Raw genomic sequence first — 57,671 nt, forward strand, 5'->3', positions numbered from 1 at the left:
ATTTTTCTCTCATTATACAAGAAAGACCCTATAGAATAGACTTTTTTTTAAGTGTCTATTCTATAGGGTACATTTTAGCATATGGATTCCTTTTTACTCTTTACTGAAAAATAAGCTCTGTCTTCAAACTATCTTTCGGTAACAGCCATCCTTTTTGTTCTAAACTCTTCATTAATAATTCTCTTTTTTCTTTTGCTATACTTTCCTCATTTGTTTTAAACGACACTTCTATTACGAAATCCTCTTCTATTTTCCCTGTATTACTTAGTGGCCAAACTTCAATATTCGTTTTACTATTTTCAAACTCACCTGTATACCTTTTCATTAATACAGGACCGTAAATACGAGAATCCCTTAACATCTCTTCTCCCCAATTCGTATACAACCATTTGTTCATTTTCCCTGGTAACTTTTCTACTAACATGTTTTGGGCGTCTCGTTCATTTGGTAAATCAAGTACTCCATATCCTTTCGCGCTGTAGCTTTTCTTATTTGAAATACTTAACGTTTTCTTCTCAAATCCCCAGTCTATTTCTGCCTCATAATTATCAGTTTTACTATCAAATCCATCTTTTTTAGCTACTACTAGTGCATCTTGAATTACACCGTTTTGAATCGGGTATCTTTTTTTATATGTTAGCTCAAAATCTTTACTAAATTCTTTCTTTCGAATTCTGGCAAACCAGCCTTCATTACTTAAATCTTTATTTGCCGTATCTAAAAACTGAACTTGTATTCTTTCATAATTTGTACCAGTCTGAAAATGCTCTAGTACATCTTGCTTCATCTCTTTGTTAGGACCTAGTACTTGTTCTGGCTTTAATAATAACTTCACTTCAAAACTAGGTGTCATTGGACTTGCAGCAAATCCTTCCTTAACGTTATAAAGGAAACAACAAAAGAAAATACTTACGCATACAAATACTTTTTTCATATACCTATCCCCTTTACATTTCAAATGACTTCTATACGTTCCATAGTAAGTGAATATACATTTTCATACCCTTCCGTACTAAGCTTTTTCTGTAATCGATCCGTATCCTCTTTCAATGCATGTACTAACACCGTATGTTCTGGTAATAATGTATTTAACATCTCTTTCACATCTCTTATACTTTGGTGAACTTTATATGGAACTCGCTTCACCCTACATTCTTTACCTACACGTTCCTTCAAAACTTTTTCTGCAAAGCTCCCTTTAGCAATATGTCCAGTAAAGATAATAGAATTTCGTTCTTCATTCCGAAGTTGTTCATAATATAACTGCGCTCGTTTCGTTTGCATATTCGCATCACTCATTACAACTATTCCATAACTATGTTGCATACCGCTGTCATCATCCATAACTATTACGTTTCTTTTTAAACTCTCCATTAGCTCTTCAAGTTCTTCATGATTTTTGATCCAATCTTTATATACGAACATCTGTTGGAATCCATCCAAAATTTCTTGATCTACTATAATGGGAAGTTCTTTATATTTTTTATATAAATACAATATCTTGCGCCCTACCAAGGGGGGGCAAAGGTAATAATGCTATCCCTTTATTCCTTGCAGCACGTTCAATTTCTGCACATAGTTCGTTTACTCGTTCATGTTGCGAAACATCATCAGTATGATAAGCGGCATCTACAATTGCGACTTTTATATCGCCACGTAATTTCTCAGGTAAATTCGCTCGTAGTATGTTAGACTCTGCTGAATAATCGCCAGAATAAAATACATATGTACGGCTCATATCCACTAAAAACCAAACAGCTCCTAATACATGCCCACTATACCCCCATTGAAACCGCAATGAAGGAGTAATCTGTATCCATTCATTCGGATTACTAATCTCATCAACATATACATAATTTAAATCTTTCATATTTTGGTCGGTATAAGGTACATGCCATCCTTGCTTCACATTGTAGTTTCTCCATTTTTCATAATAAGCGGGAAGTTGTTCCTTCGTATAACGAGTTGTCCATATTTTTTTCTTATATCCATACTTCGCTAATAAAGGTAACGCCATCGTATGATCTTCATGAATATGTGATAAAAATACTGCATCTAAAAACGGTACAACTTCCTTCTCTATTTTTGGATAACTATCCTCATATGATCGATTAATACCACAATCAAATACTATTTTCGTTTCTTTATTTTTTACGAAGTAGCAGGAGCGACCGTATTCTCCCGCTCCTCCCCATACTTCTACCCTCATCATGCTACCCCTTTTCGTTTGTGCTCCATATGCTGCAGAAGTAATAAACATAGTGTTGTAAGTCCAACTGAAACGACAGCCATCGCCATTCCAATAGATACTTCTCCTTGTTCAAATTGAGCAAAAATAAATGTTGCTGACGTTTCTACCGATGGAGGTAGTACGAGAAGCGATGCTACTAACTCCCTTATCGAGATTGTAAATGTCATCGCCCATCCGGCAAGAATACCCGGGATAATAAGAGGGAATATTATTTTTCTAAAAATATACATATAATTCCCAGAAAAAATACTTCCTGCCTGCACGAGAGAATCATCAATTTGCCCGAGCGATGCTTTTACATACTGCACTGTATAAGGTAAAAAAAGAACAACGTACGTTACGATTACCATGACTGGTGTATTGTAAATGGACAGGGGCATATAGGGGGAATTCCAAAATAAAATAAGCCCTACAACCATTACGATTCCTGGTACCATGTTCGGTAACATACCGCACATATCCAGCCATTTTTCAGAGGACTTTTTCCCCTTTCGAATCATAAGTGCTAAAAAGACGCCAATCATAACAGCAATAATCGCTGTTATAAGTGAAAAAAGAAAACTGTTCCATAGAGCTTCTAATCCTGGAGATCCGATTGTAAATAATGCTTCATAATGACTCGTTGTAAAGTTATGTAACTGTAAGCCTCCGCCTCTTAATTTTGACAAAGAAGCAATCAGTATAGAAAAATACGGGATTCCAATTGATACGATTAATAAACCAATTACATAAACCCATGCTACAACGCGCACAAATATAGACAAAGTGTACCTTTTAGATTTCACACCTTTTCCACTAACCATTGCATATGAATACTTTCGATTTAATACGTTTTGCATATACCAAATGAGCATACATGCACTAAGTAATAAAGAAGATAATGCTGTTGCACTACTAAAATCAATTGGCCAACTCGAAATAAATTTATGAATCTCTGATGTTAACACATGAAATCCGATTCTTCGTCCAAATGTAGCCGGTGTTCCAAATTCAGCAATCGTCTTTACGAAAATGAGTAAAGCACCCATTACATAACTTGATACTAATAACGGTAATATTATTTTTCTTAAACGATAGAAAAAGCTTCCACCATGAACTGCTGCCGCTTCTTCTTTACTACTCCCAATTTGAAGTAATGTATTCTTCAACATGAAGTAAAGAAATGGGAATAAATGCAGACTCATAATTAAAACCATACCTCCTAAACTAAAAAACGAAGATGAAATCGTCTTTAGCATCGGAAAAAACTGTTCAAAATATCCGTTCGGTTGCATGAACAAAATCCAGCCCATCGATCCAATATACGGCGGTGTCATAAATGGAATCATAAAAACAATATCTAACTTGCTATGCTTTCCAACATCTGTTTTGCTCATAATGAAAGCTAGTGGAAATGCAAAGATAGTTGCCCCTATTACTACGAGTACACCTAGAAGCATCGAATTCAGAAAAATCCCAGCTAATCCACCACTCTGCATCACTTCAAACGGCTTTAAAAAATTCCAACTACTATTTTCATATACACTAGAAAGTAAAATGAGAAAAAGCGGAATGACGATTAACATCGCCACAAGTAACAACGCTACCGTCATCCCAACTTGCCTTACTGATCCAAATCGATTTACCATGTAATCACCATCTTATTGAAATACTTTCTTAAATTGTTTTCCTATTTCATCTTGTTCTTTCTCAACTGTTTTCCAATCAATATGTAATACTGGAATCTCTTCCACATTTGGTCTATTTTCCGCTTTTATATCTGTTCTACCGGGTAATAAATACGCTTTAGAAATTTGTTTTTGTACATCATCTGATAATAAATAATCAATAAACTCTTTTGCACCTTTTACATTTTTACTATCCTTCATAATACCTGCTGCACGTGGGCTAATAACTGTTCCGCTTTTTGGATAAACAATATCAACTGGTTCACCCTTTGCTTTTGCACTGTACGTCATATAATCAACACCCGCAATGACCATATCTTTTGCTCCTGTTACAACTGGATCTAACGCTTCTTGGTTTGCCCCTGCTACTGTAACTTCATTTTTCTTAAGCTGTTCAAATAAATTCCATCCATCTTTTCCATTCTTTTTCACATATCCTGTCACAAAGTCTAAAGCTGAACCTGAAAGTGCTGGATCTGGAAGATTCACTTTCCCTTTCCATTCTCCTTTTGTTATATCGCTCCAATCTTCAGGCGCTGTCTTCACATTTTTTGTGTTATACACAATTCCTAACGCTGAAGCACTATATCCAAAATAATGCCCTTTATCATCCGACCATTCAGAACGAAGCTTATCAGCTTGTTTCGCTTCTTTATAAGCTAACGTTTGTCCATCTTTTTTTAATCCTTCCATCGCTGGTAAAGATGCAAGTACGACTACGTCAACGACTGGATTTTTCTTTTCGGCTTCCATTCTCGCTAAAATTTTACCTGTTGTTCCTTGAAACATTTCCACTTTTATACCCGTTTTCTTTTCAAAGTCCTTTTGAATTTTTTCTGCTAATCCTTTTGGTCCTGCACTATATACAACAATCTTCTTTTCATTCGTAGTTTTACTTTTTGCATCTGCATTACCTGTCTTTGAACTACATCCTGTTACTACGGCAGAAAATAATAAAGTACATACAAATAACGACTTAAGCGAACTGAATTTCTTCATACGATTCTCCCCCTATATGATGAATACATTTTTTCGGTACATATAACGATACTGGCTTTCCGATGCTTATCTTACTATTGTGATAAGCTGTCCATATTCCGAGTGTCCCCATATTTACTTTCACTTCATAACGCTCTCCTACATATGTAACGTGCTGGACTTCACCTGTATACATTTCACACACTTCATTTTTTGTCCAGCTCACATGCTCTGGACGAACCATTTGTTTACCCTCTACAAGCCAATTTGCCTTACCAACAAATTTTGCAACAAATTCATGAGATGGCTTCACATAAATATCTTCTGGTGTTCCTTTTTGTAATACTTCTCCTTGTTTCATGACAATAATTTGGTCTGACATTGACATAGCTTCTGTTTGATCGTGCGTTACATACAATGCCGTTAAACCAATGGAATGAACGATATCCATAAGCTCTAACCGCATTTCTTCTCGCAAAATTGCATCGAGTGCACTGAGCGGTTCATCAAACAAAATGAAATGTGGCTTCGTTACAATTGCTCTCGCAAATGCGACACGTTGCTGCTGTCCGCCAGAGAGTTCATGCGGATATCTTTTCTCCATCCCTTGCAAGCGAACTCGCTTTATTGCCTCTTCTACTTTTTCCCGTAATTGATTCGTTTGCTTTGTAGCTTTTAACCCAAATGCAACATTTTCAAATACAGTCATGTGTGGCCATAAAGCAAAATCTTGAAATACCATACCGATATTACGTTCATGAGGAGATGTTTTTATTTTTTTAGAAGAAGAATACATGCACGTATCTCCAAAATATATTTCACCTTTATCTGGCTCTTCCAGTCCTGCAATCATTCTGAGTAATGTCGTTTTCCCGCATCCCGAAGGTCCTAACAGTGTGGTGAATTCACCTTGTTTCATCATAATTTGTAACGGCTTTAACGCTTGTACTTTTCCAAATGATTTTTCTAATCCACTAATTTTAATATCCATCGTTTCACCTCTCTCCCCTCACTCTTAACCTGCTTTCATTCTATATGGAAGATTTATACTGAATGTTAATGTACTGTAAAGATTAAATTAAAAAACTTCTAATAAACTATTTATTTCTATAGATTTTTTCTATAGTTAGAAGAAAAAGGGGCAACTTGCCATGAATCTCTTAAAATTAGAAATTGTAGTGCTTATTAAGAAATACAAAAAGCTCACGATTGTTGCAGAACAGCTTGGAGTTAAACAACCTACTATTACATTCCATATAAAAAGCTTAGAAGAGGAACTCGGTGTACCTTTATTTGAATTACGTTCTGGAAGATATTTCTTAACAGAGGCTGGTGAGGCATTGCATCATTATGCTTGTAAAATAGATGCGCTTATGAAAGAAGCTAGGCGAGTCACGCAAGAGTTTAAAGATTTTCATAAAGGAGCTATAACAATTGGAGCTAGTTATGTACCAGCGACTTATCTTTTACCAGAAATTGTTCATCAATTTCAATGTGAATTTCCAAATATAAAAATAACACTCATGGTAAAAACAGCTCCTGAAATTCGAACGATGCTACAAAATCATGAAATTGATCTCGGTGTAATTTCAGCAGCACCGTTTGATGAATCACTTTTAAAACAGACGAATGTAATGCCTGATACACTTGTTCTTGCTTTCTCCAAAGAACATCATTTTTCAAAAAAAGAAAATGTATCATTACAAGATATCGAAAAGGAACGCATATTACTACATCGTAATCCATCTACAACGAGAGATTTACTTACAAAATGGATGTTAGCTCATAACATTACATTCCAATCAGAAATTGAATTAGATTCATTAGAAACGATGAAACAAATTTTAAAATACGGTAATGGGGTTGCCTTTATTTCTAAACTTGCTATTGAACAAGAAGTACAACGAAATGAACTACGCTACATACCCATCCCTGAATTTGAATTTCAACGTAACATTTATACGATTCATCATGAGGACAGGTGGAATTCTAAAATTATTTCTTTTTTACTACATAACATCACTTCTTATGCAACAAAAAATTAAAAGACTGTCGCTTTACACGACAGTCTTTTAAGCTATAACTCTATTTATTTTTCTTCGCTTCAATTTTTGCTTGCGCCTCTTCAGCCTTATCTAATGCTTCTGAAACTTTTTTCTCTTTTTCTTTCACATCATCTATACTATCTACAGCTTTAATGAGTTTATCAATTCCTTCTTCTTCTACTTTTCTACGTTTTGCTACTCTTTCATTTACTTTCTCTTCTACATCTTTTGCTTTTTGAAGCATATTCTCTGCATTTGATGTTACAGCTGTTTCAAGTGCATCGTCTTTTTTCATTTGTAACACTTCATTTGCAATGTCTTTCGCTTCTAAATACTTACCGTCTTTTAATGCCGTTGCTCCGTGATCCATTTTCTCGGCCATTTCTTTATATGATTTCGCTTCATTTCCCGATTTCTCTTTTTCTGCTTTTTCAAACCACATTGTTGCATCACTATATTTTTCATCTTTCAATGATTGCATACCTGTTTCAATATATGTGTCATAATTACTACATCCAGCCATTACGACTAACAGAAAAAGCATAACAAAACTTAATTTTTTCATGCTGTTGTCTCCTTTTCTTTGCCTGCTCACTTTACTTTAACATACATGAAAAAGAGTTTCAAAAACTAAAATACTGATTTGGTCATTTTTATGAAGATAAGTCAAATTTTTATTATTTTATTATTTTTAAGCCGACACATCCACTTGCTTTTTCGCCATATGTTGCCTTACTCCAACTAATACAACTAACAATAAACCTCCGCCTATTGTCATCATAACAATGCTAGTTGGTAACATATCTAACAATAATCCATATATAATCATACCGAGCGGTGCGATTGCAGTCGCAATTGTTTCAAGTAGGCCAAATACACGCCCTAAGTAGTTCGGATCTGTCGTTTTTTGCATATGTACTTGCATCGGAATATTGACAATCATAATTGCTATACCAGTTAACATCATGAAAGCAATATAGTAAATAAAACTTGCCACTTTTGGAATGGTAACTAACAACGGGAAGACTGTACATAAACTCAAACCAGCAAACAAAAACAGTCCAGTATAAATAGAACGAAACGGATTATTCACTTCTTTACGCACTGATAAAGCAATCGCCCCCATTAGCATCCCGACTGCTAACATTCCCTCTACAGTACCGAGTTGCTTTGAAGATAAATGCAATGTACGTATGATAATGTATGGCAGTGCAACGGTTAGCCCACACGCAAAAAAGTTTACCCACAATGCTATTTTCATTAAACCATATATTTCATGTTGTCGTTTTACATATAAAAAACCTTCTTTTATACTCGTCAAGAAATGCTCTTTACTCTCAGCCACTACTTTTTTATATAAATCAAATACAATAAATAATTGCAAAATAACCGCTAAAAAGAACGTAATACTATTTAACAAAAAGAACGACTGAATTGAAAAGAAACCAAATACTACTCCGCCAATAATTGGTCCTAAAATATTTGATAAAGAAGCTGCCGTTTGATTTAAAGCACTCGCTTTTTGAATACGCCCCTCATCTACTAAATTAGGAATAGATGAAGTTAATGCAACAGAATAAAAACTTGCACAAATTGATAATAATGCTGCTGAAACATAAATAAAAAGAAGTGATGGTCCAAATATAGTAGCAAGAATAAACATGATAAGCATCGTTAAACTACTTAATAAATCTGTACCGATGACAAGCCATCTTCGACTCACACGGTCAGCTACAGCACCTGCAATCGGACCACAAATCATCCTGGGAAGCGACCCGCAAACGAGCGTAGTAGCAAACCCCATTCCTGAACCAGTTGTCTTTAATACGTATAACCCCATTGCGAACGTATAAATACCTGCGCCTAATAAAGACGTCATTTTTCCAATCATCATTAAAATGATATTTCTCGTTGCAATCTTCATTCTTGAATCTGTTTGACCTATACTTACATCTTCCATTCTGACACTCTCCCTTTAAAAGTTAAATTGTGTTAAACTTATTATATAATCAGCTTTCCAATTATCACAACAAAAAGTTTAATTGTATTTAACTTTTTGATTATAAAGGAGCTACAATATGGCAACTCTCGGCGAAAAAATTAAAGCATTACGAAAAGAAAAAAAGCTTACGCAAACAGCACTGGCAGGTTCGGAACTGACAAAAAGTATGCTTAGTCAAATTGAAAATGGAAAAGCTACACCTTCTATGAAAACATTACAATATATTGCGGAAAAACTTGAATGTGAAACGAGTTTTTTATTAGAGGAAGACGATGATGAAATTGTAGAACTCATTCAAAAAATGGAGCGACTCATAAAGAATAAATGCGATGAAGTATATGAAACTTTACTACCTATCGTTCAAAAAGAGCTACCTTCTACTTTAAATACAGCTCGTTTATATAAACAGTTCATAACAGCAGCAGCTGTTATGAACGATTATAATATTGAATATTACGTTGAAACCGCTGTTTCTATATTTGAAAAATATACTTTGTATCGCGAAAGTACTGAAACGAAACTACTGTTTTACTATATGCTCTTCAAACGTAAAAAATATAAAGAATGTTTACAGTTGATCGCCACAATTCGTGATGAATATAAGGCGAAGAATTTAGAAATGGATCTTATTACACATATACAACTATACTTAAAAGAGGCAATTATTTTACTCGCATACGGCAATTATGAAAAATGTGAAAAAGTCATTTTAGATGCACTTGCATTTTCAAAAAAACATCAAGTGTATTATAAGACAGATGAATTTTACCGTATTTTATCTTATCAAAAAATCATTGTAGCTGATAAAGAACGATATTTATATTACATAAAAAAATCGGAGCAATTTGCCATTTTTACAGAAGATACTTTATCCGCTGCAAATGTAGATATATTAAAAGCTTATTACTACAACACTGTTACGAATGAATATACAATCGCATTGGAACATCTAGAACAATTTCGAGAAAAACTAAAAAATGATCCAATTTTCCAAGACGATGGGCTGTATTATCTTGAAAAAGGAAAATCTTTGTATGGTTTAAAACGTTATAAGGAAGCTTTGGAAACATTAAAACACGCTACCATACCAGATTATATGAATCATCCACTTGATCAATCGTGGGTATTAACAGCTGGGTCTTATCGTGCCCTTTGCTATATAGAACTTCAAGATAAAAAATCTGCCTTAACAGAGGCAAAAGAAGCTGTTCAAGCAATAGATAGCTATCCTGATTCGATCTTCACTTCATTTATTAAAGAAACGTTACAAATAATACAAAAACTTTAAGAATGTCTCGAAATGGTATATTATTCCTCTTTTTTAGCAAAGATAATAATGATGGGAGGAATATAAATGAATATTCAACGTGCAAAAGAGCTTTCTGTGTCAGCGGAGCAAGCGAATGTTAGTTTTCAAGGCATGCCTGTTATGATTCAACACGTCGACGAAAGCAATGAAACCGCCCGCATATATGAAGTAAAAAACCCAGGACGCGAATTAACAGTTCCAGTTAATAGCTTAGAGGAAATATAAGAAATGCCACTTCATTTTTTTGAAGTGGCATTTTTCTTTTTTTTGATTACTTATTATACATTTCCTCTATCTTCTATTTTACAGGAGCTGAAAAAATAAGAATTTTCTACTTCTTTTCTTTTTGTGACCTGCTAAAATACAAACTATGGATTAATTATTCACACTATACATTAAGGGGGAAAAATAATGGCATCTAATTTAGAAAAAAACAATTCTTATTATGCAGTTATATTCACTTCCAATTTATCTAATGATACAGCTGATTATAGTACAGTTGCCGATAAAATGGAGGAACTCGCAAAGCAGCAACCTGGATTTCTAGATGTAGAAAGTGTGCGAGATCATTCAGGGCTCGGAATCACAATTTCTTATTGGGAATCACTTGAAGCAATTGAAAATTGGAAACAGAACGTCTTACATAAAGAAGCGAAAAAAAGAGGTCGTGAGCAATGGTACGAAAACTTCCACCTACGTATCTGCCTTGTTGAGAAAGAATTTAAGTTTCATAGAAATACTTTGTAGATATGAAGAAAAAATTAGCTCTCATTGCTGTTCATGAAATATATGGTGTGAACGATCATATGCATCATGTTACCGACCACTTCACTTCATCTCATATAGATGTATTCTGTCCTAATCTGCTACAATCACAACATGCATTTCCTTATAGTGATGAAGAAAAAGCATATCATTTTTTTATGAATCATATTGGATTTGAAGATGGAAAAAAGCAAATTGAAAAATTCATTACTTCTCTTTCTAGTAGTTACACACATATTGGACTTATCGGCTTTAGTGTTGGTGCTACCATCTCATGGCTATGTAGTAACAATCCGAACATAAATTTTATTATCGGATGCTACGGTTCCCGTATACGTGACTATATTCATATGAAACCAACATGTGCTACCTTACTTATTTTCCCTGAAAAAGAAGCTAGTTTTTCAGTATCCTCTTTCATTCAAACATTGCAGCAACAAAAAAATCCTTTATTAGAAATACACCAACTACACGGTGAACATGGTTTTCTAAATCCGTACACTGAAAAATATAACGGGCACTCTACAAAACAAGCATACAATGTAATAGATTCATTTCTTGTAAAAAACACTCTTATAAAGGAGATGTAAATGACACTTACATTACTCTTACTGATTTTCATGCTCATTGCTTTTTTCTTAGCGCTAACTATCATTTTTGTAACCGTAAAAAAGAGAGAGTTTTCCAAACAGCCCTATTTACTATCTATTATCGTTTGCATTTTATTTTTTACAAATTGGATTTTATATTTATTAACTTTTTATGCGTTACTTCCTGAAAAGATTAGTGAGTTCCTATTTCTGCCTATTTGGTTTTTCCTTTGTATATTAGGTTTTATCACTTTCTGGCGCGAATGGAGAAACAATCGTGTGTTCTCCATATGTATCGGTTTTCTTTCCTTTATTAGTTTTTTATTTGGGTTATTGTTGTTAGTTCTTTCGGGGATGTGACTGTTATAAAGAAGATTAAAAACCTCTTTATAACAGTCTTTTTCGTTCAATAACGAAAGGAATTATTAAATAAAGAGCGTAAGCAATCACCATCCAAATGGTAAATGACATGATTTGCTGTGAGGATAATTGTGAGAATATGTTAGAAGAGTTATACAAGATATAAGAATCTAAAGTTAAACCGATTGCCGTACCACATATACCTAACTTAATAACTGCATATTTTGTAGTATCTAGTCTTTTGTATAACCACATTACAAAGTATAAAGCTATCGCTGTTCCTAATTCAAGAAACGTCAATTGTAGAAAAAATCTATTTGAAGTGTATTCTAATAAAACAGAAGAACCGAAAATAATGAAGAATGCTGAAGCAAAAAACCAAACGCCGATAGAAAATAAAATAGTGAGCCAAAGTTTATTATTCACTACCATTACCTCCCTTTTGTAGCTCTATGAACTTTTCCAATAACAGGTGCAAATCACCATATACTTTGTCGCTAGAAAAAGATGGATTGAATAAGGCTTGCAATGCCAATCCATCAATTAATGCATTACATAAAACGCTCCACGTTTCAGTTGAAATTTGAGATGTCATTGTACCTCCTATATTTTTATTTAACACTCTTGTTAATTGTTGGTTTTCATAATGTAACAATCCACCAATTTTATCTTTCATCGCATCATTTTGTAATCCACTAGCTACTAATTGAAAAAACAAATGATGATACATTGAATCTTTCACACATCTACTTTCGGCAGACTGTAAAGCCTTTTCTAACTGTACATCCTTTCCTATTTGTTCCCACGACGCTTTACAAAACGCTTCGGTTACTTCAAGTAATAATTGATCCTTCGTTTTAAAATGATAATATACGGTACCTTGTGTAACTTGAGCACTCTCTGCAACTGCTTTTAATGTCAACTTCTCCATCCCATGCTCTGCAATAATTTCTTTTGCTGCTTGTAGTAACTTCTCTTTATTAACAACATTCGGTTTTGCCATTTCCATAACCCCCTTTTAAGTTAGTTAGATAACTAACTTAAATTATACAGAAAAATCAAATAAATAAAAAGGAAGAAAAGCCAACATTCAACTTTTCTTCCTTTTATGTTTACCTTTAGATTTCACTGTCACTGATTCACAAGGTGTGTAATAAATTTGAGGTGTCGCCCTATCAACAAACATCATAAACGTAATAAAGCCGATAATAAAGAAAATAAACAACGTTAATAAAATTGCTCCTATCGTTAAAAGTATCATAACACCACCCCTATATTTTTCATGTTATTACACTTTTCGCTATTATATGAGCGTAATCCTTTTTAGAAAAAGAAACGTAACAAAATAATCACAATCACACCAGTTAATACTGTACCTAATAAACTACGAGTATATATCGCTACAAGAAATGTTGGAATTGCTGCAATCAAGTAATCCCACTGCATCGTGTCATGCATAAATAAAACTTGCGCTAAAAGTGCGGCTAATATCGCGATTGGTATGTAATTTAACCATTTTAAACCCCAGTCTGGAATTTGTAGTTTGCTAAATACGAGTAGAGGTAAAATACGTGGCACGAGTGTGACAGCTCCTGCTGCTAATAAAAGTAATAATACGTCTAATCTCATTTCCATTTTTCAATCACCACTCCAATCGTCGCAGCTAGTAATGTTGCGATAATAACCGCTATACTATCTGGCATAAATAAGTGTGAAACGTACGCAATTATAATCGCTACAATTGCAACAGTAAGATGAATTGCCAGTTTCGGTTTACTACTTATAAGCTGAAGTACAAATAATCCGATAAACATCGCTGGTAATGCATAATCCATGCCATATGTATGCGGATCTGGTATCCACTCACCAAATAGCCCGCCGATAATAGTAGCAAGAATCCAATTTAAATACGCTGTTACGTTAAGACCAATCATCCATCTTTCACCTAAATATCCTTTTTGCGCTGCATGCTGCACTGCAACACCGAACGTTTCATCTGTAATTTGCGAACCGATTAGTAAGTTTTTAAATAGAGGCAGTTTCGTAAAGTACGGCGCAAGCGCAGCACTCATAAGAAGGTGGCGCAAATTAACAAAAAATACGGTAAAAATAATTGCGGAAGCAGGAGCACCAGCTGCATACATACCAGCTAATATAAACTGAGCAGAACCTGCATAAATTAAAGTGGACATAAACGCAATTTCAATAATGGAGAAGCCTGCTGTTTTTGCAATTACACCGGCTGCTATACCGATGCTTAAATAACCAAATACAGTTGGTAAACAATCTTTTACTCCTTGCTGAAATGTATCATCGCTTTGCAAAGCTACATGTGCCTGAGCTTTACTCATCCGTATCATCCTCCATTCCTTCTAAAGTTCGTTTTCCTGTTACGACATGAACTAAATCTATATTTTCACGCCACAACGTATCTAACTTATCAGCTCCAAATTCCTTCGTGATTTCTTCAACCATAATATCGTGGCGCACATACTCTGTAGCAACGAGAACTAATGCTGGGTCATACGTTGTAACAGCCCACGAAGTGCTATCATTTGAGAAGTTGGCAATTAATACTTCCTCTCCATCACGAGCAATAACAGTTAAATGACCACCCATTCTCTTTTCAACAACGTGAGGTGTCATATAATTATGGTGAAACGTCGCGCCTATTTTGGTTTCTGGCGCGCCAAATAAGATTGAAAATATATGTACGCCTTCCTCTTCTTTTTGATGAATGTATGGCTCAATTTCATGCACTTGATCTTCCCATACAGAAATCCATAACTCTTCCTTTGCTCTATTAATTATATTGCAAATTTCTTTTAAAACACGATCATTTGAGCGAATATGCGAAATTACATCTATTTGTCGCTCTTGTTCTAAACCATTTAATTTCTCATCTAAAAATTCAAAGGACTTTTCAAAATCTTTTCGCATTCGATTCATTAATTCGGTAGCTGGTACTGGTACATATTTAACTGGTTCAGAAGGTACAATATGTACTGCTCCTTTATCCATTAACTTACCGAGTACCTCGTAAATCATAGAACGAGGTACTCCTGTTTGTTTACTCACTTCATACCCAGTTACTGGGGAATGTTTTAGTAATCCAATATACGCTTTACATTCGTACTGGGAAAAACCTAACTTTTGTAATTCTTTTATAATTTCATCCATTAGTACTCCTCACAATCTAAATCGCTCTAACTTCAAAGCGACGATTTTGCTTCCCTTTACTTTTTACTTTATCAATAACAAGTGTTCCTATTTCACTTGTATTTTTTACATGTGTGCCTCCACAAGCTTGTTCGTCTAAATTTTCAATTGTAACAATGCGGATTTCTTGTATAGTAGCTGGCAGGAGGTTTATTGCTGTTTTAATCATTCCTACAGCATTTTCTGCTTCTTCGCGGCTCATATAACGAGTGGAAATTTCTTTATTTTGTTCAATAAGTTTATTCACTTCCTTAACAATTTCTTCTACTTCCACGCTCGATAACTCTTGTAACTCATTAAAATCGATACGTGCTTTGTCAGGATAAATTTGATTTCCAGTGCAGAGAGCTCCATATTTTTCATAAACGACAGCTCCGATAAGATGCAGTAAAGAATGATGGCGCATTAAATTATGACGTCTTTCCCAATTAATCTCTAATTTAACAGGACCTAATTTTACTTGAGCTCCATCTTTTATATAGTGAACTATTTCTCCCTGCTCCTTTTTTACTTTTTCAACTTCAAATACAAACCCGTCTTGTACAATGACACCTGTATCACATTCCTGCCCTCCACCAGTTGGATAAAAAACTGTTTCTTTTACAAATACTTTATTCCCTTCTACTTTTATCACTTCTGTTTCGCAACTCGTTTTGTATGCATCTTCTAAATATAACGCCGTTGTCATACTCTCACCTCTTTAGTAGTTATAGTTATACCTACTAATATAAAAAAGAAGCTCCGTAAAGTCAATTGATAATTCCGAAATTTAAAATTAATAAAAGACTCCTTTATTAGGAGTCTCCTATCTCAATATTTCATTCGCTTCTTTTTCATAAATTTTATCAAATGAAGTCATAACGCGTTGTGATGCTTGAATCATTTTTTGATCCGTCATAAGATCAGCCATCTCTTTCGTCATATCTACATTTGAATTTTCTAGCATATAATTTTTTACTGTCCCTACTCCGTTCGGTAAATCAGCAATGTTCCCTTCTGCTAGAGTAAAGCTTTTGTTCTCTCTTTGGATTAGACGATTATTCGCTTCTGCACCTACTGTTTTTGTTTGCAAGCGAGCAATATTGTTTTGTGTTACTGCATCATATAACGTACCGTCTGCTTGTACAGCTACTTTTGCTCCTTCTGGAATACGAATACGTTCATTATTCTCTCCCATTACGAAAGCGCCTGAAGTTGTTTGTAAATAACGATCACTATTTAATGTAAAACTACCGTCTCTCGTTAAAAACGTTTCATTCTTTTTAGATGTAACGAAAAACGAAGCTGTGCCTGCAGTTCCATCATCTAAAAAGAAATCTGTAGCACTATTTGTCATTTGTATATTTCCTTGTACTAAGTTCACATGCGTTGCGGCTGGTACTACAGCGTAATCGACCGAACCGATATTTGTTACAGCACCATCTCCGCGGCGATATGTGTCTTGTACATCAAATACTTTAGAAGTCATATTTTCTGCTTTAAATCCTGTCGTTTGAGCATTTGCAACGTTATTTGAATGAACATTAATACGCTGCATGTAATTCATCATACCCATAGAACCTATATAAAGACCGTTCATACTCGTTTGAATAAGGCAGTTGCCTTATCCTTCACCTCTTTTCTATGATGTTTGCAACATTTGTTTCGCTATATGTTCCGCTGTAGCGATATGTATGTTTTTCTTTACGTCTTGTCCGTCTGTCATTAATACAATAGGAGCTGATGATACTGCTGGAATTTTCAACAATTCACCACTACTTGCTGTTTCATCAAATTTCGTAAAGACGATACCATCAATATGAATATCTTTAAAGTTCGTAATGATTTCGATCATGTCTTTACTTTTCATCGAAGCTGATAACGTTAAACAAATATAATCTGGCTCTACTTGTCCCATCGTTTCAATCATTTCTTCCACTGTTTCTGATGCACGATAATTTTTCCCAGCTGTATCAATTAAAATATAATCGACGCGCGCTTCCTCTTTAAAATACGTTAGCGCTCTTGTCATTGCAGCTTCATCGCGTACAGCGATTACTTCAAATCCAATTGTCTTTACGTAATCTTGCAGTTGCTGCACTGTCCCAATGCGAGAATGGTCGGTCGTAATGAAACCAACCGTTTTTTTCTTACCGTGAAATTGCCACGCCATTTTCGCAAGTGTCGTCGTTTTTCCAACACCAGTTGGGCCGATTAATGCAATTGTTTGTACTTCTTTTTCAAATACGTTTTCTGTGTTGAAATGAGAGCTCATATCTTCCAATATATATTCGATTACTTCTTCTTCTGTAATCATCGTTGCATTCTCAAACTTCACTTTTAGCTTTTCAGCATATGCATGAATGAAGTATTGTTCTACATCGTTTTGCTCTAGCATGCGAATTACTTTTTGAATAATAAATGGTACAGATTCTTGCTTTTCTTTTTTTACAACCACTTCTTCTTTCTTGACAGGAACGACTTTTTTCACAGCTTTTTGCTTTTTCGTTACTTTTGTTTCTTCCGTCTGTTTCACAACGACGATACCTTTTTCAAACAGCTTTAATAGTTTCTCTTTCTTTCTTGCCCATTCTTCACTATTTCCTGTTTGCATCGCCGCATATGACATAGGAGTCGTCACGTTTTCTAAATTGTGCAGTACCGATTGAATTCCGTTCGCCTTCACAATTTGTTCTGAAGGGTCATTTACAACATCCATTAATTGCTCATGAAATTGAGCTGCACCTTCGTTCACTTCTTCCTGTTTATCCTCTGGAAAAGCAACTAACATTTCATAATTCTTTTTCCAAAAAAACGGGATATTGCGTTTTACACTTTCATCGACAACGTAATAATAATCTGTACCATATTGGTCAAATAACTTTCGATACAATTCATTTTTCGAAGCTGCTTTTATTCGCATTAACGCTTCTTTCTTTTCTGTACTTTCCATTACTTCACCCCCTACTATTCAATATAGGCAATTTGATCTACAACAATTTCTGGTGCTAATTCGCTAATACAAAGTACTTGTGCTTCTACTTGATAGCGCTCAAGAAGTCTTACAATCGCAAATCTGAAATCTTTTCTACGCGTTAATAATACTGGTTCTCTTCCCATTAACCTCGCTTGTTTAAATACGCGTTGTACTTGCTCAACGACTCGCGTTTCTAAATCTAAATCCCAGTTTAATAAATAACCTTGATAAGAATTGTTCACAACGTCTGCATCTAACTCAATTGAATCTGAGAAGAGCGCCGCATATATTTTACCGTCAGGATTTTTCGCATTTTCACAAATCACTTTTGAAATACATTCACGGACGAATGACGTTACACCGTCAACATGATTTTGATAAATTTCTTTTCCGTCAATAATACCTTCAATAATAGTTGGTAAATCACGAATAGAAATACCTTCTTTTAGCAATTGCTTAATAACATTTTGAACAAGTGATAAGTCAATTTCTTTCTTCTTAATCTCTTCTAATAAAACGCCGTTATCATTTTCAAGGGAGTTAATTAAGTCTTTTACATGTTGACGCTGAATTAACTCATGAAGATTACGTCTAACGACAACATCTAAATGCGTAATTAATATGCTAAGTGGCTCTAATACTTGATAGCCTTTCATTTGTGCATCTTGTACCATATGCTCTAAAATCCAATATCCATCCTCGCCAAAAATTGGATCTTTCGCTGGTTCTGCATCTAAATCGGCCATTACGTTCGGTGTTTTCAGTGCTAATAAGTAACCTGATTTTAAAACACCTTCAGCTGCCTTCGCACCCTTAATACGAATAATGTAACGTCCACGTGGTCTAAAACTCGTATTATCTTTAAAGTTAATTCCAGGAACGTTAATACCAAGGTCGGTAATAATTGATTTCCTCATAAGAACAACTTTATCACGAGCTGTTTCTCCGTTAATTTTCTGCTTTACAAGTGCTGCTAAATCTAAACCTAGTTCTACAATAATTGGATATTTATCTGTAAATACGCCAAATGAATCTTCCACTTGTTGCAGTTGCTCATCTTCGCCTTGAATCATTTCTAATTCTTTTTGAAGCTCATCTTCTTTTTCTTTCTTCATTCGGTTTTTATTTCGAATTCCTAAGAAGATAATTGTTCCACCAACGAGTGCGAACGGTAGAAACGGTAGCGGAGTAAAAATACCCATTGCGATAAATAAACCACCGAGTGCATATACAACAACTTCATGTGCTAATAACTCTTTAAAGATTCCTTCCGTTACCGTATCCGGTGAACCGTCAAATACACGCGTTACGATAATACCTGTTGAAATCGCAAGCATTAACGAACCAATTTGGTTTACAATTCCGTCACCGACTGTTAACTGTGTATAATGAAGGGCTGCTTCACCAAAGCTCATTCCTTGCTGCATCATTCCGACAATTAAGCCAAAAATAATGTTTACGAATAAAATGACAATGCCGAAAATAACGTCCCCTTTAATGAACTTCCCGGCACCATCCATCGCCCCGTAAAACTCTGTTTCCATATTTAATTTTTTTCGTTTTGCTTGTGCATCTTTTTCTGTAATAATACGCTGGTTTAAATCAGCATCGATTGACATTTGTTTCCCTGGTAAAGAATCAAGTGTAAAACGAGCTGCAACTTCAGCTGTACGAGATGCACCATTTGCAACGATAAACTGGAATATGATTAATACTGTAAAAATAACGATACCAATTAATAAGTTCCCGCCAATTACGAATTGACCGAACTCTTCAATAACATGACCCGCATTTCCGTTTGTCAAAATCGCTCGCGTCGTCGATACGTTAATCGATACGCGGAAAATCCCGATTAATAACAACATCGTCGGAAATGACTTTAATTCATCCCACTCGTTAATACTTGTCGCTCGCATATAAATAAGCACTGACATACTTAGTAGAAAAACGATAATGATATCAAGTATAAATGGTGGAAGTGGAATTAAGAGCGCCACTACGAATGACGCTGCTAAAAAGATAGAAAAATAGGTTCTTGCAGAATCTATCTTAAACAAAGAGATCTCCTCCAAACGCGCTATTATACTTCAAGTTCGTTCGTTTGAATTAAATAGCGCATAACTTCAATTACAGCTACGTATAAATCTTCTGGAATCGTCTCATCTTCCTCGACTTGATAATATAAAGAACGAGCAAGCGGACGGTTTTCCACCATTGGTATTTCTTGTTCACGGGCAAGTGTTCGTATATATAATGCGAGTTCATCTTCCCCTTTTGCAACGACAATTGGTGCTGCATCAACGTGTTTATTGTACCTGAGTACGACCGAAATATGGGTCGGGTTGTTTACAATAAACGTTGCGCCATCCATCTTCTTCGCAATTGTTCCTTGCAATATGGCATGCATAAAGTTTTTTCGTTTTCCCTTTACTTGCGGGTCCCCTTCATTATCTTTATGCTCTTGTTTTACTTCTTCTTTTTTCATCTTAATATCTTGTTCGTACTCCCATTTTTGATATATGAAATCAATAATAGAAAGAACGATTAATATAATTAAAATAGCTAAAAAGATAAATTTAATTTGCCTTATAATTTCAGTAAGTGACGCAGTCCAATTAAATCCAATCATACTCACGATTTTCTCTAAATTCTTTTTAAATAGCACATAAGCGACGTAACCGATTAATCCCATATAAAACAGTGATTTCAAAATATCTACTAAACTTTTACGACTAAACAACCTCGTAAAATAGTTTTTCGGGTTAATACGCGAAGCTTTCGGCTTAATGACTTTAGAAGAAAATAAGAAACCGACTTGAATCATATAATTGAATAAATGAAAAGCGTATACGAGTATTAATATCGGAGCTGATACTTTTAGTAGTAAAATCCCCATCATATAAAAATACTCGGTTGAATCTGTATTTTTTCCAATTTGATCAAACAGCACCGATACAGAATTGGCAATCTCAAACCCTAGCCAATCTCCAAAAAAGTAAACGACAACTGCTAACACAAGTATGGAAAATAAATTATTTAAATCTTTACTCCGGGCAATATTCCCTTCTTCACGCGATTTCTTACGCTTCTGCGGGGTGGCCTTTTCTGTTTTATTATCCTTTGCCATGAGCGTCCCCCTACTTCGTTAAGAAAAAGTTAAATAGTTTCGTATATTCCTCAAGCAATACATCCGTCATATTTTTAAACACATAACCGAGCATCGGTACACTCATCGCAATAAACAAAATACCACATGTAATTTTAATAACATACGCATTCATAAAAACGTTTAATTGCGGAGCGTTTTTTGCGATTAAAATTAAAACAAAGTTAATGATGAATAAGCTTCCCATGAGCGGAAGAGCAATTTCAACCGCTGATGTAATCGCAAATAATAACGTTGCGAGTAGACTATCTAAAAAACTAGTCGTCAGCAATTTTGAAATCGCCTCTGTATATTGAAACGACTTTAAAATCGTGGCAACGAAATAATTAATGCCGCCAAGTGAAATAAAAATAATGAGAAAAAATATATCAAAAATGGTTGATAGTAAAGTAGACTGTGAACCTGCGTTTACATCAAACAAACTTGCTTGTGATAAACCGATATCAAAGTCTAAAATATGCCCGGCCATTTTCGGAATGTTCCACAGCATTTCTACAATTTTTGAAAGTGATAATCCAATTACAATTTGCGTACCAGCATAAGCTGCAACGTCCCAAGTTGTCTTTATGTGAGAGACATCAACTTGATCGGCAACAGTAATCGAAAGAGCAAGTCCAAATGTAACCTTCGCCATTGCTGGAATGGAACGTCCAGAGAAAAACGGTAAAAAATATAAAAATGAAGTAATGCGGCAAAACGCAAAAAACGTCGCCGCCCATAATTCCATATTCATTTCAGTTCCCCTATCTTAGTACGAACGCAATAGCGATGGAATTTTATCAAATAAATCTAAAATAAGCGTCGTTAACTCTTGAAACATCCACGGACCTAAAATGATAATAACGAGTACAATACTCGCCATTTTCGGTAAAAACGTCAGCGTTTGTTCTTGAATTTGCATCATCGCCATAATGACAGCGATGATAATAACGACAATCATACTAACACCGGCAACCGGCATTAAAATCATAACCCCTTTATAAAAAAAGGTTTGAAAAATATCTATAATTGGTGACGTATTCATTTATATGACTCCTATCACATAGCATCAAACGCTTCAGGCAACCGTTTTAAACATAATGTCGACGATTTTTGTATATCCACCTAAATATACGAAAACGAGTATTTTAAACGGTAAACTTAAAATCATCGGCGGTACCATCATCATCCCGAGGTACATTAACAGTGTACTAATAATCAAATCTATAAATACAAACGCTAAATAAATGAACATCCCTGTTAACAATCCCTTTTGAATTTGCGTTAACGTAAAGGATGGTACGAGCGTAAATAAGGATAGATCCTTTAAATCTTTCGGCAACTCTTCTCCGCGCACTTTCAGCATCATTTTTAAATCATGCTTATACGTATGCTTTGACATATACTCTTTCATAATCGGCGCTGTCGTTTCCGCAGCTTGACTTACTGTTATTTTCTCTTTTGTCATCGGATCCCACACATCGCTCTTTAGCTGCCCAAGAACAGGCTGCATAGTAAAGAGTGATAAAAATAAGGCAAGTCCAACGAGCACTTGGTTCGGCGGTAAATTCATTACCCCGAGTCCTTGACGTGTAATCCCAAGAACGATCATAAAATAAGTAAAATGTGTAAATAATAGAACGATAGATGAAGATAATGATAAAAGGGTAACGAGCGCAAATAACTGTACACTTGAGTTACTCGTAAACTCTTTTCCATTTTCGAAATTAATAAAACCGTTTTGGGCTGCATACGCTGGATTTACAAAAATAATTGAAAAAACGATAGAAAATACGAAAATAACGGCTAATAACGATAACTGTTTCTTTATTCTCATGATGGATCCTCTACTTTTTTCGTTTCACTCTTCACCGCGTCTTCTAGCGCTTGTTGAAACTGATTTCCTGTTCCTGTTAATTGCACAGATTGAACACCGTTATTACTAATAACAGTGAACACTTGTTTACCGTCTACTTCAAATAAAAAGGCGCTCGTTTGATGATTTAAATACACACCGTCTTTCACTTGAATGTGGCCATTTTCACCTTGTTTAAAAAACTGCTGTTTGCGCGTCTTTTTCGTCATATAATAGGCACCGTAGCCGAGCGCACCAAACAGTAAAACGACTTGAAATAAGGTCGTCATATACGACATATGACTCCTCCTCTACTCTTTATCTTGCATTTGACTTTGCGCTTTCATAAGCGCAGCTTGCTTCTTGTCAGCTTCAATTTCAGAAATGATAATACCGAACTTCTCGTCCATTACGATCGCTTCCCCGATGCCAACTTTCATATTACTTAAATACACATCTACTTTATGTCCTAAGTTTTTCTCTACTTCTAGAACATCGCCAACTTTTAACTCTTTCACATCACCGAGCGTAATAGATGCCTTTCCAAGCTTTACACCAAGTTCAATCGAAATATCTGAAACAGTATCAATATGTGCTTTACTTGCTTCATTTCGCTTTCCTGCAAAATCTTCTAATCCCATTAATGACACAGGAGATACTTCATGCTTCATATGGATCCTCCTACTCTACAAAACTTTTAAATAAGAGCGCCTTACGCGTTCCATCTTTACCAATAAAACAATTAAATTTATGTTTTCCATCTACATAACCAAGTAATTCATCTGAAACTTTCGTACGGAGCGGAATAATATCGCCTTCTTCAATTTGTTCAATCTCACCCATCGTCATCTTCTGCTCACCAATCGCAACGTGAACAGGTTTGTACACTTGATTTACTTTCACTTCCACTTCAGACGTATACTTCTTACGTTTATCTGAAGAATGTTCGACAATATTTTCAGATGTTAACTTATCCATAATTTCTTCAACAGATAAGAACGGAATTCCGATACGCACTGTCGTATTCCAAAAATCCGTTTTCATATTTACGTTTAGTAATGAAATAATATCACTTGCTGTCGTAATCTTTAATGCATTCGGATCTGTCTCTGTCGTTACAAATTTCGGTTCAATCGCAACAACGCTTTCAAATGATTGCTCTAAATTTTTACAAAGAAGCGTAAATATATTATCAAGTGTTAAAAACTCAAATGCGGTAAGTGGTCTGCGCATCGTAAAGTTACGCTTACTATCTCCGCCAAGCCAACATTCATGAATATAAATAACGAATGCTAAATCAATCTCAATAACAATTTCCCCAAGCTCTGGAAGGCCAAGATCAATAACGCAATATAAATAGTAATCTTTCGGCATTTTCTCCACATACTCACTCGTAAACGGAACTTGCTCAACCGTTGAAGGCTCTAGCTCAATCGGAATACGCATACGCGCTGACAACGTCTGTGACGTCTGTTTACCAAATGTAGAAGCAATTGCTTGCAAGCTACGTAAATGCTCAACACCGAACTTCTCCGGTCTATTAAAATCATACTCTTGAAATTTCTCTTGCTTTCCTGCTTCTTGTGCGAAAGCTGGCATTTCCTCGCCTTCATTAACCGCCTTCAGCAGGGCATCAATTTGCTCTTGGCTTAATTTTTCGCCACTCATGACAATCCCCTTCCCTACCTTTTCAATTCAACGATTTCAACGTACATCTTCCCGTTTTTCGTCAAAATCTTTCCGGTTCCAATCTCTTCATTCTCAAGCATAAGACGTACCGTATTTTTCGTTGAATTTTCAAGACGATACAATGTACCTTTCGTAATATGAAGCAAATCTTCAATTTTCTTTTTCGTATTTCCGATTTCAAAATAAATTGTTAACGGAATATCATCTTGTAATTTCAAATCTAGCCAACTCCCATATCATGTTCACGAAAATTTCATGTTCTCTCTATATATGAAACTTCTTATTTTGAAACGTCGATATTTAATATTTTTTTAATATATCCTTGCGTTTCTTTAAATGGTGGTACGCCTCCGTACTTTCTCACATTACCAGGACCTGCATTATAAGATGCAAGCGCTAATACAAGATCGCCGTTATTTTTCTTTAAATAACCGCTTAACTCTTTCACGCCGCCTTCAATACTTTCAGCTGGTGAAAATGGATTTTTTATACCCATCTCTTTCACATTCGCTGGCATAAGCTGCATAAGTCCCATCGCACCTGCATGTGACACCGTTTTCGGATTAAAATTAGACTCTACTTCAATCATTTTTTGAATTAACGTTTTCGGAATTCCGTATGTACGACTGACTCTATCAATAATATCCTCATACTTTCCTTCATTGGAAGAACGTATTTTTTGAATATTATACTTCTTCGTTAATCCCCACGTATCAGCAGCCTCATTTTTCGTTTCTGGGAAACGTCGTTCAAACTCTTTTTGTGCGACTTGCACTTCATCTACGTTCTTCGTTTCAGCCTTTTCTTCAGGCTTACTCGCTTCCTCTACTTTATGAATAGATTGTTCCGGTTTATTAACGACCGTTTCTATTTTCGTAGATTGTACCGGCTGACTCATATTCTCTACACTTACCGGCTGCGTAGTACCCTTCGTCTCCTTCGCAGGTTCACTCTGCAACTTCTCTTGAAAACGACTACTAACGAATGCTTGTGGACTACTTAGCTTTTGCTGAATTTGTCCTTTCTTATATGCAAGGACTTCTTTTACTATATTTCCAACTATCATAATATCACCTTTTCGGTAAACAAAGATAATCTAATATTAGAGTTTTTTTTTAAAGTTTGCAATAATCCTTTTAATAATATTGTAATAAAAAAATGAATATATTGTTAAACTGTTATTTTTTTATATTTATTAATTCGAATTTTTAGTTGACACCCGCTATGACAGGGATTACAATAAATCTCGAAATTGATTTTTTCGCATATTACCGTTTTTCAATTTGCAGAAAAGTCAATATAAAAAAATGGGGGTTCTTAATCATGAGAATTAATACAAACATTAACAGCATGCGTACTCAAGAGTACATGCGCCAAAACCAAGACAAAATGAACACTTCTATGAATCGTTTATCTAGTGGTAAACGTATTAACAGTGCAGCTGACGATGCTGCCGGTTTAGCAATTGCTACTCGTATGAAAGCACGTGAAGGCGGTATGTCTGTTGCAGCTCGTAACACACAAGACGGTATGTCATTAATCCGTACTGCAGAATCTGCAATGAATTCTGTATCTAACATCTTACTTCGTATGCGTGACCTTGCTACTCAATCTGCGAACGGTGCGAACACAAAAGGAAACCAAGCTTCTTTACAAAAAGAATTTAGTGAATTACAAAAACAAATCACTTATATTTCTGATAACACACAATTTAACGACCAAAACCTATTGAAAGCAGGTACAACAGTTACAATTCAGACAATGGATTCTAGCGATAGTAAACAACAAATTGGGGTTAAATTATCAAGCGTTTCACTTGGTGCTCTATCTATTAAAGACATCGCAATTGGTAACGCCGCATTAGCTACTGGCCTTACTGCAGCAGCTGATGCAACTTCTGCACGAGCAGCAATTTCTGCAATTGATGCAGCCCTTGCAAAAGTTGCAGGAGACCGTGCTACACTTGGTGCTACATTAAACCGTCTTGACTTTAACGTAGAAAGCTTAAACAATCAAGCAACTAACATGGCAGCAACTGCTTCTCAAATCGAAGATGCAGATATGGCAAAAGAAATGTCTGAAATGACTAAGTTTAAAATCTTAAACGAAGCTGGCATCAGCATGCTTTCTCAAGCAAATCAAACTCCGCAAATGGTGAGTAAATTATTACAATAATTCATTAGATAAAAATAAAATACACCTTTCTGCTTGCAGAAAGGTGTATTTTATTATAAAAAGTTAATGATATGTTTTTTATAAATTATCAACGAATATACAAAGATTTATTGTTTTCATTAATTTTTTTACAACAAATGTTTAAGAGTCTTATACAAAAAACCCATGCACACAAACCAAATTTTCGTTTTTTATAAAATAACCTAATTAACAAAATTTTCACTGAAATAAGTTTTGAAGGAGACATATAAATGCATCAAGAAAAAATTAGTGTAATTGTCCCTATGTATAATGTTGAAGAATATATAGAACAGACAATTCAATCATTACTAAATCAAACCTATCCAAATATAGAAATTATACTTATTAATGATGCATCAACAGATAAAACAGGAAGTATAGCTTCATCTTATGCACAAGAAAACAAAAATGTCCGTTTTTTTCAACAGGATTTGAATAAAGGAGTATCTGCTGCCAGAAATATAGGATTAAAATTAGCTACTGGTTCTTATATTACATTTGTTGACTCTGATGACCTATTGCCAAATCGAGCAATTGAGACTATGTATATTATCTCACAAGAAAATGAAGCTGACTTAGTTATAGGATCCATGCAAAATTTCTCCGATATAAATAACATTCTTCAAGATACAGAGGATTCCATTATAAAAAAAGTCTCTATTGAAGAAAATCCTGAAATTATTTCTAATGTATTCATCTGGGGGAAATTATATACAAAAGAATTACTGCAAAAAATACAATTTGCAGAGGACATCCAATATATTGAAGATCACCCATTTGCTATACAAACTTTCTTAAGCGCAACAAAAATTGTTACAACATCGTCTATTATTTATAATTATAGGGTACGACAATCGCAGAATTTATCTTTAACACAATCAGCATTTACTAACCCAGTAACTCGCCTACCACACATATTTAATGCATTTGATACTATACGTAACTACTTTAAAAAAAGCAAATACGGTTTAGAGCACAAATCCTTCATTATATATGCTAAGCGTTTAATTGAAGGTAGTATTCAATATTTATTAATTGGTAGTTTATCCCAGGACGAACCGGTTATTCAACAAAAAACGATTAAACTCCTAATAGAGTGGATTCAAACACTAGATAACAATTTACTTTTAAAAACCGGAAGCTTTCAAAAAGTTTTTGTTGAAACTGGAGAAAAATATATCCAAAATATAAATACGGAAACTTTGATGTATTATATAAAATTGTTGAAAGTTATTAAAGAAAAGATGCTTGTAGCTTCGAATACTCACAAAATAATTAATGAAACAAAAGAAAAGAATACTATTTTAGATATAGTATTAGCAAACATTAATAATTACTTAATTGACCATAACTATGAAACAAAAAGTTATCCTATTTGTTACCCTAAGGTAGAGTCTCTTAATGTACATAATAATTGTGCAATTGTACAATTCCAGCTCATAAAAAATGAAAACATCTTATTGTATGAAGTATCTTTGTCTAAAAAAAATAATCTGTGGACAATAACAACTGTGCAATTTATTGGGAATATTTCGAAACAAAATATAACAATAAAAAATAAACAACCAAAAATTCTACTTACATATAGAAATCTCAGTGGCTGTAATACCTTAGCTTTATATAAATCAATCCCTAATAATATACTACAGCACTTTGATGTAGAGTTTGTTTTAGTAAATGACGTAACAAACGAATACACAAAAAAGATAATTGAAAGCGATATTGTTATTACCACAAACATGGAATATAACTTTAATAAACAACAGTTTAATCCAAATCAAATTGTCATTGATTTGTGGCATGGTTTCCCACTAAAAACAATGTTTTATGCTGATCCAAATTATCATAATAAAAATAGTATTTCAGCATTTTTTAAGCCTTTAAATTATTTAGCGTCCTATTCCCATTTATATAACGAACTATTGTACAAATGTGTAAGAGTAGACCCTAATAACTTTGTAATTACTGGAGCTCCTCGTAATGATTTTTTATTTAATTCAAACACTCGCGAATTATTATGTAAGTTTCTAAATATAGAGGATACCAATCAAAAATTTATATTCTATATGCCGACATTTCGCGCCAATAGCCAAACAAATAGTACAAAACACTCTTCTATTTTATTTGGATTTAATGATTTTGATTTATCTACTTTTAATCAGTTTTTAGAAAAAAACAATTATCAATTAATCGTAAAATCACATCCGCTATATGGTGAGAATTATGATAAAATGTTAAAAGGGATTTCTCATATCAGCTTATTCCCAGATGAAAAATTAAAAGAATGGAAAATTGATTTATATGAAGTATTAGGTGCAACTGATTTCTTAATAACAGACTATTCTTCTGTATATTTCGACTATCTATTATTAAACAAACCTATTATATTTACACCAACAGATTTGGAAGAATATAATGAGGATCGTGGCTTCTTACTTACGCCGTACGAAGAATGGACACCAGGTCCCAAAGTATTTGATCAAATAAGCTTACAAAGTGAAATTTTAGCTTATGAAACAAACCATTCTTACTATCAAAAAGCGAGAAAACAAGTTACAAATAAAATCCATGCATATCAAGATGGCAATTCTTCCGAAAGGGTATGGAAATTCGTTACAAAACTATATTTATCTCGTAAGTCTAATTAACAGATGAGCACTCTAATAAGCAATATTTTCTTATAGAGTGCCTGTTTTTCATTTATTCATAATCACCTAATAAGTTATATTCATATTATTTGTAATTTTTTTTATTTCACTTGTTGAAACCCCAATTGTTCTCGGAAAATATAAAACCTTACAATACATATTCAAATAATCAAATTCCCCTTTCCAATCATCCCCCATTATAAATATGTCAATTTTATACTTTTTAATATCATTAACTTTTTGTTCCCATTCCTCTTCAGGAATTACTTTATCAACATACCTAATTGCCTCTAACATCAATTTTCTGTTTTCATAGCTATAATAAGATTTTTTATTTTTTATTGCATTAAATTCATCTGTAGATAACCCTACAATTAAATAATCACCAAGTTCTTTTGCTCGCTTTAATATATTAATATGACCAAAGTGCAATAAATCAAAAGTTCCATATGTTAAGATTTTCCTCATCCCATTTATCCTCACTGTATTTTTTATATAACTATTAGTATTTTTCATTCGTCATATAGTTCCGATTCTTCATAAAATATGAACTATCCTTTCTCTGAAGATAGTTCATATTTTCAACTTAATTTTAGAATGATAATAATAATTTTCCTTTCAACCAATCGCTATCTGGAAAAGCCTTCACAGCTTTTGACATTACTCCTTCTATATTTCCTTCAGCCATTTCTAAACTATACTTATAAAAGCGAAAATCTGTTTTAAATAACTCTATAGCTTGCAACGCAATACGCTGCGCTTCTTCTTTATTATTTTGAGCAATTAACCATTCAATAATATTCTCATAACCCTGTTTGGAAATATGATTTTCACCTGATAACTGGTAAAACTCCAAAGCAATATCTTCATAACCAATGTCATAAAATACATCTGCAATTTTAGCATGAATATCTTGATGAAACATATTTGTATATGTAATAAGTCGTTCTACGAATTCTGACTTATTATAACGAATTGCTTTTTCTAGTATCGCTAAATACTCATCGCGCTTTATTTTCTTAGAACCATCTAACTCTCCAAATAACATCTCGAATACATGTTTAAAATCAGAACACTGTATTACTTCTTGTACATGAATACTCTCCGTGATTTCATATAATATGCATAAATCACCAAGATCAAATATCCCTCTTTGTATCCCTAATAATAAATCTGTTCTTTTAACATCAATACTTTCTGCCTCAGAAGATTGTATTGTAATAAGACTTGCTTTTAATTCTATTATTTTTACTAATACTGTCTCTTTTAAATCACGTGCAAGTAACACTGGTAAATCTGGTAAACCTGTGCTTAGCAAATACTTTATTATTTCTAATCGTATCACATCTGTTTTTAAAATATTTTGCTGTACTAAAAATTCATATATTTCTTCAGCCGAATGATATTTACTTAGCATTTGTATTACTTTCATTATGACATTTATAGATGAGGCATTTTCATTAAGAGCTTCAATATAATGTTGCAATGCTCTTTCATCATTTTTTTCTATTTCATAAATTCGGCCAAGACGCTCATGTGGAATAAATGTTTTCCGATCAAACTGATAAGCAACATCATTGTATTTTTCTTGATTAGTTACAATTGTTTCAAATACTATCTTCGCATCCTCATAACGATTTTGCAGATAATAAATATCACCTTTCCAACAAATAAAATCTGGAGACTCTGGCCATAATGTCTCTGTATCCTTTATAATTTTCAAAGCATCTTCAAAACGCTTTAACTCTACTAAACTTTCAATAATAAAATATAGACATGTACGGATCCAACCTTCATCAACACTTTTTTTACATTTATATGCCTCAACAAATTTATTTAATGCTTGTTTTGTTTTCCCCTGCCTACGTAACTCTTGTCCATAATTAAATAATGAAAACCCATCATTTTTTTTACTACGTAAATTCTTTGTAACAATTTTTAAGTTCCGGTCTTTTTTATTTTGTTTTTCTACTATATGAGATAAATAACCATAATGATATAACACTAAACAAGATTGCGCTATATTCGGTTTTGCTTCAACAGCTACAATTTGTTCATGCAGCGCTCCTTTGAAATAGATTGTCCCATCATTTTTATATATTCTCCCCATTTTATTTACTGTTGTACGTTCGCCGTGCTCTCCTACAAAACTCATAATATTAACAACATAAGCATCATATCTATCCTTCTGTAATTGAATTTCTTCAATTGCTACTTTTAAATTTTCTTCATCCACACATTCATCTGCATCAATTGTAAGAATCCACTCTCCACTCGCTTTAGATGCTGCAAAATTACGAGCAGTAGCAAAGTCACTTATCCATTCAAAGTCATATACTTTATCTGTAAATTCTTTTGCAATTTCTTTTGTTGCATCCGTTGATCCTGTATCTACAACAACAATTTCATCTACTCCACCCTGAAGTGATTGTAAGCATTTCCGTAACATATCTTCTTCATTTTTTACAATTAAACATGCTGACATAAACGGTTTCATTTTATTTTTGACTCCTTTATTTATAATACTATAGCATCCTTTAATCATTATATTATTATTTTACATATTTTTTAATGTTTTTTTATTATTTTTTTATTTATCTCAGATATCTTGGTAACTATACACCAACGGAATCAATATATATTTCCAAAAGTCAAACAAATGATACATTCACTATTAATTCAACAACTTTGGATACTAGTACTCCCAAAATTACTCCTTCTTCAAAATAAACTTATATTTAAACCCTGTTGAAAATTAATAAATTCATTTATAAACTCAAAAGACTTCTAAACATATAGAATGAGATACCGTCCAAGTTTCTATTTTAAAAAGACTTCTTTTTTAGCACATGTTATTTACAGTTAAATTATTAAATAAAGTTACTTATTACTATACAGATTTTCGTATCTATAATTTTTCATTATATTGATTCAAAACAAAGCAAAAGGGAAATACATATAAACTATGTACTTCCCTTTTATTTTGTACCCAATACTTTTATGGTGCTAACGTCATAACTTGTCCTCTACGGTCGATCCTTATTTTCATTTTTCCATCTTGTGCGTTATATAGCCCCAGTTTATTTAATTCCATTTTACACTCTTGTACGAAAGTTGGTAATTTACGAATTTGATCGACGTCGGAGCTTTTAATGAAATAAACTAACTGTTGCGTCATGTCTTTCACGTCTTGCACAAGTTCTTCTTTTTCTCGTTTTAACCTTTCATTTTCCAATTGTAACGCTCGCAATTCACTTTCTAGACTACTTCTATTAGACTCTTCTTTAAAATGCCCTGCAGCCATACTAGAAAGCTTATAAATACCTTCCATAAACTGATGTAATTCATCTTCTTTTCTTTCACTATGTTGACTAATTGTTTCAAAGTTATCAACGATACCAGATATAACTGTTACGAGGCTTTTTTCATTTTCTTTATGTTGTACTTCCTCTTTTAATACATAATTGTTTTCTTTTTTCATTTCAACGATTGTTTCTTTTACGGGTGTATATTTTCGCTTTCTTCCGGGTTTTTGTTTTTCAATATTTTCAAACGGCATTTCACGTTTTTTTAATTTGTAATACGTATTTTGTAATTGACTTTCTGTTTTCGGGAAAAGATTTAGTTCGTTTTTACTAACATATTTTGAAATATTAATAATGTTTAAATCGTGACGTTGGCAAAATTGATACACTTCATACAGTAACTCTAGTTCAGACTTGAGCCATGTGATCGTTGATTTTTCATATGCTCGCATCCCGCCATTTTTTTCTATATCTATTTGAAATAATACCATTCTATTATGTAAATCAACTAGTTCTTCATATTTTACTTGGAATTGTTTTTCTATTTTTTTAAATTCCGCTTCTAGTTGCATATCGTTCATTTTATTATTTGACATGTTTTGTAAGAGACTTAATACATTGATTGCTGTGTGGTGATACATAATCTGTGCCACTCCCCCTCATCCTTTCACAATTCTCATCAGACTCCCATGTCCATTCAGAAAATAGAAAATTTTACATATCCATATTATAACATTTCGAAATTGTCTGTCAAATAATAAACATACAAAAATGTATAGAAAGTATTGAAATAGAAAAAGATTTTTTCATTAATATGCATAATTGCATATTAATCACTTTTAATTATATTATATGGTATTTAGAATGTAATTTCACCGAAAAGATTTGCGTTATCACGAAAAATTACTAAAATAATCCCAGAATATTTTTTATATTTTCAAATCAAAAATCTTTAAATAAAGATTGTTTATACATACAGCCACATTCATTCCAAAAACGTTCCATCCTTCCACCTATACAGAATATAGAACACCAAAAAGGAACTAACCAATACTACACATGGTTAGTTCCCTTCTCTCCACTAAAAGAATAGAGTTATAAATAGAATCTACAAACCTTCAATTGAAATCTCACATCGCATAGGGCTCTATTAAGCACTGACCGCTCCACACATGGCTAGTTCCTCTATTCCAGCTAAAAAGAAGCTTTTAAAGTACTAACTTATCTACTAAACCAATTAACTCTTGAATATCTGGCTTACTTACTTGAGCATTTGCTCCCACAGCTTCACCTTTATGGAATAATTCATTTGTAATTAAGGAAGAGAAAATAACGACTGGTAAACGATTCATTATTTCACTATCTTTAATTACTTTCGTTAAATGGTGTCCATCCATTTTCGGCATTTCAATATCCGTAATGAGCAAGTGAATATGTTCAAACATTTTTTCACCTTGCTCTTTCGCTAACTTTTCAATTTGTGCTAACGCTTCTGCACCATTGCTGAAGAAGTTCATTTTCGTATATCCAGCTGATGATAATGTTTCTTCTAATATTTGACGAAGCATTGCTGAATCTTCCGCAATATAAATAACTTTTTCACCGCGATCTGTTTTTTGTTCTAATTTTGAAAGTGATTTATTGTCATAACCAGTACCACTAATTTCACATACAATTTTCTCGTAATCTAATAGTAAGATGATTTTTCCATCTAGTTTTACAATACCAGATGTCGTTTCTTCTAGTCCCATAGATAATGAAGCTGGTTCATCAATTTGCTCCCAAGAAATACGTTGAATACGATGCACTTCATCCACGCGGAAAATAACTTTCATTTGGTTTAATTCTGAAATGATAAATTTCGTTTGATCAAGTGGCTTTGTCGATTTTAAATTAAGAGCTGTCGCTAAGTTGATAACTGGTAAAATTTCACCGCGTACTTGAACAACACCTTCAACTGCATGATGAGATTCTGGCACAGTTGTAACAGGGAATGGATTAATGATTTCACGTACTTTCATTACGTTAATACTAAATAGGTTTTCACCAACAGTATAGGTAACAATCTCTAATTCATTTGTTCCGCTTTCTAATAAAATACTTTGTGCTTGTGACATAAAGGTGTCGCTCCCCTTTCATTATTTCCGTATATCTAATTATTAAGCTTTATTAAAACGAAAAAGTCAACTACCTATATAAAAAATATAGATAGTTGAACGATTTATTTTAAAAGACGCTTAATCTTGTATAAAAGAAGCAAGTGCCTCTAATAACACTTCTTGTGCTCCTACAATTTCTGTCGGCATTGCTTCCCACTTTTTTGAAAGATCCGTTTCTACTCTTATTCTTAGCTCCGAATCCATTTCTTCTAGCACATATTCTTTCGTCGCTATATCAACATCAAGTAGCGCAAGTGCATATAATTCTGGATCATTTATTTTTTTAAATAATTGTTTCAATATAGCTGGTGCTATATGTTTTAATTTTTCAATATGAATTTCCTTATCCGAAAATAGTAACTCATATTGAATAAACGTAACATTATCTTTAATCACTTTAAAATAGCAATTATTTTTTTTATCATTTACAAAATAACCGTTCGGATCTGCAATAATACTCTCTACTTTACGAATTAAATCCGGCAAACTACTCGCCGCCATTACAGTCCGTTGCTCAACCTCACTCGGCGAAATGAATGTAACGCGATACTTATTCTGCGCCATCCTCCTCACCTCTCCTTTTATAAAAATCTATCACCATAAACTATCCAAAAGGCACTGTCCTACTATGAAATGCTTATCTCATCCCTAACAATTCCAGTACCTCTCATATCTATTTCCTTACAACTACTTGCAGATCATAGCTGTTATCTACACTTCGCTTAAATCTTCTTACATTACCCTAGTAACTCTGCATATCTCTGGCCTTACACAATGGTCAAGCACACACATAAGCACTAGGCTCTAGCACATACCCACCAGATCCTCTCTCGAAATCTATAAAAGGGCCTTTAATAACCTTTAATCGCTTTTAATAGCTTTTTAAGAGCTTTTCAATAACTCAATGTTGTTGAACCAAAAAGCTATCTGCTGATCCGTAATATCTGGTAACGTAATAAAAAACTCACGGCACTTCATCTCGTCCTTAAACAGTTGATACTTCCATTCTCCTTCGCTACCAACACTTACGAAATAAAACTCATGAATACGGCCAATGATTGATTGCTTTTCGCCAAATGAATATGGAGGTACTTGCTTAATTTCAAATTGATCAGGTAAATATACATGCTCTTCTCGTTCCATTTTTAACACTTGCTCAGCAAGTTCACGTTTATTTTCGAAAAAAGGCAATTGTAAAATCCGCTCTTGTCTTGTCATACGAATAAAAAACCCTTTCTACTACATTACAATTTTTCTGTATTATATATTATCGAATTAAGTTTACTACTTCATTTAATACTTCATCTGACACTTTAATTACTTTCGCATTTCCTTGGAATCCACGTTGATACAACATTAAGTCAACGAATTCTACAGATAAGTCAACGTTTGAACTTTCCTTCGCTCCACCACGTACGTTACCGGCACCATTCTCACCTGCAACTCCAATTGCTGGAATACCTGACGATGGTGTTGCAATGTAATTACCATTTCCTGATTTCATTAACCCACCTGTGTTCGGGAATGTAGCCACTGCTAATTGTCCTACAACTTTCATACTACCATCTGAATACCTCATCATAACGAAACCACCGTCTGAAATAGAATAATCATTTGCAATTGCTGCTGGGCGTCCCGCTACATTTGTTGCTGTAAGTGTTTTTCCTGTTGGATAATTTGTTAAACCACCTAAATTCAACTCTAGGTCTTTATTAGCAAATGGAATCTTTATAGTCCCACCTTGTGTAACCTCTCCTGTATTAGGATTACGTTGCACATCTTCGTCAAGCTTTTCTAATTTACCAGTTTTATCAAATTTAATATTTTTCGTTAAAGGTGTACCGTCTTCCCCATTAACAGGCTTAAATTCTTTTTCATTTTGAGAATCATTTCTCATAGAAAATGTATATGTATATTCTCCTGGAACAGGTACATCAACTGTCTTTTCGCCATCTCCATCGCCTTTACCATCTCCAACAGGCTCTTTTCTTGTAACCTGTTTAATATCTAAACGTAATGTGATTGAATTTCCTTCATCATCATAAATTGTAAAATCTGTTGATAGATTTGATTGATTTCTAGATAAATTCCCAGCTAGTGTTGCCTTATCAGTTACACTTCCTCCTATGGCCGAACCAATAGGAAGTTTTATTGCACTTGGTTGCGATGAAAAATCTATTTCTTGTGTACCTGGTTTTACACCATAACCTAATACATACTGTCCACCTGTAGCCGTTATAAAATTGTCAGCAGATGCACCAAAAGACCCTTTTCTAGTATACTCTATATTTCCTCCGTTACGATCCCCAACTATAAACAAACCATTTCCTTCTATTGCTGTTTCCATCTTCTCACCGGTTAAAGTAATAGAACCATCACTAAAATCTGTAGCTGTACCACTAAATTTCAAACCATTACCAACACTCTTTGGATTCGTACCAGCATAAGAACCATCACCGCGTGAACCAACTGTATTATTATATAGTAAATCATCAAAAATAGCTTTTTGCTTCTTATATCCTGCTGTTTGTGCATTTGCAATATTATTTGAAGTAACACTTAATGCATTTTGTGTTGCACTCATTCCTGTAATACTTGTATATAATGCTTTAATCATAACTTATGTACACTCCTTATTTATTTTCTTTAACTTCCTCAGTTTCTCCAGCCGTTTCTGTATTTTCTTTTTTCTCATCTTCTGGATTTGTTTCTGTTATCGGTTTATCTGATACTCTTTCTACGAAGCGGGTTGAGACAACTTGGTTACCAACAATAAGTTGGACATCATTATTTTCAGCAAGTCGCACTGTTTCCACTTGACCAAATACTTTTTCTCCCTTGTCGTTAACACCTCTAACATACTTTCCTAAAAACTTCATCCCTCCATCTAGGGCTGTCGAATACATCGTTGTTTGAAGCTTATCAACAGCTTTTGTCATATTCTGTACTTGTTCCATAAGGGACAGTTGAGCCGTTTGATTCATCATTTGGTTTGTATCCATCGCATTAAACGGATCCTGCTGTTGAAAACTGGCTAAAAACAGCTTTAAAAAATCATCTTTATTCATAATACCAGGTGTGTTTTGAGTACCCGTTGATACCCCGTTCGCTTTTTGAACTGGGGATTGTACACCACCGTTAACAGCCGCGTTCTTTGTTTGCGCTCCTGCTTGCAACGGAATATGATTTGTACTCGTTGTATTCAATCCAACTGTTGGCACGCTTTATCCCTCCAATAATCCCGCAAATTCTTTTGCATGTTGTTTCTCGTGTTTCTTACTTGCTAATTTTTGTTTGTGCCTTTGCTCTTGTTCTCGCTGTTCTTTACGATTTTCATCTTTATCCGAATAACTAATTTGAATATTGATTTCTTTTTCTTTTAACTTTAGTCTCAATTCATCAAAAATGACTTCAACACGTTTTTTCGCATCGTGCTTTTCCATTTCTACGTGAACATCAATTTGATCTCCATGTTTTTTCATAAACACAGTTAATGTACCAAGTTTTTCTGGATTGAGCTGGAATAAAACACGCTCTTGTTTCACTACAAACTTTTGCAGTGCTTCTACTTGTGCTTCCATTTTCTTCCCTAAGTCAGGTAATGTCACTTTCTCAGTCATTCCATTTTGTTTTGCTACTGGTTCACTCCCCACTGTTTTTTGAAATAATTCAGCTCCATGTATCTCTGAGTCATTCGCTATAAGCGTTTCTTCGTTTTGAACTAATTCTTTTGCTTGAACTTTTTCAGAACCTTTAGCCGAATCCTTTGCTGAATTTTTTTCTAAATCTAGGGCTCTCTTTAATATCTCCTCATCATTTTCCTTTTTTAGAAATTCCGCGTTTTTCGGTTCTTCCTGTTTCTTTGCAATATTACAAGTTTCTGTTTCTACCACTTTCAATACTTGCATCGTTTGCTCTGGCATCGTCACTTTATCTAATACCGTTTGCATTGTATCTTCTAAACATATGGCATTTTTGATATTCATATTGGAAAGAAGCTCTTGTAATTGTTGTAATTCACCTGCGGGCAATTCATTAAGTTTTACATTTTCATATTCTTTATACAGCTCTTGTATTTTTTGTATGTATTGATATAACAATTCTGGCTGCACACGTAATTGTTCAATTGCAACCATTTGCTCAGATACAGCTAACAATAACTGTTCTGTCTCTTTTTTTTCTTCTTTCTTTACAATTGGCTCTTCTTTCGTTACTGATTGTTTAGAAAGAATATATTCTTTTTCTTCTTTTAGTGCTTCTTCTCGTTCCATTTTCTCCGTTTTCGGCTGCTTTTTATTTTCCATTCTCATCGTACGATCGAATGAAGAATCTTCACTTTTTGATTGTACTTCTAGCCCTTTTTCTTTTTGCGGAGGTAAACTTTGTTGCACCGGTAATACAGACTGTATCACTATATTCACCTCATCCATTCATACACATTTTCAAATCAAGAAGCATTTTTTCTTCCTGCTTTTCTCGTACTTTTGCAAGCTTTTTACAATTTTCTTGATACATCTCATCAATGATACGTTCTTTTTCTTTTACTTGTTCTAAAAGGCTTTCATTTTTTTGAATAAAATCCTCTGTTTTTTTAATTTTCCGATTCCATTCTTCTATTCTTTCAGGTGAAAACGTATGTGAGGAAAGCATACCAGCCATTATACGCTGCCCAGTTTGTACGACTTTACTACGCGATTTTACTACATATAAATCATATTCTTTTTTTTGTTCTATTTTTCTTTTTTCAGCTGTTAATTCATACACTTCTTTCAAAATCTGTTCTTTTTCTTGATTTATTTGCAATTTTATCGTGTCATACTGCTGCTTATCCACCTGTTTTTATAGCCCCTTCCTATTATAACGCTCTCTTTTTCTATTATATAGTTTTTTTCCAAAAAAATCTGTGAAATATTAAAAAACAAAAAAATAAGACCTCTTGAGCAGAGGTCTTATACGATATGGTGCATCGCTTCAACAATATCATCAAATTGGAAACGATCTGATCGACCTTGTTTTAAAAACGTATTTATACCTTCTACTTTGTTTTTACATTCAAAAATATAAGCATTTTCTGCATTTTCTTGAATCGTCCCTAATTTAAAATACAATTCATTTTCTTTATAAACAGATAAGATTTTTCTCATTTCATTTGCAAGTTGCCAATGGTTAGATGACACGATTTCTTCCATAATCCTACTTACTGAATCTAGCACTGAAATAGCAGGATAATGACTGAGCGTTGCAAGTTCACGCTTTAATACAATATGTCCATCTAAAATACCACGTGCTAAATCTGGTACAGGTCCGTTTAAATCATCCCCATCAACGAGTACGGTATAAATACCTGTTATGGATCCCTTTTGTGTTTTCCCAGAGCGCTCTAATAACTTCTTCATATAACTTTCCATTAAGAGTGTTTTACCACCAATCGGCAACTCTTTAACGGCAATATCAACACTTCTACGCGCGTCAGCAAAACGAGTAACAGAGTCCATCATAAGTAGTACGTTATTACCTTGATCACGGAAATATTCAGCAATAGATGTCGCAAGCTTCGCTGCACGAAGTTGCATTAGGTGACTTTCATCTGACGTCGCTACAACAACGACGCTTTTTCGCATTCCTTCTTCACCTAATTCTTTTCGAATAAAGTCTTTTACTTCCCGGCCACGCTCTCCTACTAAACTAATAACATTAATGTCTGCTTTGGCGTTTTTCGCAATCATGCCGAGTAAAGTAGATTTACCAACACCTGATCCAGCGAAAATACCAATCTTTTGACCGATACCAATTGTTAGCATAGAATCAATGGATTTAATTCCTGTTTCAAATACATCAGTAATCTCTTCACGTTCAAACGCATGAATAGGCGGGGCATCTAATTTTATTTTTTGCAATGGCATGTTTTCAGCGTTCTCATTTAACACTTCACCATTTGCACTTAACACTTTTCCGAGCAAATGATTACCACGAGGTATAACAACATCTTCCGCAATTAATGTAACGGAATCTCCGTAACATACTTTTTCTGTCTGTTCAAACGGAAGTAACATATTGTTTTCTTTTTCAATTGCAATCACTTCACATAAGACGCTATGTTCTCCAACGAGACAAACATCACCGATTTTCGCCTTTGGCCCTTTCGCTACGAAAAACTGTTCTTGTACACTATGAACTTTACCGACTTTCGTATAAAACGGCGTTTCAATAAATATATTCCATTTTTGGTTTTCATTCATTAATAGTCGATTCATACATTTTGCTCCTCAAATAACTTCTCTTCTTCCCATTTCTGGCGAAGTTTCGCAAATATAGGTGCAAACTTAAATTCAAAAAACTCTTTCTCTTCTTCTAGAACAAATTCACCGAACTGTAAGGAAAAATCGTATTTCCATTCTACTAATTGTAGTAACCAATATTCTTTCGTATTTTCCTTCTCTTCTTGAATGCGTTCAAACGTTTCTGGATGTACGGTAATAACTAGTTTTTCAAACGAAGTAGGCAATGTTTGAACGATGCCAGTTAAAATTGGTAACACATCAAGTAAGCGCGAATCTACTGCTTGATTTACAATTTTTTCTGCTAGTTGAAAAGATTGATCCCATAATAATTCCGTCCATTCATACGCTGTTTCTTGTTGTTCCTTTTGAAACTGTATACGTGCGGATTCTATCTCTTTCATCTGCTGCTGAACATGCATTTGAAATTGTTCTTGATCATGTAATAACTGCTGACGCTCTCGTTCTAATATTTGCTGCTCTTGCCTTAGTTGATTCAGTTCAGTATGTAACGATTGTTGCTGCGCAAGAAGTTCTTCATGATCTACTTGTATTTCTTCTTCTACGTGAACTGGTATCGGTTTTGGAAATTGTAATTCATACGTTTCTTCAGAAAAAGAAACAGAATTCTTCGGAATTCTGTTTTTAAATAAGGACATCATCTTCACCTCTTTGAACGATAATTCTTCCTTCCTTCTCTAGCTTTTTCACTGTGCCTGTAATCGTTTGCTGCGCTTTCTCAGCATCCGTCATCTTAAGCGGTCCTAAGCCATCTAATTCTTCTAGAATCATCTCTTTACGGTTTGAAGACATACATGTAAATAATTTCTCTTTAATCTCTTCTTTTGCAATTTTAAGTGCTTTCGCAATAACACCGTTATCTGTAATTTCTTCTAATACACGACGAAGTGCAAGATCTTCAAGTCCGAGTAAGTCTTCAAATACAAACATGTTTTCTTTAATTTTCTCAGATAACTCATAATCCATTTCATCCAGCTTTTGAAAGACTGTTTTTTCAACACCTCGTGAAACGTTATTTAAAATGTTTACTATTGTTTTCAAGCCATCTGTTTTATTAATTGCATTAAACGCCATATTATTTAATTTTGATTTTAATAAATCCCCAATTTGATTTATTAATTCACCATCTACTTGCTCTAGCTTCGCAATCCCCATTACCGTTTCTACTCGCTTATGATCTGGTAATCTCTCAATTAATTGAGAAGCAAGCTGCGGTTTAATATAAGAAGCGATAATCGCAATCGTTTGTGGCGATTCATCATTAAGTACAGTAAGAAGTGGTTCTAAATCTGTAAGTGAATTCAAGAATTCAAACGGATTATCTTTGTTATACCAAAGATCTTCTAATAATTTTTCTAGTTCGTCTTCTGGCATATTTTTAAATATGCGACGAATATATTCTTTATCTGGAGTCACTAGGTTTAATTCTTTTACATTTAATTCATACAAGAACTCCCCTAGTACATTTTCTAACGTTTCCGGTTTATATACACGAAACTTCGCGATTTCACGAAGTAATACTTCTTTTTCCTCAGCCGTCATATATTCAATGACTTTTGCTGCCACCCCTTCTTCTAATGTACGAATAAGGATGGCAGCTTTTTCTTTGGAGGAGATTTCATCTAACATCGTTGTTCCTCCCTTACTGTCCATTTAACCATTTTTTAATTACTTTTGCAGTTCCTTCTACATGTTCTTTCGTAGCATCCTGCACTTGTTCATCTAACGTCGGTTCTTTCGGTTCTTCTGGTTCTGGTTTTGGCTCTGGTACTATTTTCTCTTCAGGAATTTCCATAATACTTTCATTACTTGCAGCAATTTCCTCTTCTGCTAAGTATTCTTCGTATTCCTCTTCTTCTTCTTTCTTTCTCTTACGTCTTGCTAAGAAGAACCATACTAGACCACCAATCGCTAATAAACCAGCTGGAATTCCACCGAATAACCACCAGTTTATGCCACTTTCTTCTGGTTCTTTCTTCTTCTCTTCTTTCGGCTGATCAAACTGAACAGTTACAACGTTAACTTGACCGTTTGTAAAGTTTCCATTCGGATCAGCTTGCAGCCCAGCAGCTGTGCCAATTGCTTCTTTGAAAGTAGTCATATCTATTTTTCGTTTTACTAACGTATCGTTGTCTACCCATACTACAACATTTGTTCTCGTTAATTCTGGGTGTTTCTTAATTGTTTCAACTGTTTTATCTATTTCATAGTTTTCAATTTTGTTACCATTTTTATTATCATAGACGATTTTACCATTTTGATTATTGTTCGTACCATAGTTTGGTACTTCGCCATTCGCTGTAATACCAGCGCCTTGCTTCGTCTCTGCTCCTTCTTGTGCAGTAGAGCTCTCTTCTTGCTCTTGTTTACTACGAAGTACACCTTTATCACCATATTTTTCTGACTGACGTGTAACTTCATCATAGTTTACAGATACTTTCGTATTCACTTTATATTCATTCGGTTTAAACATCGTTATTAACGTTGCGTCAATATCTTGCTTTAATTTACCTTCAATTTGATGCTGCATCTCTACTTCTTTTTCATAAGAAGAGGAACTAGTAGAATGCGCTTCATCTGCCCCTTTTGAGATGACACCTTTTTTACTATCAATCACACTTACTTCTTCTGCTTTCACCCCAGGAACTGCTGCACTAATCATTTGCTGTATACCCGCAACTTGATCAGCAGTTAATAATTGGCCACGTTTTACACCAACAGTAATCGCAGCTGTTCCTTTTGCTTTTTCTTCATCAAAAATTGTCTCTTTTTCAGGTAATGTAATTTGAACGTTTGCCGTTTCAACTGTCGCAAAGTTTCTTACAATATCTTGCTCCAATTGCTTTTTCGTACCGACAATTTGCTTCATTTTTTTATCTTGCTCACTTGAACCGAGCGAGCTTTCTAATAAAATTTCCTCACCGCTTTTAGAATTAAACGGTAAGCCCATCCCATTCATTTCTTTTCGAACCCATGGAGCATCATTTTTTTGCACACGAATCGATCCATCGGCCGCTAACTGATAATCGACACCTAACTTTGATAATTCTGCTGTAATCTCTTGCTTATCTGCATCATTTAAATTTTGATATACAACAACATATTTATCTGGCAAGGTGAAGTATAAAAGTGCTCCTGTTACAATCGCTAAAAGCGCAGCACCGATTACTAACTTATGCCACGTTTTTAACGATTGGATAACATTTTTCATCTTTTCCATTTAAACACACCCGTCCACTTTCCTAAATTTGCATATTAATTAGTGACTTATAATTTTCAATAAGATTATCACGTACGAGAGCAGCCGTTTTCATTTGAGACTCAGCCTTCTTCTGCTGAATTAAAACGTCATGCGTTTCTCCTACCCCTTTAGTTAGTAAATCATATACTGCTGTTTGCGCATTGTTTTGTGTTTGATTCATATCTTCCAATAAATCGATAAACTTTTTCCCCTCAACTACTGATGTTTGAGAAGTTTTCGGTGCACCAATTTGCTGAACCACACCAAATGGTTGCGTATTTAACATTGGTTGGATTTTCATATTACTATATTCCCCCTTATCCTCGGCCAATTTCTAAATCTTTATCAAGCATTTTTTTATTCGCATTCAATACACTTGTATTCGCTTCATACATTTTTTGGGCCACCATTACATTCGTCATTTCAGCAGTCACATCAATATTTGGATAACGTACATATCCTTCCTCATTTGCATGCGGATGTGTTGGGTCATACACTAAGTTTTCAGTTTTATCTGCTTCAATACTTTTTATTTTTACTCCATTAGTAGGAGACCCATCTAACATATTTGCAAAACTATTGTTTGATTCTAGCACTACACTACGACGCTCATATAAATCTGCCCCCGGAGCCGCCGTTGTATTTGCATTTACAATATTATTTGAAGTAACTTCCATCCACTTTCTCGCTGTCGTTAGTCCTGAGCCACTTGCATTAATTGCCTGAAACATCGTTGTCTCTCCTTCTACTTTTAACGTCCGCGTGCCGCTTGGTTAATTGCATATTGTGTATTAATCGCATTAATTGAAATACCGTATAACTGATTTGCTTTCATTAAATCTAGCATTTCTGTCGTTACATCCACACTATTTCCATCTTTATTCGTTTGCATTGATTTCGTTTGAATCTTCGCATATGTATTTTTCGTATTTACTGTCGGTAAGTGCATTTCATTCGTTTGATATAAATCTGGATTGCTCTTTAAGTCTGCAGCATTGTTCTTATATAATGCACTACTTTTATCCATTTGCTCAGCAAATGTTACATCTTGCGCTTTATAGCCGGGTGTATTCGCATTTGCAATATTACTAGAAACAGTATTTCGTTTCGTCACTAAATAATTCATATAATGGCCTACATCACTCACTAAATCTGGCATATTCCACACCCTTTCTTTTTTAACTTAATGATCCACTGATGGAAGTTTCACTTCATTATTTATTTTCTTATATGCGTTTATTAAAATATTAACAATCATGTACCCTTACATATTTTATTCCATTTTTCCATTGTTGTCTTTAGAAAAATACAAAAATATAAAAAAGAATACAAAAAAACTGTATATACGCAATAATCTATGAAACATTTCAATCTATGATTTACAAACCAAAGGCCATTTTCTCATTATTTAGATTATTACTTTTTTCATTACAGTCATAAAATGAAACCTCAATCAGCGGAAATCTTTATTTAAATAAAGGAATGGATCCCCTCTTAAAAGGGGAATCCGTTTCTATACTCTATCACTAAAATTTACCGTAAAATGAATTAGCTTTCATGCGCCCATCATTTGTCATAATCATTTCTTCCAAAATCTTTTGCTTATCTCGAATATGCTGTGCCGCCTTAATAATAAATGGACTTACTTCTGCTGCAACTTGCGCACGCGTTTCCTCATCCAATGTCATCATCCAGCGATTTAACATTTCACTCTTCTCAGCAAACTCTCCATCTGACACTTGCAATTCACCGATTTCATTAAAACAACCGACAAATGTCCGATAAATATCATTGTTCATTTTCAAGTGCTCCGCGGTAACCATCTATTAAATCTTGTAATATTTTTACAATCGCATCAATATCTTTTGCTTCACGCGTTACTTTCATCGTTTGAATTTGAGTACTAATCCAATCATACAAATCATAAAGACTATCATATAAATCTTTCGCAATTTCAGGATTTAATTGAAGCTTTAATTCTTCAAAAATACGTTCTAACTTTTCAAGAAGTGCATCTCCTTCTTGTAGCTTAAAAGTATGTAACAGTTCTTCTAAATTACGAAACTCTACAATACATCTTTCATAAATAAAAATTGTATTTTTAATTGGATTACTCGTCATAATATCATTTTGCATATAACGTTGCCATGCTTGCATACAATCACTTCCTCAACTTTAATTAATCATCACTTTTTGTTTTAGTCATTGCTTTAATCGTCTTCAACTGGCTATCAAGTAAAGCTAACTGACTTTCTAACTTTGCATATTTATCAATAATCGTTGTTTGTTTTTCCTTATTAACCTTATCAATATCTTGAATTTTTCTCTCTAAATCCGTTACTTGCTTTTCAATACTTTTAGAACGCTTCCCAATAATTCCTTCATCTCCAAATATCCCATCTAACTTTTTCTCTGTATCATGACCTAAGCCATTCAGGCCGAAGAAAAATTGTTTCGTGGATTCTGGATTTTCTTTAAAACCTGTTTTCAGTTTTTCTTCATCAAGAGTCATATTTCCTGTTTTATCAATTTGAATACCAAAAGAAAATAAATACTTATCATCTTGAGAAAATTTAAAAATACTTGTCATTGCATTACTGATAGCAAATGACACGTTATTCCCTTGCATTACTCCATTTTTACCAGTAAATAAATCTAAATTTTTAACAGCTTTATTATACTCATCTTTCATTTTTTTAATTAAATCTATTGAATTTTTTATATCAGAATCTTCGATAGTTAATGTAATTGACTCTGTAGTCACCTTGTCTAAATTAATAGTTAATCCCGGAATTGTTTCTATTTTATTTGTCTTACTAGTCCCCTTGATTCCGTTTATTGTATATTCAGCGTTTGTTGCTGCTGTTACCTGATGTGCAATGGTATTCACTCCATCCTTACTTTCAGAAGTAACCAGCCCGATTTTTTGTAAAAATCCATTTGAACCATCAGATAATTTTAGCTTACCTTCTTCTCCGGCAGTAGTAGCTGTAAAAAACAGTTGATCCCCCAATGTATATACTGATGTACCATAATTTCCATTATTAATTTTATTGACAAGATCTTTATACGTCATGTCTTTCGTAACTTTAACTTCTTTTCCATTTATCTGGAATACATCATCCACTTCAAGTTTTAAGTCTAAATTAAATTTTTGCTCCGTGCCTTCAGGAGTTTTCGGGGGAGTAAGTGGAGCTGTAGTTATTTGATGTCTTTCGGCTACTCGCTCTACTGTAATCGTGTATGTTCCAGGAATAGCAGCAGCATCCGCCTGTGCTGTCATAAAACCATCTTTGGACAAAGTTGTTTTCTTTTCATCACCTTTAAATGCATATAAATCTTTAAATACTTGTACAAGACTTCCAAATTCTTTTTTCATGCTTGCATACACATTTTTTTCATTTGTTAATGTTTGCCGTTGTGTAGTATATGGTGATTTTTTCATCTCCAAAGCTTGTAGCTCTAAATCTACTAACTTAGATGTATCTATCATGTTATTTCCTAAATTCCATATTTGTTGTCTGCCACCATAATCAGATATTGTTCCTGCCATAATGTCTCACTCCTTATCTTTTACATGTAGTCTAAAATACTCGTTTTACTCATCGTACTAACTGCCTTAAGTGTCGCTTCATATGTTGCGTTTATGTACGCTAACTCTGAAATAGCTGCTGCTAAATCAACATCTTCAATCTCTTTACGATTTTCTTGTAACGCTAAGTTTTGTTCACTTAAAATCGTTTTAAACGTATCAACCGTATTCATCGTTGAACCAACTTCCGTCGTACGGTTAATAACACCATCTAAATTTTTCTTATTTTCCTCTAAGAACGGTTGTAATGCTTTTTGATCACCACTTTGCATCGCGTCTTTCATCTTTACTAACGTTTGAATAACAGGAGTCAGTAAGTTCTCACCATTACGAAAAGCTTTAATTTCATAACCGTCATTTAACTTCCACATTACATCTTTTTCGCCACCTTGGTATGTCCCATCATCCGCAAATGGAGGCTTCTCTGCACTATCTCCACCAAAAAGATAACGACCTTGCTCTTTCGTATTCGCTAAATATACAACCTGTTTTAAAATTTGATCGATTTCTGCACCGATTGCCTTTAATTCTTTTTCACCATTTGGTCCATTTAATGCTTGTATTGTTAATTGATCCGCTCTCGTTAAAGATTTCACAATACCTGACAATGTATTTTCTGTCTGACTTAACACATTTTTAGAATCCGCTATATCCTTTTGCATTTGTTCAATATTTGCCAACGAATGTTGAATTGCAAATGATTTACTTGCTGCAAGTGGATCTTCACTCATAAGAAGATTTTTCTTCCCTGAAGTTACTTGATTTCGATGATATTGCTGTTGCACATTCAAATCCATTAACTGATTCTTTGCCCAGTTTGCATTTTGAAATGTAGATACTCTCATTTCTATATCCTCCTTTATCTATTTCAAATTAATTTGACGAAGAAACCACAATTATTTCCGGTTCTCCCCTATCCCTCTACCGCTCCATAGCTCTGATCTCACACTGATAGGTCCACTGTTAGACACTGACCGCTTCTTCACTTCGCTTGCTCTCTCTTTAAACATAAAAGAAAAGATCTTCGCTTTATCACTCATTCATCGTTATGCAATAGACGATTCATTCGCGATTCATGGCTGCTCCCTCTTCTAACTTATCCGGCAACCGCCCCATAGCTCTGGTCTCACACCGATAGGTTCACTGTTAGGCACTGACCGCTTCTTCACTCTGCTAGCTCTCTCTTCAATCATAAGAGAAAAGGCCTTCGTTTTTATACCTCATTATCTAATAATCGAAAATAGACTATCAAACACTTCATTCATCGTAGTAATAGCTTTAGAGTTCGCTACGAAATATTTTTGGAAAGCCATTAAATTTACCATTTCCTCTTCCATATTCACGCCTTCGATGCTCATTTTTTCTTGCTGAATTCCTTCTAATAAATCCTTATGTATACTTTGGTAAGCATTTACTGAACTTTTATCAGACGCTACGCCTACTAAAAGTTGATCTAAAGCTTTTTTATATGTAAGTCCAGGTTTAAAATCTCCCTCAGTAATACCTGCAAGTCTGTTTGCAGTTTCAGCTGAAATTTTCATTTTCGAAATATCTTTTGTAAAATCAGGGTTTATTTCAATTTTTTTCGCACCTTCTCCAACAAAGAAATCTTTTTTCATAACTGTATTTACTTGTTTTTTTAATGAATTTACAAATTCATTTAGATTATCTTTATAACTAGTAATCTTTGCTTTCGTATCAATTGCTGATTGAATTGCCCCACCATTTAATGGAATATCGGTTCCGTATATTTGTACCGACATAGGCTCCTTATCCTTCTGCAATTGAAGTGGATATGTATCTTGTCCATTTACTGCTAAAATGCCATTCATTCTAACACTTGCAATATTAGGATTAGTAGATTCATATGATACTTCTATGTCTGCATACTTAGCCATCTCTGTCATAATACGATCACGTTCATCTAATAGTTGATTCGGTACTTGTGTGCCAGCTTGTCCGATTTTCTTGTTCGCTTCTGCTAGACTACCAGCAAGCCTATTAAATTCATCAACGTGAGCTTCTATATCTGCTGTTGTTTGCATTTCTATTTCTTCAAACTGTTTAGCAAGTCGATTGACTTGGTTCGTAAACTTCCCAGTTTCAGCAATTAATGTGTCGTAATAGTTCGATTGCTCTGGATTTTTTGCCACTTCACGAAAAGCGTTAAAGAATCCGTCCATTAAACTAGATAATGAGTTTTTACCCGTCGTTCCTACCATAGACTCTACTCGTGACAAAGTAGAATTCATATATGCATAGTAAGAGAACTGTGACATTTGATCGTTAAACTGTTTTGTCTTCACTTCATCTGTAATACGATCAACACCTAACGTTTGTACACCATAACCAATTCTCTGTTCCGGCGTATGACCATTACTTGCTCCAGCAGAACCGAGATTCACTGCTTGACGCACATAACCAGGCGTATGAATGTTAGATAAATTTTGTTTCGTCGTTTGTAATCCCATTTGTGCCGCTAACAAACCCGATAGCGGTGTATTATAATCAGACAGTCTCATAATGTTTCACTTCCCCTTTACAATAGTTCGTTCATAAAGATTTGTGAATTATTGTTTCGCTCTAAATTATATTCAGAAACGGAATCCACAATACTTTCTGTAGTTTTTAATAGTACGTTTAAGTAATATTGATTTTTCAAAAGAATCATTTTTACATTCTCTTCTAATTTAGCTACATTTTTTTGTAATTCTTCCATTTTTTCAATTTCTTCGTTAGAAAAATGCGAAAATAATGCACTTACGCGAAACGGTTCAATTCCCTTTTCTTTACAAAACTGAATAACCATTTCTTCAAACGAGCTTGATAATCCTTTTAAACCATCTATGTACTGCAATTGCTCTACTTGCAATTTTTGAACTGCATTTACATTTTTATGTTTCAAATTCTCATATATTTGTTCTCCAAGCGTTTGAATGTTTTCATATGCTTTTTGAATAATAACGAGCTTTTCATATAATTGTATGTACATATCGTTTCCTTCCCTTTTACAAGACTAAATTTACAATTAAACCGTGGATTTCTCCAATCTGATTTAACATTTCTAAATGTCCCGTTTTCGTATTAATTAAATTCATAACATCTTCTAACTCATTTAATCCCATTTCCGCCTGTTTCACAATCGTCATTTTCTGTGAATAGCCATAACGTGGATGACGCGACATGACATCTTTATATTGCAATACATTATCTACGTAAAAATTCAAAAATGATTTTACTGTATTTTTGTATTCCATTACATTATCAAGCGTTAATTCCATTTCAATTTTCTCTTTAATTTCTCCAATGTTATCGACAAATGCTTCCATTTGTTCTAACAATTTATCTTTTTTTGGATCTGCATGCAAATTATCCGAAAATGCAAGTCCTGTCCTGACATTTGCTTCTTTCGGCATTTGAGTAGCAGGCGGTATATGCGATAAAATTGGATTATGCGAGATCGAACGCAGCATTTATATCACCTATTTATTTATTTTTTTATTTCTTCCTAAACTTAATCGTAAAATCCAGTTATTTATAATTATACTCTGAACACTAATATTTTGCAGTTATTTTTTATAAAAGATATGTTACAATTTAGCATGAGGTGGCACAAATCTATGAATATTTTTCTTTGTGGTTCAAATCAATTAACAGCATTAGATCAGGAAGAAATAAAAAAATTTTTAACTGACTATGCTCACAAACATAAAATTTACATATTATGTTATAAAACTATTGAAAATGAGGTTCTTCGTTTTTTCATCGAAAACGAAAGACTCGCTCAAAATTTATGCCTTTACACGCTACAGCCGTTACAAGCATTAACAGATGAATTTCAAGAGGTCGTTGATTACTTAAAAAAACACGGAGCCGAGTATGTCGCTTTTGATCATCCTTCCGACTCCATTTACCGATCAGATTATATGTTTTTTGTAAAACAAATAATCGAAGATACCGATTTAGTTCTCTGTTTTTATAATGGGGACAAACATACATCTGTCATTCCCGTTGACGTTGCAAAAGAAGCAGGAATTGATGCTGTTATTTATGATTTACCAGGTTTACATGAAAAACAGATGAAAAAAAACTTTGAACAAAAAATCCGTATGATGTAAAGGGGGAGGCACAATATCGTTATTGTGCCTATTATAAATATGATAATTGAACAAGATTATGATCATTTTATCGCGAGTTTTAAACAACAATTCAATATGGATATCGCTTCATATAAACAAGATAGAATGCGTCGTAGAATCGATGCTTTTATTTCGAGAAAGGGCTTTGAGAACTACACTAGTTTTCTAAGCAATTTACGTACCGATCAAAAGTTATTTTTAAGTTTTATTGACTATATTACAATTAACGTTTCAGAGTTTTTTAGAAATAAAGAACGTTGGCAAACGTTAGAGACGAAAGCACTACCAAAATTACTCGAACAAAATAACGGAAAATTAAAAGTATGGAGCGCCGCTTGTGCTGCCGGTGAAGAACCATATACACTCTCTTTAATTTTATCGAAGCACCTAGCTCCATATCGTTTTGAAATACAAGCAACAGATCTTGATTTTCACATTTTAGAAACTGCAAAACGCGGTCAATATACAGAACGTTCTTTAAAAGAATTACCTGCCGATTTAAAAGAGCGTCATTTCACAAAAGAGAATGATATATATTCATTACACCAAAACATTAAGCAAAACGTGACGTTCAAGCAGCATGACCTGTTAATGCAGTCGTTCGATACAAATTACGATTTAATCATTTGTCGCAACGTAATGATATACTTTACTGAAGAAGCAAGGGTAAAACTTTATGAAAAGTTTAGTCGTGCTTTACGAAAAGGCGGCGTATTATTTGTTGGTAGTACTGAACAAATTTTAACACCTGAACGTTATAATCTTCAGCGCTTCGATACATTCTTCTACGAAAAAATATAAAAGAGGTCGTCACAATGTAAAGTGACGACCTTTTTATATAACTCGAATTAAAATAATAGCAACAATCCATACAAAGAGAAAAAGAAACGTCATAGACCATTTATGTTCTTGCATCGTATGTTTCAAAGCCTGTGATAATTGTGTCATATTCATTTCTGCAAGTGCTCTCCATACGCTTACATCCCGCTCTTTAGCAGTGCGATCTGTAACGCTAATTAAAATGGTTTCGTTAGATAATTTCGTTATATAAGCAGCAATAACCGTTACCATTAAATTTATATTTCCTTCTGAAGAATCACTTTCCACTCTAGAAAGGAGTGCACTTACATCTAGTAACGGAATATGTACCTTTCTACCAAATGATAGTTGTACTTCTGCGAAATCATACGTTCCATCTAACAAAGGAAGTTCTTTTATATGCGCTTGCTTAACAAGTCCTTGCAAGCTTCTCATTACTTGTTCAAATATTTTATCTGTTTGCTTTCCTTCTCCAGATAATGTATGTAACTTTTTAAAGAGTTGTAATACTGTATCCATCTCTTTAGAAAGCATTTCCTTCATAACCTTTCCATCGCCTAAACTCGCAAGTAAAATCCCTATTTCATTATTCTTCGAAATAATCTTAGACTGTCCAGTAAACACTAGATTACTATGCTTTCGTTCTTTCTGGATTTCATGTTCTGAAATAGCTGCAGGCTGTTTTAATGGTTGTAGCGTCTTATCTTCAATTGTCGTACGTTTAATTTCCATTTAAGCGCCTCCACTACTATGAAATACTTAGCCCCATTCTTTATTACTCTTTAAAACTAAAAATAGTACGAATAAACCTGACATGATAGCAAATACATTAGAAGCTTGTATTCCCTGTTCACTTTTTGATTCTTTCTTCTCTTCTGGCTCTTCTTTTTTCTCTTTCTTTTTCGAAATGATTTGATTGTTATTATCTTTATCTTTTTGAGCCTTCTTTTTATTTACTTCCTTGTTGTCTGTGAGAGGCTCTTTTATAACATAAGTAATTTTTTCTTTCTCTTTCAATGGTTCTTTTATAAGATCGTTTACTTTCTCTTCTTTTTGCGGAATTTGAACAACTGGCTGTTTTTCTTCCTGCAGCGGGATTTCTACTTTCGTGTCTTCCTGCTTCTCAGTTTCTTTCTTATCTTCTAGTTTATTTTCTAATTTATCTTCATTCTCTCGTTCTTCTATCTTTTTATCCTCTTCTGTTTTTTGCTCCAAAACAGAAACGACATACTCACTTGCTTCAATCAGTTTATTGCCTGCCGCATCCACTATCTCTACAAGTAATTCGTATGAGCCATTTGGCAACGCATTCGTTATTTCAAATACTTTTTGCCATTCCATGTCGCGCTTATTGTAATCTAATAAAAATGTAATCTCTTTATTTTCTTTTCCTTTTAATGTAACACGAACTTCTTTCACGGCTGATTCTACGTCTGTTACCTTCACTCGTACATGTATAGAATCACCTTGTTTTCGTTCGATTACGTTCCCCTTCGCCTCGTCGATAGTAACCTTATGCAACTTCGGCATCTCTTTATCTATTGTTGGCGTTTCATTATTTATACGAATAAAAGGGACTTTCACTTCATTTTCTAAGAGCTCTTCTTTCTCATTTTCTTTGTAATTTTGAATGAGCTGAAGGTTCCAATCACCTTGCAAATCAAAAGTCTCGACCTTGTAGTTAGCAATCCATCGCTTCGTTTCCTCTTCATACTTAAACGATAGCATTCTTTCTTGTTCATACTGATCGCCGTTTTTTGGCAAGCGCAAAATACCTTTTATACTTTGAACATTTTTCTCTTTCGGCTCTACAATAACCAGCACTTCTTCGCCAACTTTTAATTCCGGCTTATTTACTGTAATAACCCCTTGATCCGTCTCTATCTTCTTTTCGGTTTCTTGTTCATTTTTTGCTTCTTGTTGTTCCTCTTTATCTTGCTTCATTTCCACTTGTTCTGGCTGTTCTTGAACTTCCTTATTCTCTTCTTGCACATTCACTTCATTTATATTTTGTTCTGGCACATTTTGCTCTTCCGCTTTACTTTGTAGCGGGAAGAGCAAGCACACATGTATGCATAACCAGCTTATTAGAAAAAACTTTACGTTTTTCATCTACTAGCTCAAACTCCTATTTCAACGACTTATAGCGATTTCGTCACTTTTACTCCGAAAAATCCATCTACATTTACAAGTTCACCATACGCCACCAATACATCATTTACATAAATACGAATTGGTTCGTCAATATCTTCATCTAATACAACCGCTTCATTCTCTTGTAAACTTAAAATATCTTGAATGGTTTTCACTGTGCTTCCAAATACAAATTTCACGTTCATTTCTACATTTTGTAGAATGGATGTGTCCATGTATACTGGTTCCATTTGTTTTACTTCTTTAAATTCAATAGGTTGCACAACAGGTTCTACAACTTTTTCTTCTTCTATTTCTTCCGTAACAATCTCTTCTTCCTCTTCCACCATTGGATATAGAAGTCTTCTTACCATTTCTTTCGCTTCTGTAATCGGTAAAATTTGATACATTTTTGATTGAAGCAGGTCGCCAATTTCAAGGTTGAACGTAATTTGAACGAGTTCGTCCACTTCCATTGACTCTCCCAAATATTCCATTTCTTCTTTTAAAGTTACAAATTTAACATTTGGTGGTGTCATGTCCATTTTTTCTTGAAACATTTCTGACATCGCTGTTGCCGCATGCCCCATCATTTGGTTCATGATTTCTTTAATACCGCTCAGTTCTAATTCACTAAGTTCTTTCTCAGAATCAACTTCTCCTGTCCCCATCATCATTAAATCTACCATTGTTAAAGCGACATCTTTCGTAAATACGAATACATTCTCATTCTTTAGTCCTTCAACAAAATCAACATTTAAAATAACAAACGGGACTGGTACTCCATCATAATGACGAACATTGATCGCTTCTACATTCGGTGTACTAATTGAAACTGGCTGATTTAAAAGCGTTGACAATACTGTTGAAGCGGAACCAATTGAAATATTTGCAATTTCACCAAGGACATCTTTCTCTTCTTGCGTTAAATGTTCTTTTTCAACTTGTTCTTCTACAATCTCAGTTTCCACTACTTCTGCTGGCTCGTCTTGTTCTTCTACTCCACCAGATAATTGCATTAATTTATTTATCATTTGTTTCGCATGTTCAATTGAAACAATTTGCACAAGTTTAGAGTTTACAAGATTATCTATCTTTAAATCAAACGATACTTTAACAATCGTTTGATTCCCATCGATTTCAGAGATTTTCTCCATTTCTTCTGATAGCTTTACAACTTTAATTGTCGGCGGAGACATATCTACTGTATCTTGGAAGAATTCAGACATAGATGTAGCTGCGAACCCCATCATTTGATTCATCGCTTCTTGTACAGCACTTAGCTCTAATTCACCAAGTTCTTTTCCGTCCTCCACTTCACCTGTTCCCATCATCATTAAATCAGCAATGGATAATGCAACATCTTGCTTAAGGACAAGAAGGTTTTCCATATCTAATCCTTTTGTAAAATGAATATTTAGTACAACGTGTGGAACTTCGACGTCGCTTGAATCATATAAATCTACCAATTCGATGCGAGGAGCAGTAATGCTTACTTGCCTATTTAAGATTGTTGATAATACAGTCGAAGCTGAACCAAATGATATATTTGCAATTTCGCCAAGAATATCGCATTCTTGAGGCGTTAAATGCTCATTTTCTTTTTCTAGCACAATTGTGCTCGTATCCCCTTTTGTGTGTTGCTCAGGCATTTCCTCTGCCTCCTCATTTCTGTTTTTCTATCAAATGATATAAACCCTCATTTTATTTTAACAAACTTATTATATAAAACGTTAATATGTATTTATTCCCATTTTCAGATTAGTAACGATTAACCAAAAAGCTCCCCAATTGTATACAAGTGGGGAGCTTTCCTTCATTCCTATTATAAACCTTCTGGGTTTAAAATGAGGACCACTCGTCCATCACCGAGAATTGTCGCACCAGAGAAATAATTAGAACTCTCTGCAAAGAAGTCACCTAATGACTTTAAGACTATTTCTCTTTGACCGATAATTGTGTTTACAATAAGTCCATAGCTGCGATGTGTATTACGAACAATTAACACAGGAACCATTTGACCATCATATGACGCAAACGCCTCATCTGCTGTTTTCTCACCAAATACCGTACTTAAATGCTTCACTTCAATAATTTGATTACGGTAATTTAACACATCTTTTCCTTGTATGGATTGGATGTCTTCTCTCTTGATTCGAATTGCTTCAACAATATTACCAAGAGGTAAAGCATAACGTTTATCATTCGTTTGAACAAGCATAGATTGTATAATAGACAACGTTAATGGAAGTTCAATTCTAAATGTACTTCCCTTGCCTTCTTCAGAATCAATAATTAAATGTCCACCT

Annotated in this window: 63 protein-coding genes and 1 pseudogene (1 of these 64 running past the window's edge); 10 read left to right on the forward strand and 54 right to left on the reverse strand. The window is 34.1% G+C overall.

What is annotated here, in order from left to right; genetic code table 11:
• Window positions 1–100: 100 nt before the first annotated feature.
• From PDQ33_RS11345 to PDQ33_RS11365, 5 genes and pseudogenes are all read right to left on the reverse strand, one after another.
• The gene (locus PDQ33_RS11345; RefSeq protein WP_098671775.1) at window positions 101–934 is read right to left on the reverse strand and encodes a hypothetical protein; all 834 of its coding nucleotides are present in this window, start codon (window positions 932–934) and stop codon (window positions 101–103) included.
• Between the two features lie 20 nt (window positions 935–954).
• Window positions 955–2,212: pseudogene (locus PDQ33_RS11350) on the reverse strand (MBL fold metallo-hydrolase).
• Window positions 2,209–3,879, reverse strand: a complete 1,671-nt coding sequence (locus PDQ33_RS11355; RefSeq protein WP_071742639.1) for an ABC transporter permease — start codon at window positions 3,877–3,879, stop codon at window positions 2,209–2,211. Before PDQ33_RS11355 ends, PDQ33_RS11350 begins: the two are co-directional and overlap by 4 nt.
• 12 nt (window positions 3,880–3,891) lie before the next feature.
• Window positions 3,892–4,917: an ABC transporter substrate-binding protein gene (locus PDQ33_RS11360; protein WP_000714696.1), complete on the reverse strand. Its 1,026-nt coding sequence runs from the start codon at window positions 4,915–4,917 to the stop codon at window positions 3,892–3,894.
• Window positions 4,895–5,887: an ABC transporter ATP-binding protein gene (locus PDQ33_RS11365; RefSeq protein WP_000351824.1), complete on the reverse strand. Its 993-nt coding sequence runs from the start codon at window positions 5,885–5,887 to the stop codon at window positions 4,895–4,897. The genes PDQ33_RS11360 and PDQ33_RS11365 overlap by 23 nt, the downstream gene beginning before the upstream one ends.
• Before the next feature lie 160 nt (window positions 5,888–6,047).
• Between PDQ33_RS11365 and PDQ33_RS11370 the strand changes: the two genes are divergently transcribed.
• A complete protein-coding gene (locus PDQ33_RS11370; RefSeq protein WP_001050629.1) occupies window positions 6,048–6,941 on the forward strand; it encodes a LysR family transcriptional regulator in 894 nt (297 codons plus the stop codon).
• 40 nt (window positions 6,942–6,981) lie between these two features.
• On the opposite strand, the gene PDQ33_RS11375 is transcribed toward PDQ33_RS11370, so the two are convergent.
• Both PDQ33_RS11375 and PDQ33_RS11380 read right to left on the reverse strand, forming a co-directional pair.
• A complete protein-coding gene (locus PDQ33_RS11375) occupies window positions 6,982–7,506 on the reverse strand; it encodes a DUF4398 domain-containing protein (RefSeq protein WP_000736430.1) in 525 nt (174 codons plus the stop codon).
• A 126-nt stretch (window positions 7,507–7,632) separates the two neighbouring features.
• Entirely contained in the window at window positions 7,633–8,901 is a 1,269-nt protein-coding gene (locus tag PDQ33_RS11380) for an MFS transporter (protein WP_250669756.1), read from the reverse strand.
• Window positions 8,902–9,019: 118 nt separating this feature from the next.
• Between PDQ33_RS11380 and PDQ33_RS11385 the strand changes: the two genes are divergently transcribed.
• The 5 genes from PDQ33_RS11385 (at window position 9,020) to PDQ33_RS11405 (ending at window position 11,967) form a co-directional block, all read left to right on the forward strand.
• Entirely contained in the window at window positions 9,020–10,231 is a 1,212-nt protein-coding gene (locus PDQ33_RS11385; RefSeq protein ID WP_250669755.1) for a helix-turn-helix domain-containing protein, read from the forward strand.
• Between the two features lie 66 nt (window positions 10,232–10,297).
• Complete coding sequence (locus PDQ33_RS11390) at window positions 10,298–10,477, forward strand: H-type small acid-soluble spore protein (RefSeq protein ID WP_001025740.1); 180 nt, start codon at window positions 10,298–10,300, stop codon at window positions 10,475–10,477.
• Window positions 10,478–10,663: 186 nt separating this feature from the next.
• Complete coding sequence (locus tag PDQ33_RS11395; RefSeq protein WP_000157883.1) at window positions 10,664–10,999, forward strand: antibiotic biosynthesis monooxygenase family protein; 336 nt, start codon at window positions 10,664–10,666, stop codon at window positions 10,997–10,999.
• Window positions 11,000–11,001: 2 nt separating this feature from the next.
• Window positions 11,002–11,607 carry a dienelactone hydrolase family protein gene (locus PDQ33_RS11400; protein ID WP_000727611.1) on the forward strand — a complete coding sequence of 202 codons (606 nt, stop codon included), beginning with the start codon at window positions 11,002–11,004 and terminating at the stop codon, window positions 11,605–11,607.
• Complete coding sequence (locus tag PDQ33_RS11405; RefSeq protein WP_000176493.1) at window positions 11,608–11,967, forward strand: hypothetical protein; 360 nt, start codon at window positions 11,608–11,610, stop codon at window positions 11,965–11,967.
• Window positions 11,968–11,994: 27 nt separating this feature from the next.
• On the opposite strand, the gene PDQ33_RS11410 is transcribed toward PDQ33_RS11405, so the two are convergent.
• From PDQ33_RS11410 to PDQ33_RS11500, 19 genes are all read right to left on the reverse strand, one after another.
• Window positions 11,995–12,393, reverse strand: coding sequence for a DUF5367 family protein (locus PDQ33_RS11410; protein WP_001060577.1), 399 nt, complete (start codon window positions 12,391–12,393; stop codon window positions 11,995–11,997).
• Window positions 12,386–12,970, reverse strand: coding sequence for a TetR/AcrR family transcriptional regulator (locus PDQ33_RS11415; protein WP_001118319.1), 585 nt, complete (start codon window positions 12,968–12,970; stop codon window positions 12,386–12,388). The genes PDQ33_RS11410 and PDQ33_RS11415 overlap by 8 nt, the downstream gene beginning before the upstream one ends.
• A gap of 87 nt (window positions 12,971–13,057) precedes the next feature.
• Complete coding sequence (locus tag PDQ33_RS11420; protein WP_000602240.1) at window positions 13,058–13,228, reverse strand: DUF3951 domain-containing protein; 171 nt, start codon at window positions 13,226–13,228, stop codon at window positions 13,058–13,060.
• Window positions 13,229–13,290: 62 nt separating this feature from the next.
• Entirely contained in the window at window positions 13,291–13,602 is a 312-nt protein-coding gene (locus tag PDQ33_RS11425; protein WP_000425940.1) for an AzlD domain-containing protein, read from the reverse strand.
• The gene (locus PDQ33_RS11430; protein ID WP_016717083.1) at window positions 13,593–14,318 is read right to left on the reverse strand and encodes an AzlC family ABC transporter permease; all 726 of its coding nucleotides are present in this window, start codon (window positions 14,316–14,318) and stop codon (window positions 13,593–13,595) included. The genes PDQ33_RS11425 and PDQ33_RS11430 overlap by 10 nt, the downstream gene beginning before the upstream one ends.
• Entirely contained in the window at window positions 14,311–15,147 is an 837-nt protein-coding gene (locus tag PDQ33_RS11435) for a TrmB family transcriptional regulator (protein ID WP_250669753.1), read from the reverse strand. Before PDQ33_RS11435 ends, PDQ33_RS11430 begins: the two co-directional genes overlap by 8 nt.
• A 16-nt stretch (window positions 15,148–15,163) precedes the next feature.
• Entirely contained in the window at window positions 15,164–15,874 is a 711-nt protein-coding gene (locus PDQ33_RS11440; RefSeq protein ID WP_070172119.1) for an alanyl-tRNA editing protein, read from the reverse strand.
• Window positions 15,875–15,991: 117 nt separating this feature from the next.
• Entirely contained in the window at window positions 15,992–16,765 is a 774-nt protein-coding gene (locus tag PDQ33_RS11445) for a flagellar basal-body rod protein FlgG (protein ID WP_270692302.1), read from the reverse strand.
• Window positions 16,766–16,807: 42 nt separating this feature from the next.
• The gene (gene flhF / locus PDQ33_RS11450; RefSeq protein WP_270755719.1) at window positions 16,808–18,118 is read right to left on the reverse strand and encodes a flagellar biosynthesis protein FlhF; all 1,311 of its coding nucleotides are present in this window, start codon (window positions 18,116–18,118) and stop codon (window positions 16,808–16,810) included.
• Between the two features lie 14 nt (window positions 18,119–18,132).
• Window positions 18,133–20,199: a flagellar biosynthesis protein FlhA gene (flhA, locus tag PDQ33_RS11455; RefSeq protein ID WP_250669751.1), complete on the reverse strand. Its 2,067-nt coding sequence runs from the start codon at window positions 20,197–20,199 to the stop codon at window positions 18,133–18,135.
• Window positions 20,200–20,222: 23 nt separating this feature from the next.
• Entirely contained in the window at window positions 20,223–21,269 is a 1,047-nt protein-coding gene (flhB, locus tag PDQ33_RS11460) for a flagellar type III secretion system protein FlhB (RefSeq protein WP_001030104.1), read from the reverse strand.
• 10 nt (window positions 21,270–21,279) lie between these two features.
• Window positions 21,280–22,041 (reverse strand): flagellar biosynthetic protein FliR, encoded by a 762-nt coding sequence (locus PDQ33_RS11465; RefSeq protein ID WP_001055694.1) that lies wholly within the window; start codon window positions 22,039–22,041, stop codon window positions 21,280–21,282.
• Between the two features lie 15 nt (window positions 22,042–22,056).
• Window positions 22,057–22,332: a flagellar biosynthetic protein FliQ gene (locus PDQ33_RS11470; RefSeq protein ID WP_001098085.1), complete on the reverse strand. Its 276-nt coding sequence runs from the start codon at window positions 22,330–22,332 to the stop codon at window positions 22,057–22,059.
• 33 nt (window positions 22,333–22,365) lie between these two features.
• Window positions 22,366–23,124: a flagellar type III secretion system pore protein FliP gene (locus PDQ33_RS11475; protein WP_001220586.1), complete on the reverse strand. Its 759-nt coding sequence runs from the start codon at window positions 23,122–23,124 to the stop codon at window positions 22,366–22,368.
• Window positions 23,121–23,441 carry a hypothetical protein gene (locus tag PDQ33_RS11480; RefSeq protein WP_000121176.1) on the reverse strand — a complete coding sequence of 107 codons (321 nt, stop codon included), beginning with the start codon at window positions 23,439–23,441 and terminating at the stop codon, window positions 23,121–23,123. The genes PDQ33_RS11475 and PDQ33_RS11480 overlap by 4 nt, the downstream gene beginning before the upstream one ends.
• A 12-nt stretch (window positions 23,442–23,453) precedes the next feature.
• Window positions 23,454–23,813: a flagellar motor switch protein FliN gene (locus tag PDQ33_RS11485; protein ID WP_000680011.1), complete on the reverse strand. Its 360-nt coding sequence runs from the start codon at window positions 23,811–23,813 to the stop codon at window positions 23,454–23,456.
• Between the two features lie 10 nt (window positions 23,814–23,823).
• On the reverse strand, window positions 23,824–24,810 hold the full coding sequence (fliM, locus tag PDQ33_RS11490) for a flagellar motor switch protein FliM (RefSeq protein WP_048551736.1): 987 nt from the start codon (window positions 24,808–24,810) through the stop codon (window positions 23,824–23,826).
• Between the two features lie 14 nt (window positions 24,811–24,824).
• Window positions 24,825–25,049, reverse strand: coding sequence for a flagellar motor switch protein FliN (locus PDQ33_RS11495; RefSeq protein ID WP_000775712.1), 225 nt, complete (start codon window positions 25,047–25,049; stop codon window positions 24,825–24,827).
• A 62-nt stretch (window positions 25,050–25,111) separates the two neighbouring features.
• Window positions 25,112–25,897, reverse strand: a complete 786-nt coding sequence (locus tag PDQ33_RS11500; RefSeq protein ID WP_250669750.1) for a lytic transglycosylase domain-containing protein — start codon at window positions 25,895–25,897, stop codon at window positions 25,112–25,114.
• Window positions 25,898–26,154: 257 nt separating this feature from the next.
• Here PDQ33_RS11500 and PDQ33_RS11505 point away from each other — a divergent pair, with 257 nt between their 5' ends.
• Window positions 26,155–27,006: a flagellin N-terminal helical domain-containing protein gene (locus PDQ33_RS11505; protein ID WP_076873316.1), complete on the forward strand. Its 852-nt coding sequence runs from the start codon at window positions 26,155–26,157 to the stop codon at window positions 27,004–27,006.
• 251 nt (window positions 27,007–27,257) lie between these two features.
• Window positions 27,258–29,675, forward strand: a complete 2,418-nt coding sequence (locus PDQ33_RS11510) for a bifunctional glycosyltransferase/CDP-glycerol:glycerophosphate glycerophosphotransferase (RefSeq protein WP_076873315.1) — start codon at window positions 27,258–27,260, stop codon at window positions 29,673–29,675.
• 66 nt (window positions 29,676–29,741) lie between these two features.
• Here PDQ33_RS11510 and tagD read toward each other — a convergent pair whose 3' ends face one another.
• From tagD to PDQ33_RS11630, 24 genes are all read right to left on the reverse strand, one after another.
• Window positions 29,742–30,143 (reverse strand): glycerol-3-phosphate cytidylyltransferase, encoded by a 402-nt coding sequence (gene tagD / locus PDQ33_RS11515; protein ID WP_076873314.1) that lies wholly within the window; start codon window positions 30,141–30,143, stop codon window positions 29,742–29,744.
• Between the two features lie 124 nt (window positions 30,144–30,267).
• A complete protein-coding gene (locus PDQ33_RS11520) occupies window positions 30,268–32,172 on the reverse strand; it encodes a tetratricopeptide repeat-containing glycosyltransferase family 2 protein (RefSeq protein WP_270755727.1) in 1,905 nt (634 codons plus the stop codon).
• A gap of 501 nt (window positions 32,173–32,673) precedes the next feature.
• Window positions 32,674–33,621 carry a DNA-binding domain-containing protein gene (locus PDQ33_RS11525; protein ID WP_250669786.1) on the reverse strand — a complete coding sequence of 316 codons (948 nt, stop codon included), beginning with the start codon at window positions 33,619–33,621 and terminating at the stop codon, window positions 32,674–32,676.
• A 567-nt stretch (window positions 33,622–34,188) separates the two neighbouring features.
• A complete protein-coding gene (locus PDQ33_RS11530) occupies window positions 34,189–35,097 on the reverse strand; it encodes a chemotaxis protein (protein ID WP_000075953.1) in 909 nt (302 codons plus the stop codon).
• Between the two features lie 120 nt (window positions 35,098–35,217).
• Entirely contained in the window at window positions 35,218–35,703 is a 486-nt protein-coding gene (locus PDQ33_RS11535; protein WP_076873311.1) for a LysR family transcriptional regulator, read from the reverse strand.
• A 318-nt stretch (window positions 35,704–36,021) separates the two neighbouring features.
• A complete protein-coding gene (locus PDQ33_RS11540) occupies window positions 36,022–36,357 on the reverse strand; it encodes a DUF3964 family protein (RefSeq protein ID WP_076873310.1) in 336 nt (111 codons plus the stop codon).
• Between the two features lie 49 nt (window positions 36,358–36,406).
• Window positions 36,407–37,756 carry a flagellar hook protein FlgE gene (gene flgE, locus PDQ33_RS11545; RefSeq protein ID WP_071742668.1) on the reverse strand — a complete coding sequence of 450 codons (1,350 nt, stop codon included), beginning with the start codon at window positions 37,754–37,756 and terminating at the stop codon, window positions 36,407–36,409.
• 16 nt (window positions 37,757–37,772) lie between these two features.
• Window positions 37,773–38,360: a flagellar hook assembly protein FlgD gene (locus tag PDQ33_RS11550; RefSeq protein ID WP_071742670.1), complete on the reverse strand. Its 588-nt coding sequence runs from the start codon at window positions 38,358–38,360 to the stop codon at window positions 37,773–37,775.
• Between the two features lie 3 nt (window positions 38,361–38,363).
• Window positions 38,364–39,551, reverse strand: coding sequence for a flagellar hook-length control protein FliK (locus PDQ33_RS11555; protein WP_270755729.1), 1,188 nt, complete (start codon window positions 39,549–39,551; stop codon window positions 38,364–38,366).
• A 10-nt stretch (window positions 39,552–39,561) separates the two neighbouring features.
• Window positions 39,562–39,972, reverse strand: a complete 411-nt coding sequence (locus PDQ33_RS11560) for a cytoplasmic protein (protein ID WP_270755730.1) — start codon at window positions 39,970–39,972, stop codon at window positions 39,562–39,564.
• 116 nt (window positions 39,973–40,088) lie between these two features.
• Window positions 40,089–41,393, reverse strand: coding sequence for a flagellar protein export ATPase FliI (gene fliI / locus PDQ33_RS11565; protein WP_250669747.1), 1,305 nt, complete (start codon window positions 41,391–41,393; stop codon window positions 40,089–40,091).
• The gene (locus tag PDQ33_RS11570; protein WP_078438044.1) at window positions 41,390–42,076 is read right to left on the reverse strand and encodes a FliH/SctL family protein; all 687 of its coding nucleotides are present in this window, start codon (window positions 42,074–42,076) and stop codon (window positions 41,390–41,392) included. The genes fliI and PDQ33_RS11570 overlap by 4 nt, the downstream gene beginning before the upstream one ends.
• Window positions 42,063–43,067: a flagellar motor switch protein FliG gene (locus tag PDQ33_RS11575; protein WP_000883361.1), complete on the reverse strand. Its 1,005-nt coding sequence runs from the start codon at window positions 43,065–43,067 to the stop codon at window positions 42,063–42,065. The genes PDQ33_RS11570 and PDQ33_RS11575 overlap by 14 nt, the downstream gene beginning before the upstream one ends.
• Window positions 43,068–43,080: 13 nt before the next feature.
• The gene (locus tag PDQ33_RS11580) at window positions 43,081–44,658 is read right to left on the reverse strand and encodes a flagellar M-ring protein FliF C-terminal domain-containing protein (protein WP_270755731.1); all 1,578 of its coding nucleotides are present in this window, start codon (window positions 44,656–44,658) and stop codon (window positions 43,081–43,083) included.
• Window positions 44,659–44,680: 22 nt separating this feature from the next.
• Complete coding sequence (gene fliE, locus PDQ33_RS11585) at window positions 44,681–44,980, reverse strand: flagellar hook-basal body complex protein FliE (protein ID WP_000701688.1); 300 nt, start codon at window positions 44,978–44,980, stop codon at window positions 44,681–44,683.
• 16 nt (window positions 44,981–44,996) lie between these two features.
• Window positions 44,997–45,410, reverse strand: a complete 414-nt coding sequence (flgC, locus tag PDQ33_RS11590; protein ID WP_000484673.1) for a flagellar basal body rod protein FlgC — start codon at window positions 45,408–45,410, stop codon at window positions 44,997–44,999.
• 20 nt (window positions 45,411–45,430) lie between these two features.
• Window positions 45,431–45,838, reverse strand: a complete 408-nt coding sequence (flgB, locus tag PDQ33_RS11595; RefSeq protein ID WP_168897645.1) for a flagellar basal body rod protein FlgB — start codon at window positions 45,836–45,838, stop codon at window positions 45,431–45,433.
• Window positions 45,839–46,205: 367 nt separating this feature from the next.
• The gene (locus PDQ33_RS11600; protein WP_001058080.1) at window positions 46,206–46,478 is read right to left on the reverse strand and encodes a hypothetical protein; all 273 of its coding nucleotides are present in this window, start codon (window positions 46,476–46,478) and stop codon (window positions 46,206–46,208) included.
• The gene (locus tag PDQ33_RS11605) at window positions 46,468–46,836 is read right to left on the reverse strand and encodes a flagellar export chaperone FliS (RefSeq protein WP_250669746.1); all 369 of its coding nucleotides are present in this window, start codon (window positions 46,834–46,836) and stop codon (window positions 46,468–46,470) included. Before PDQ33_RS11605 ends, PDQ33_RS11600 begins: the two co-directional genes overlap by 11 nt.
• Window positions 46,837–46,858: 22 nt before the next feature.
• Window positions 46,859–48,232, reverse strand: a complete 1,374-nt coding sequence (locus tag PDQ33_RS11610; RefSeq protein ID WP_076873304.1) for a flagellar hook-associated protein 2 — start codon at window positions 48,230–48,232, stop codon at window positions 46,859–46,861.
• A 20-nt stretch (window positions 48,233–48,252) separates the two neighbouring features.
• On the reverse strand, window positions 48,253–49,116 hold the full coding sequence (locus PDQ33_RS11615) for a flagellar hook-associated protein 3 (protein WP_061531336.1): 864 nt from the start codon (window positions 49,114–49,116) through the stop codon (window positions 48,253–48,255).
• A 378-nt stretch (window positions 49,117–49,494) separates the two neighbouring features.
• The gene (gene flgK, locus PDQ33_RS11620; RefSeq protein WP_061131076.1) at window positions 49,495–50,793 is read right to left on the reverse strand and encodes a flagellar hook-associated protein FlgK; all 1,299 of its coding nucleotides are present in this window, start codon (window positions 50,791–50,793) and stop codon (window positions 49,495–49,497) included.
• A gap of 17 nt (window positions 50,794–50,810) precedes the next feature.
• Complete coding sequence (locus tag PDQ33_RS11625; RefSeq protein WP_076873303.1) at window positions 50,811–51,263, reverse strand: hypothetical protein; 453 nt, start codon at window positions 51,261–51,263, stop codon at window positions 50,811–50,813.
• 16 nt (window positions 51,264–51,279) lie between these two features.
• Window positions 51,280–51,744 carry a YaaR family protein gene (locus tag PDQ33_RS11630; protein ID WP_000946323.1) on the reverse strand — a complete coding sequence of 155 codons (465 nt, stop codon included), beginning with the start codon at window positions 51,742–51,744 and terminating at the stop codon, window positions 51,280–51,282.
• A 147-nt stretch (window positions 51,745–51,891) separates the two neighbouring features.
• Between PDQ33_RS11630 and PDQ33_RS11635 the strand changes: the two genes are divergently transcribed.
• On the forward strand, window positions 51,892–52,389 hold the full coding sequence (locus PDQ33_RS11635; protein ID WP_250669744.1) for a flagellar motor switch protein FliG: 498 nt from the start codon (window positions 51,892–51,894) through the stop codon (window positions 52,387–52,389).
• 39 nt (window positions 52,390–52,428) lie between these two features.
• Window positions 52,429–53,211 (forward strand): protein-glutamate O-methyltransferase CheR, encoded by a 783-nt coding sequence (gene cheR, locus PDQ33_RS11640; protein ID WP_000582886.1) that lies wholly within the window; start codon window positions 52,429–52,431, stop codon window positions 53,209–53,211.
• A gap of 33 nt (window positions 53,212–53,244) precedes the next feature.
• Here cheR and PDQ33_RS11645 read toward each other — a convergent pair whose 3' ends face one another.
• The 4 genes from PDQ33_RS11645 to PDQ33_RS11660 form a co-directional block, all read right to left on the reverse strand.
• Window positions 53,245–53,961 (reverse strand): hypothetical protein, encoded by a 717-nt coding sequence (locus tag PDQ33_RS11645; RefSeq protein WP_098671806.1) that lies wholly within the window; start codon window positions 53,959–53,961, stop codon window positions 53,245–53,247.
• 27 nt (window positions 53,962–53,988) lie between these two features.
• Window positions 53,989–55,341, reverse strand: coding sequence for a DUF4625 domain-containing protein (locus PDQ33_RS11650; RefSeq protein ID WP_270755732.1), 1,353 nt, complete (start codon window positions 55,339–55,341; stop codon window positions 53,989–53,991).
• Window positions 55,342–55,370: 29 nt separating this feature from the next.
• Entirely contained in the window at window positions 55,371–57,014 is a 1,644-nt protein-coding gene (locus tag PDQ33_RS11655) for a flagellar motor switch protein (RefSeq protein ID WP_070805659.1), read from the reverse strand.
• A gap of 173 nt (window positions 57,015–57,187) precedes the next feature.
• Window positions 57,188–57,671, reverse strand: the 3' end of a protein-coding gene (locus PDQ33_RS11660; protein WP_076873300.1) for a chemotaxis protein CheA. Its footprint extends 1,520 nt past the window's final position; 484 of the gene's 2,004 nt are visible here — the last part of the coding sequence; its start codon lies off the right edge, out of view; it ends in the stop codon at window positions 57,188–57,190.

It is taken from the genome of Bacillus cereus group sp. Bc031, from assembly GCF_027716265.1.
Lineage (GTDB): Bacteria > Bacillota > Bacilli > Bacillales > Bacillaceae_G > Bacillus_A > Bacillus_A paranthracis.

Bases quoted from the DNA above. Each gene is read 5' to 3' on its own strand.
- flgC (WP_000484673.1), bottom strand. From the start codon at position 45,410: ATGTTTCAGGCAATTAATGCAAGTGGCTCAGGACTAACGACAGCGAGA.
- PDQ33_RS11525 (WP_250669786.1), bottom strand. From the start codon at position 33,621: ATGTATCACCACACAGCAATCAATGTATTAAGTCTCTTACAAAACATG.
- flgK (WP_061131076.1), bottom strand. From the start codon at position 50,793: ATGAGACTGTCTGATTATAATACACCGCTATCGGGTTTGTTAGCGGCA.
- PDQ33_RS11600 (WP_001058080.1), bottom strand. From the start codon at position 46,478: ATGAACAATGATATTTATCGGACATTTGTCGGTTGTTTTAATGAAATC.
- PDQ33_RS11530 (WP_000075953.1), bottom strand. From the start codon at position 35,097: ATGTCACAAGCACAAAGTATTTTATTAGAAAGCGGAACAAATGAATTA.
- flgB (WP_168897645.1), bottom strand. From the start codon at position 45,838: ATGCCAGATTTAGTGAGTGATGTAGGCCATTATATGAATTATTTAGTG.
- PDQ33_RS11415 (WP_001118319.1), bottom strand. From the start codon at position 12,970: ATGGCAAAACCGAATGTTGTTAATAAAGAGAAGTTACTACAAGCAGCA.
- fliM (WP_048551736.1), bottom strand. From the start codon at position 24,810: ATGAGTGGCGAAAAATTAAGCCAAGAGCAAATTGATGCCCTGCTGAAG.
- PDQ33_RS11485 (WP_000680011.1), bottom strand. From the start codon at position 23,813: ATGAAGCATGAAGTATCTCCTGTGTCATTAATGGGATTAGAAGATTTT.
- flhB (WP_001030104.1), bottom strand. From the start codon at position 21,269: ATGGCAAAGGATAATAAAACAGAAAAGGCCACCCCGCAGAAGCGTAAG.
- PDQ33_RS11400 (WP_000727611.1), top strand. From the start codon at position 11,002: ATGAAGAAAAAATTAGCTCTCATTGCTGTTCATGAAATATATGGTGTG.
- PDQ33_RS11355 (WP_071742639.1), bottom strand. From the start codon at position 3,879: ATGGTAAATCGATTTGGATCAGTAAGGCAAGTTGGGATGACGGTAGCG.
- PDQ33_RS11635 (WP_250669744.1), top strand. From the start codon at position 51,892: ATGAATATTTTTCTTTGTGGTTCAAATCAATTAACAGCATTAGATCAG.
- PDQ33_RS11580 (WP_270755731.1), bottom strand. From the start codon at position 44,658: ATGGAAAAGATGAAAAATGTTATCCAATCGTTAAAAACGTGGCATAAG.
- PDQ33_RS11425 (WP_000425940.1), bottom strand. From the start codon at position 13,602: ATGGAAATGAGATTAGACGTATTATTACTTTTATTAGCAGCAGGAGCT.
- PDQ33_RS11380 (WP_250669756.1), bottom strand. From the start codon at position 8,901: ATGGAAGATGTAAGTATAGGTCAAACAGATTCAAGAATGAAGATTGCA.
- fliI (WP_250669747.1), bottom strand. From the start codon at position 41,393: ATGAATCGACTATTAATGAATGAAAACCAAAAATGGAATATATTTATT.
- PDQ33_RS11370 (WP_001050629.1), top strand. From the start codon at position 6,048: ATGAATCTCTTAAAATTAGAAATTGTAGTGCTTATTAAGAAATACAAA.
- flgE (WP_071742668.1), bottom strand. From the start codon at position 37,756: ATGATTAAAGCATTATATACAAGTATTACAGGAATGAGTGCAACACAA.
- tagD (WP_076873314.1), bottom strand. From the start codon at position 30,143: ATGAGGAAAATCTTAACATATGGAACTTTTGATTTATTGCACTTTGGT.
- PDQ33_RS11655 (WP_070805659.1), bottom strand. From the start codon at position 57,014: ATGCCTGAGCAACACACAAAAGGGGATACGAGCACAATTGTGCTAGAA.
- PDQ33_RS11445 (WP_270692302.1), bottom strand. From the start codon at position 16,765: ATGAACGGTCTTTATATAGGTTCTATGGGTATGATGAATTACATGCAG.
- PDQ33_RS11475 (WP_001220586.1), bottom strand. From the start codon at position 23,124: ATGAGAATAAAGAAACAGTTATCGTTATTAGCCGTTATTTTCGTATTT.
- PDQ33_RS11480 (WP_000121176.1), bottom strand. From the start codon at position 23,441: ATGTCGTATATGACGACCTTATTTCAAGTCGTTTTACTGTTTGGTGCG.
- PDQ33_RS11375 (WP_000736430.1), bottom strand. From the start codon at position 7,506: ATGAAAAAATTAAGTTTTGTTATGCTTTTTCTGTTAGTCGTAATGGCT.
- PDQ33_RS11570 (WP_078438044.1), bottom strand. From the start codon at position 42,076: ATGTCCTTATTTAAAAACAGAATTCCGAAGAATTCTGTTTCTTTTTCT.
- PDQ33_RS11465 (WP_001055694.1), bottom strand. From the start codon at position 22,041: ATGAATATGGAATTATGGGCGGCGACGTTTTTTGCGTTTTGCCGCATT.
- fliE (WP_000701688.1), bottom strand. From the start codon at position 44,980: ATGAAAATCCAACCAATGTTAAATACGCAACCATTTGGTGTGGTTCAG.
- PDQ33_RS11575 (WP_000883361.1), bottom strand. From the start codon at position 43,067: ATGTTAGATGAAATCTCCTCCAAAGAAAAAGCTGCCATCCTTATTCGT.
- PDQ33_RS11625 (WP_076873303.1), bottom strand. From the start codon at position 51,263: ATGTACATACAATTATATGAAAAGCTCGTTATTATTCAAAAAGCATAT.
- PDQ33_RS11630 (WP_000946323.1), bottom strand. From the start codon at position 51,744: ATGCTGCGTTCGATCTCGCATAATCCAATTTTATCGCATATACCGCCT.
- PDQ33_RS11435 (WP_250669753.1), bottom strand. From the start codon at position 15,147: ATGGATGAAATTATAAAAGAATTACAAAAGTTAGGTTTTTCCCAGTAC.
- PDQ33_RS11430 (WP_016717083.1), bottom strand. From the start codon at position 14,318: ATGAGTAAAGCTCAGGCACATGTAGCTTTGCAAAGCGATGATACATTT.
- PDQ33_RS11610 (WP_076873304.1), bottom strand. From the start codon at position 48,232: ATGGCAGGAACAATATCTGATTATGGTGGCAGACAACAAATATGGAAT.
- PDQ33_RS11395 (WP_000157883.1), top strand. From the start codon at position 10,664: ATGGCATCTAATTTAGAAAAAAACAATTCTTATTATGCAGTTATATTC.
- PDQ33_RS11540 (WP_076873310.1), bottom strand. From the start codon at position 36,357: ATGACAAGACAAGAGCGGATTTTACAATTGCCTTTTTTCGAAAATAAA.
- PDQ33_RS11420 (WP_000602240.1), bottom strand. From the start codon at position 13,228: ATGATACTTTTAACGATAGGAGCAATTTTATTAACGTTGTTTATTTTC.
- flhF (WP_270755719.1), bottom strand. From the start codon at position 18,118: ATGGAAAGTACAGAAAAGAAAGAAGCGTTAATGCGAATAAAAGCAGCT.
- PDQ33_RS11505 (WP_076873316.1), top strand. From the start codon at position 26,155: ATGAGAATTAATACAAACATTAACAGCATGCGTACTCAAGAGTACATG.
- PDQ33_RS11650 (WP_270755732.1), bottom strand. From the start codon at position 55,341: ATGAAAAACGTAAAGTTTTTTCTAATAAGCTGGTTATGCATACATGTG.
- PDQ33_RS11500 (WP_250669750.1), bottom strand. From the start codon at position 25,897: ATGATAGTTGGAAATATAGTAAAAGAAGTCCTTGCATATAAGAAAGGA.
- PDQ33_RS11440 (WP_070172119.1), bottom strand. From the start codon at position 15,874: ATGACAACGGCGTTATATTTAGAAGATGCATACAAAACGAGTTGCGAA.
- PDQ33_RS11385 (WP_250669755.1), top strand. From the start codon at position 9,020: ATGGCAACTCTCGGCGAAAAAATTAAAGCATTACGAAAAGAAAAAAAG.
- PDQ33_RS11645 (WP_098671806.1), bottom strand. From the start codon at position 53,961: ATGGAAATTAAACGTACGACAATTGAAGATAAGACGCTACAACCATTA.
- PDQ33_RS11520 (WP_270755727.1), bottom strand. From the start codon at position 32,172: ATGAAACCGTTTATGTCAGCATGTTTAATTGTAAAAAATGAAGAAGAT.
- PDQ33_RS11605 (WP_250669746.1), bottom strand. From the start codon at position 46,836: ATGCAAGCATGGCAACGTTATATGCAAAATGATATTATGACGAGTAAT.
- PDQ33_RS11390 (WP_001025740.1), top strand. From the start codon at position 10,298: ATGAATATTCAACGTGCAAAAGAGCTTTCTGTGTCAGCGGAGCAAGCG.
- PDQ33_RS11470 (WP_001098085.1), bottom strand. From the start codon at position 22,332: ATGAATACGTCACCAATTATAGATATTTTTCAAACCTTTTTTTATAAA.
- PDQ33_RS11345 (WP_098671775.1), bottom strand. From the start codon at position 934: ATGAAAAAAGTATTTGTATGCGTAAGTATTTTCTTTTGTTGTTTCCTT.
- PDQ33_RS11360 (WP_000714696.1), bottom strand. From the start codon at position 4,917: ATGAAGAAATTCAGTTCGCTTAAGTCGTTATTTGTATGTACTTTATTA.
- PDQ33_RS11615 (WP_061531336.1), bottom strand. From the start codon at position 49,116: ATGAGAGTATCTACATTTCAAAATGCAAACTGGGCAAAGAATCAGTTA.
- PDQ33_RS11365 (WP_000351824.1), bottom strand. From the start codon at position 5,887: ATGGATATTAAAATTAGTGGATTAGAAAAATCATTTGGAAAAGTACAA.
- cheR (WP_000582886.1), top strand. From the start codon at position 52,429: ATGATAATTGAACAAGATTATGATCATTTTATCGCGAGTTTTAAACAA.
- PDQ33_RS11510 (WP_076873315.1), top strand. From the start codon at position 27,258: ATGCATCAAGAAAAAATTAGTGTAATTGTCCCTATGTATAATGTTGAA.
- PDQ33_RS11405 (WP_000176493.1), top strand. From the start codon at position 11,608: ATGACACTTACATTACTCTTACTGATTTTCATGCTCATTGCTTTTTTC.
- PDQ33_RS11535 (WP_076873311.1), bottom strand. From the start codon at position 35,703: ATGGCGCAGAATAAGTATCGCGTTACATTCATTTCGCCGAGTGAGGTT.